Source organism: Litoreibacter sp. GN1-5 (assembly GCF_055693805.1).
Genome location: NZ_JBVFUP010000001.1, coordinates 3432874 through 3487403, shown reverse-complemented (window position 1 = coordinate 3487403; position 54530 = coordinate 3432874). Strand labels below are relative to the sequence as shown.

General features: G+C 53.7%; 62 protein-coding genes and 3 pseudogenes (2 of these 65 only partly in view). 26 read left to right on the top strand and 39 right to left on the bottom strand.

All coding sequences use genetic code 11. The annotated features are described in order from the left end of the window. On the top strand, nt 1-442 hold the 3' portion of the coding sequence (locus ACZ1HF_RS17540; RefSeq protein WP_472658720.1) for a DKNYY domain-containing protein. The gene continues 326 nt to the left of window position 1, outside the view; the window shows 442 of its 768 coding nt (coding positions 327-768); its start codon lies beyond the left edge, outside the window; it ends in the stop codon at nt 440-442. A 313-nt stretch (nt 443-755) separates the two neighbouring features. On the opposite strand, the gene ACZ1HF_RS17535 is transcribed toward ACZ1HF_RS17540, so the two are convergent. Then, nucleotides 756-1061 (bottom strand): hypothetical protein, encoded by a 306-nt coding sequence (locus ACZ1HF_RS17535; protein WP_472658719.1) that lies wholly within the window; start codon nt 1059-1061, stop codon nt 756-758. A 352-nt stretch (nt 1062-1413) separates the two neighbouring features. Between ACZ1HF_RS17535 and ACZ1HF_RS17530 the strand changes: the two genes are divergently transcribed. Next, on the top strand, nt 1414-2787 hold the full coding sequence (locus tag ACZ1HF_RS17530; RefSeq protein WP_472658718.1) for a helix-turn-helix domain-containing protein: 1374 nt from the start codon (nt 1414-1416) through the stop codon (nt 2785-2787). 49 nt (nt 2788-2836) lie between these two features. Here ACZ1HF_RS17530 and ACZ1HF_RS17525 read toward each other — a convergent pair. Next, a protein-coding gene (locus ACZ1HF_RS17525; RefSeq protein ID WP_472656335.1) for an IS630 family transposase occupies nt 2837-3798 on the bottom strand; the annotation gives its coding sequence in 2 pieces (ribosomal slippage) (nt 2837-3451 and nt 3454-3798; 960 coding nt in all). A gap of 176 nt (nt 3799-3974) precedes the next feature. On the opposite strand from ACZ1HF_RS17525, the gene ACZ1HF_RS17520 reads away from it, so the two are divergent. Beyond that, a complete protein-coding gene (locus ACZ1HF_RS17520; protein ID WP_472658717.1) occupies nt 3975-4367 on the top strand; it encodes an alpha/beta hydrolase family protein in 393 nt (130 codons plus the stop codon). A gap of 301 nt (nt 4368-4668) precedes the next feature. Here ACZ1HF_RS17520 and ACZ1HF_RS17515 read toward each other — a convergent pair whose 3' ends face one another. From ACZ1HF_RS17515 to ACZ1HF_RS17480, 8 genes and pseudogenes are all read right to left on the bottom strand, one after another. Beyond that, nucleotides 4669-5319, bottom strand: a complete 651-nt coding sequence (locus ACZ1HF_RS17515; RefSeq protein WP_472658716.1) for a thermonuclease family protein — start codon at nt 5317-5319, stop codon at nt 4669-4671. A gap of 72 nt (nt 5320-5391) precedes the next feature. Then, nucleotides 5392-7049 (bottom strand): annotated as a pseudogene (betA, locus tag ACZ1HF_RS17510) (choline dehydrogenase). Then, on the bottom strand, nt 7049-8503 hold the full coding sequence (gene betB / locus ACZ1HF_RS17505) for a betaine-aldehyde dehydrogenase (RefSeq protein ID WP_472658715.1): 1455 nt from the start codon (nt 8501-8503) through the stop codon (nt 7049-7051). Before betB ends, betA begins: the two are co-directional and overlap by 1 nt. Before the next feature lie 45 nt (nt 8504-8548). Further along, on the bottom strand, nt 8549-10057 hold the full coding sequence (betC, locus tag ACZ1HF_RS17500) for a choline-sulfatase (RefSeq protein ID WP_472658714.1): 1509 nt from the start codon (nt 10055-10057) through the stop codon (nt 8549-8551). Next, nucleotides 10054-10629, bottom strand: coding sequence for a choline-binding transcriptional repressor BetI (gene betI / locus ACZ1HF_RS17495; protein WP_472658713.1), 576 nt, complete (start codon nt 10627-10629; stop codon nt 10054-10056). Before betI ends, betC begins: the two co-directional genes overlap by 4 nt. 62 nt (nt 10630-10691) lie before the next feature. Continuing rightward, a complete protein-coding gene (locus tag ACZ1HF_RS17490; RefSeq protein ID WP_472658712.1) occupies nt 10692-11609 on the bottom strand; it encodes a DMT family transporter in 918 nt (305 codons plus the stop codon). Between the two features lie 38 nt (nt 11610-11647). Further along, nucleotides 11648-12253, bottom strand: coding sequence for a LysE/ArgO family amino acid transporter (locus tag ACZ1HF_RS17485; protein WP_472658711.1), 606 nt, complete (start codon nt 12251-12253; stop codon nt 11648-11650). A gap of 128 nt (nt 12254-12381) precedes the next feature. Further along, entirely contained in the window at nt 12382-13122 is a 741-nt protein-coding gene (locus ACZ1HF_RS17480; RefSeq protein WP_472658710.1) for a YebC/PmpR family DNA-binding transcriptional regulator, read from the bottom strand. Between the two features lie 196 nt (nt 13123-13318). Here ACZ1HF_RS17480 and ACZ1HF_RS17475 point away from each other — a divergent pair, with 196 nt between their 5' ends. From ACZ1HF_RS17475 to ACZ1HF_RS17465, 3 genes are all read left to right on the top strand, one after another. Continuing rightward, complete coding sequence (locus ACZ1HF_RS17475) at nt 13319-13930, top strand: TetR/AcrR family transcriptional regulator (protein ID WP_472658709.1); 612 nt, start codon at nt 13319-13321, stop codon at nt 13928-13930. Continuing rightward, nucleotides 13911-14552 carry a hypothetical protein gene (locus ACZ1HF_RS17470; protein ID WP_472658708.1) on the top strand — a complete coding sequence of 214 codons (642 nt, stop codon included), beginning with the start codon at nt 13911-13913 and terminating at the stop codon, nt 14550-14552. Before ACZ1HF_RS17475 ends, ACZ1HF_RS17470 begins: the two co-directional genes overlap by 20 nt. A 63-nt stretch (nt 14553-14615) precedes the next feature. Continuing rightward, the gene (locus tag ACZ1HF_RS17465; RefSeq protein WP_472658707.1) at nt 14616-16394 is read left to right on the top strand and encodes an SLC13 family permease; all 1779 of its coding nucleotides are present in this window, start codon (nt 14616-14618) and stop codon (nt 16392-16394) included. On the opposite strand, the gene ACZ1HF_RS17460 is transcribed toward ACZ1HF_RS17465, so the two are convergent. Together ACZ1HF_RS17460 and ACZ1HF_RS17455 are read right to left on the bottom strand one after the other, a co-directional pair. Further along, nucleotides 16391-17281 (bottom strand): DMT family transporter, encoded by an 891-nt coding sequence (locus ACZ1HF_RS17460; RefSeq protein WP_472658706.1) that lies wholly within the window; start codon nt 17279-17281, stop codon nt 16391-16393. The two genes, ACZ1HF_RS17465 and ACZ1HF_RS17460, sit on opposite strands and share 4 nt — an antisense overlap. Continuing rightward, nucleotides 17278-17805 carry a GNAT family N-acetyltransferase gene (locus ACZ1HF_RS17455; RefSeq protein WP_472658705.1) on the bottom strand — a complete coding sequence of 176 codons (528 nt, stop codon included), beginning with the start codon at nt 17803-17805 and terminating at the stop codon, nt 17278-17280. The genes ACZ1HF_RS17460 and ACZ1HF_RS17455 overlap by 4 nt, the downstream gene beginning before the upstream one ends. A gap of 195 nt (nt 17806-18000) precedes the next feature. On the opposite strand from ACZ1HF_RS17455, the gene hisB reads away from it, so the two are divergent. Then, on the top strand, nt 18001-18588 hold the full coding sequence (hisB, locus tag ACZ1HF_RS17450) for an imidazoleglycerol-phosphate dehydratase HisB (protein ID WP_472658704.1): 588 nt from the start codon (nt 18001-18003) through the stop codon (nt 18586-18588). Further along, nucleotides 18589-19231 (top strand): annotated as a pseudogene (gene hisH, locus ACZ1HF_RS17445) (imidazole glycerol phosphate synthase subunit HisH). It begins immediately after the preceding gene. Nucleotides 19232-19286: 55 nt separating this feature from the next. Here hisH and ACZ1HF_RS17440 read toward each other — a convergent pair. The 4 genes from ACZ1HF_RS17440 to ACZ1HF_RS17425 all read right to left on the bottom strand — a co-directional run bounded on the left by ACZ1HF_RS17440 (nt 19287) and on the right by ACZ1HF_RS17425 (nt 21393). After that, the gene (locus tag ACZ1HF_RS17440; RefSeq protein WP_472658703.1) at nt 19287-19556 is read right to left on the bottom strand and encodes a hypothetical protein; all 270 of its coding nucleotides are present in this window, start codon (nt 19554-19556) and stop codon (nt 19287-19289) included. 37 nt (nt 19557-19593) lie between these two features. Further along, the gene (locus tag ACZ1HF_RS17435) at nt 19594-20613 is read right to left on the bottom strand and encodes an IS110 family RNA-guided transposase (protein ID WP_472655593.1); all 1020 of its coding nucleotides are present in this window, start codon (nt 20611-20613) and stop codon (nt 19594-19596) included. 38 nt (nt 20614-20651) lie between these two features. Continuing rightward, complete coding sequence (locus ACZ1HF_RS17430) at nt 20652-20846, bottom strand: NmrA family NAD(P)-binding protein (protein WP_472658702.1); 195 nt, start codon at nt 20844-20846, stop codon at nt 20652-20654. A gap of 157 nt (nt 20847-21003) precedes the next feature. Continuing rightward, the gene (locus ACZ1HF_RS17425; protein ID WP_472658701.1) at nt 21004-21393 is read right to left on the bottom strand and encodes a DUF2147 domain-containing protein; all 390 of its coding nucleotides are present in this window, start codon (nt 21391-21393) and stop codon (nt 21004-21006) included. 143 nt (nt 21394-21536) lie between these two features. Between ACZ1HF_RS17425 and hisA the strand changes: the two genes are divergently transcribed. Beyond that, a complete protein-coding gene (hisA, locus tag ACZ1HF_RS17420; protein ID WP_472658700.1) occupies nt 21537-22259 on the top strand; it encodes a 1-(5-phosphoribosyl)-5-[(5-phosphoribosylamino)methylideneamino]imidazole-4-carboxamide isomerase in 723 nt (240 codons plus the stop codon). Nucleotides 22260-22293: 34 nt separating this feature from the next. Next, nucleotides 22294-22755 carry a DUF2867 domain-containing protein gene (locus tag ACZ1HF_RS17415; RefSeq protein WP_472658699.1) on the top strand — a complete coding sequence of 154 codons (462 nt, stop codon included), beginning with the start codon at nt 22294-22296 and terminating at the stop codon, nt 22753-22755. Here ACZ1HF_RS17415 and ACZ1HF_RS17410 read toward each other — a convergent pair. Further along, a complete protein-coding gene (locus ACZ1HF_RS17410) occupies nt 22733-23179 on the bottom strand; it encodes a DUF302 domain-containing protein (RefSeq protein ID WP_472658698.1) in 447 nt (148 codons plus the stop codon). The two genes, ACZ1HF_RS17415 and ACZ1HF_RS17410, sit on opposite strands and share 23 nt — an antisense overlap. A 122-nt stretch (nt 23180-23301) precedes the next feature. On the opposite strand from ACZ1HF_RS17410, the gene hisF reads away from it, so the two are divergent. Together hisF and ACZ1HF_RS17400 are read left to right on the top strand one after the other, a co-directional pair. Further along, nucleotides 23302-24066, top strand: a complete 765-nt coding sequence (gene hisF, locus ACZ1HF_RS17405) for an imidazole glycerol phosphate synthase subunit HisF (RefSeq protein ID WP_472658697.1) — start codon at nt 23302-23304, stop codon at nt 24064-24066. Further along, on the top strand, nt 24063-24374 hold the full coding sequence (locus tag ACZ1HF_RS17400) for a phosphoribosyl-ATP diphosphatase (protein WP_472658696.1): 312 nt from the start codon (nt 24063-24065) through the stop codon (nt 24372-24374). Before hisF ends, ACZ1HF_RS17400 begins: the two co-directional genes overlap by 4 nt. A 5-nt stretch (nt 24375-24379) precedes the next feature. On the opposite strand, the gene ACZ1HF_RS17395 is transcribed toward ACZ1HF_RS17400, so the two are convergent. Beyond that, nucleotides 24380-25369: a hypothetical protein gene (locus tag ACZ1HF_RS17395; protein ID WP_472658695.1), complete on the bottom strand. Its 990-nt coding sequence runs from the start codon at nt 25367-25369 to the stop codon at nt 24380-24382. A gap of 270 nt (nt 25370-25639) precedes the next feature. On the opposite strand from ACZ1HF_RS17395, the gene ACZ1HF_RS17390 reads away from it, so the two are divergent. Further along, nucleotides 25640-26851, top strand: coding sequence for an SMP-30/gluconolactonase/LRE family protein (locus ACZ1HF_RS17390; RefSeq protein ID WP_472658694.1), 1212 nt, complete (start codon nt 25640-25642; stop codon nt 26849-26851). A gap of 42 nt (nt 26852-26893) precedes the next feature. Here ACZ1HF_RS17390 and ACZ1HF_RS17385 read toward each other — a convergent pair whose 3' ends face one another. The 11 genes from ACZ1HF_RS17385 to ACZ1HF_RS17335 form a co-directional block, all read right to left on the bottom strand. After that, the gene (locus ACZ1HF_RS17385; RefSeq protein WP_472658693.1) at nt 26894-27736 is read right to left on the bottom strand and encodes an urea carboxylase-associated family protein; all 843 of its coding nucleotides are present in this window, start codon (nt 27734-27736) and stop codon (nt 26894-26896) included. A 42-nt stretch (nt 27737-27778) separates the two neighbouring features. Beyond that, the gene (locus ACZ1HF_RS17380) at nt 27779-28558 is read right to left on the bottom strand and encodes a succinate dehydrogenase iron-sulfur subunit (RefSeq protein ID WP_472658692.1); all 780 of its coding nucleotides are present in this window, start codon (nt 28556-28558) and stop codon (nt 27779-27781) included. A gap of 9 nt (nt 28559-28567) precedes the next feature. After that, nucleotides 28568-28918, bottom strand: a complete 351-nt coding sequence (locus tag ACZ1HF_RS17375) for a succinate dehydrogenase (RefSeq protein ID WP_472658691.1) — start codon at nt 28916-28918, stop codon at nt 28568-28570. Continuing rightward, on the bottom strand, nt 28919-29386 hold the full coding sequence (locus ACZ1HF_RS17370) for a hypothetical protein (protein ID WP_472658690.1): 468 nt from the start codon (nt 29384-29386) through the stop codon (nt 28919-28921). Beyond that, nucleotides 29386-31191 carry a succinate dehydrogenase flavoprotein subunit gene (gene sdhA / locus ACZ1HF_RS17365; protein WP_472658689.1) on the bottom strand — a complete coding sequence of 602 codons (1806 nt, stop codon included), beginning with the start codon at nt 31189-31191 and terminating at the stop codon, nt 29386-29388. The genes ACZ1HF_RS17370 and sdhA overlap by 1 nt, the downstream gene beginning before the upstream one ends. A gap of 18 nt (nt 31192-31209) precedes the next feature. Next, nucleotides 31210-31581, bottom strand: a complete 372-nt coding sequence (sdhD, locus tag ACZ1HF_RS17360; protein ID WP_472658688.1) for a succinate dehydrogenase, hydrophobic membrane anchor protein — start codon at nt 31579-31581, stop codon at nt 31210-31212. A 9-nt stretch (nt 31582-31590) separates the two neighbouring features. Then, on the bottom strand, nt 31591-31974 hold the full coding sequence (gene sdhC / locus ACZ1HF_RS17355; RefSeq protein ID WP_472658687.1) for a succinate dehydrogenase, cytochrome b556 subunit: 384 nt from the start codon (nt 31972-31974) through the stop codon (nt 31591-31593). A 187-nt stretch (nt 31975-32161) separates the two neighbouring features. After that, nucleotides 32162-33196, bottom strand: coding sequence for a MaoC family dehydratase (locus ACZ1HF_RS17350; protein ID WP_472658686.1), 1035 nt, complete (start codon nt 33194-33196; stop codon nt 32162-32164). Beyond that, nucleotides 33196-33399: a DUF1737 domain-containing protein gene (locus ACZ1HF_RS17345; protein WP_472658685.1), complete on the bottom strand. Its 204-nt coding sequence runs from the start codon at nt 33397-33399 to the stop codon at nt 33196-33198. The genes ACZ1HF_RS17350 and ACZ1HF_RS17345 overlap by 1 nt, the downstream gene beginning before the upstream one ends. 1 nt (nt 33400) lies before the next feature. Then, nucleotides 33401-33970, bottom strand: coding sequence for an NnrU family protein (locus ACZ1HF_RS17340; RefSeq protein WP_472658684.1), 570 nt, complete (start codon nt 33968-33970; stop codon nt 33401-33403). After that, nucleotides 33967-34842, bottom strand: a complete 876-nt coding sequence (locus tag ACZ1HF_RS17335) for an HpcH/HpaI aldolase/citrate lyase family protein (RefSeq protein ID WP_472658683.1) — start codon at nt 34840-34842, stop codon at nt 33967-33969. Before ACZ1HF_RS17335 ends, ACZ1HF_RS17340 begins: the two co-directional genes overlap by 4 nt. Nucleotides 34843-35051: 209 nt before the next feature. On the opposite strand from ACZ1HF_RS17335, the gene ACZ1HF_RS17330 reads away from it, so the two are divergent. Beyond that, nucleotides 35052-35399, top strand: a complete 348-nt coding sequence (locus tag ACZ1HF_RS17330; RefSeq protein ID WP_472658682.1) for a hypothetical protein — start codon at nt 35052-35054, stop codon at nt 35397-35399. Here the strand turns inward: ACZ1HF_RS17330 and ACZ1HF_RS17325 are convergent. After that, a complete protein-coding gene (locus ACZ1HF_RS17325; protein ID WP_472658681.1) occupies nt 35396-36148 on the bottom strand; it encodes a sulfite exporter TauE/SafE family protein in 753 nt (250 codons plus the stop codon). The genes ACZ1HF_RS17330 and ACZ1HF_RS17325 overlap by 4 nt on opposite strands. 165 nt (nt 36149-36313) lie before the next feature. Between ACZ1HF_RS17325 and mdh the strand changes: the two genes are divergently transcribed. Beyond that, entirely contained in the window at nt 36314-37276 is a 963-nt protein-coding gene (gene mdh, locus ACZ1HF_RS17320) for a malate dehydrogenase (protein WP_472658680.1), read from the top strand. Between the two features lie 432 nt (nt 37277-37708). Here the strand turns inward: mdh and ACZ1HF_RS17315 are convergent, their stop codons facing one another. Both ACZ1HF_RS17315 and ychF read right to left on the bottom strand, forming a co-directional pair. Next, nucleotides 37709-38068, bottom strand: a complete 360-nt coding sequence (locus tag ACZ1HF_RS17315; protein WP_472658679.1) for a hypothetical protein — start codon at nt 38066-38068, stop codon at nt 37709-37711. Nucleotides 38069-38167: 99 nt separating this feature from the next. Further along, entirely contained in the window at nt 38168-39265 is a 1098-nt protein-coding gene (gene ychF / locus ACZ1HF_RS17310) for a redox-regulated ATPase YchF (protein WP_472658678.1), read from the bottom strand. 98 nt (nt 39266-39363) lie between these two features. Here ychF and ACZ1HF_RS17305 point away from each other — a divergent pair, with 98 nt between their 5' ends. The 4 genes from ACZ1HF_RS17305 to ACZ1HF_RS17290 all read left to right on the top strand — a co-directional run bounded on the left by ACZ1HF_RS17305 (nt 39364) and on the right by ACZ1HF_RS17290 (nt 42305). Beyond that, nucleotides 39364-39783 carry a VOC family protein gene (locus ACZ1HF_RS17305; RefSeq protein ID WP_472658677.1) on the top strand — a complete coding sequence of 140 codons (420 nt, stop codon included), beginning with the start codon at nt 39364-39366 and terminating at the stop codon, nt 39781-39783. 53 nt (nt 39784-39836) lie between these two features. After that, a complete protein-coding gene (gene trpA, locus ACZ1HF_RS17300) occupies nt 39837-40631 on the top strand; it encodes a tryptophan synthase subunit alpha (protein ID WP_472658676.1) in 795 nt (264 codons plus the stop codon). Between the two features lie 19 nt (nt 40632-40650). Beyond that, nucleotides 40651-41742, top strand: a complete 1092-nt coding sequence (locus tag ACZ1HF_RS17295) for a mandelate racemase/muconate lactonizing enzyme family protein (RefSeq protein ID WP_472658675.1) — start codon at nt 40651-40653, stop codon at nt 41740-41742. Between the two features lie 170 nt (nt 41743-41912). Then, entirely contained in the window at nt 41913-42305 is a 393-nt protein-coding gene (locus tag ACZ1HF_RS17290) for a hypothetical protein (RefSeq protein WP_472658674.1), read from the top strand. 162 nt (nt 42306-42467) lie between these two features. Here the strand turns inward: ACZ1HF_RS17290 and ACZ1HF_RS17285 are convergent, their stop codons facing one another. Continuing rightward, entirely contained in the window at nt 42468-44045 is a 1578-nt protein-coding gene (locus ACZ1HF_RS17285) for a bifunctional metallophosphatase/5'-nucleotidase (RefSeq protein WP_472658673.1), read from the bottom strand. Nucleotides 44046-44186: 141 nt separating this feature from the next. On the opposite strand from ACZ1HF_RS17285, the gene ACZ1HF_RS17280 reads away from it, so the two are divergent. Continuing rightward, nucleotides 44187-44525: a DUF952 domain-containing protein gene (locus ACZ1HF_RS17280; RefSeq protein ID WP_472658672.1), complete on the top strand. Its 339-nt coding sequence runs from the start codon at nt 44187-44189 to the stop codon at nt 44523-44525. After that, entirely contained in the window at nt 44522-45580 is a 1059-nt protein-coding gene (locus tag ACZ1HF_RS17275; RefSeq protein WP_472658671.1) for a quinone-dependent dihydroorotate dehydrogenase, read from the top strand. Before ACZ1HF_RS17280 ends, ACZ1HF_RS17275 begins: the two co-directional genes overlap by 4 nt. Nucleotides 45581-45621: 41 nt before the next feature. On the opposite strand, the gene ACZ1HF_RS17270 is transcribed toward ACZ1HF_RS17275, so the two are convergent. The 3 genes from ACZ1HF_RS17270 to ACZ1HF_RS17260 are packed head-to-tail and all read right to left on the bottom strand — an operon-like array spanning nt 45622 to nt 47862. Further along, the gene (locus ACZ1HF_RS17270) at nt 45622-46935 is read right to left on the bottom strand and encodes an MATE family efflux transporter (protein ID WP_472658670.1); all 1314 of its coding nucleotides are present in this window, start codon (nt 46933-46935) and stop codon (nt 45622-45624) included. Further along, on the bottom strand, nt 46928-47437 hold the full coding sequence (locus ACZ1HF_RS17265; RefSeq protein WP_472658669.1) for a PaaI family thioesterase: 510 nt from the start codon (nt 47435-47437) through the stop codon (nt 46928-46930). The genes ACZ1HF_RS17270 and ACZ1HF_RS17265 overlap by 8 nt, the downstream gene beginning before the upstream one ends. Beyond that, nucleotides 47434-47862 (bottom strand): PaaI family thioesterase, encoded by a 429-nt coding sequence (locus tag ACZ1HF_RS17260; RefSeq protein WP_472658668.1) that lies wholly within the window; start codon nt 47860-47862, stop codon nt 47434-47436. Before ACZ1HF_RS17260 ends, ACZ1HF_RS17265 begins: the two co-directional genes overlap by 4 nt. Before the next feature lie 142 nt (nt 47863-48004). On the opposite strand from ACZ1HF_RS17260, the pseudogene ACZ1HF_RS17255 reads away from it, so the two are divergent. Next, nucleotides 48005-48374: pseudogene (locus ACZ1HF_RS17255) on the top strand (MerR family transcriptional regulator). Here the strand turns inward: ACZ1HF_RS17255 and ACZ1HF_RS17250 are convergent. The 3 genes from ACZ1HF_RS17250 to tnpA form a co-directional block, all read right to left on the bottom strand. After that, the gene (locus tag ACZ1HF_RS17250; RefSeq protein ID WP_472658667.1) at nt 48371-49651 is read right to left on the bottom strand and encodes a surface lipoprotein assembly modifier; all 1281 of its coding nucleotides are present in this window, start codon (nt 49649-49651) and stop codon (nt 48371-48373) included. The pseudogene ACZ1HF_RS17255 and the gene ACZ1HF_RS17250 overlap by 4 nt on opposite strands. Before the next feature lie 10 nt (nt 49652-49661). Further along, nucleotides 49662-50414, bottom strand: a complete 753-nt coding sequence (locus ACZ1HF_RS17245) for a transferrin-binding protein-like solute binding protein (RefSeq protein WP_472658666.1) — start codon at nt 50412-50414, stop codon at nt 49662-49664. A 64-nt stretch (nt 50415-50478) separates the two neighbouring features. Beyond that, complete coding sequence (tnpA, locus tag ACZ1HF_RS17240) at nt 50479-50898, bottom strand: IS200/IS605 family transposase (protein WP_472658665.1); 420 nt, start codon at nt 50896-50898, stop codon at nt 50479-50481. Between the two features lie 564 nt (nt 50899-51462). On the opposite strand from tnpA, the gene ACZ1HF_RS17235 reads away from it, so the two are divergent. The 4 genes from ACZ1HF_RS17235 to ACZ1HF_RS17220 all read left to right on the top strand — a co-directional run. Further along, entirely contained in the window at nt 51463-51861 is a 399-nt protein-coding gene (locus ACZ1HF_RS17235) for a MerR family transcriptional regulator (protein WP_472658664.1), read from the top strand. Between the two features lie 37 nt (nt 51862-51898). Continuing rightward, entirely contained in the window at nt 51899-53677 is a 1779-nt protein-coding gene (locus ACZ1HF_RS17230; protein ID WP_472658663.1) for an acyl-CoA dehydrogenase C-terminal domain-containing protein, read from the top strand. A 79-nt stretch (nt 53678-53756) separates the two neighbouring features. Next, nucleotides 53757-54224 carry a GFA family protein gene (locus ACZ1HF_RS17225; RefSeq protein WP_472658662.1) on the top strand — a complete coding sequence of 156 codons (468 nt, stop codon included), beginning with the start codon at nt 53757-53759 and terminating at the stop codon, nt 54222-54224. Between the two features lie 105 nt (nt 54225-54329). Next, nucleotides 54330-54530, top strand: the 5' end (the start) of a protein-coding gene (locus tag ACZ1HF_RS17220; protein WP_472658661.1) for a glutathione S-transferase family protein. 429 nt of this gene lie beyond the right edge of the window; the window shows 201 of its 630 coding nt (coding positions 1-201); it begins with the start codon at nt 54330-54332; its stop codon lies off the right edge, out of view.

The window sequence follows — 54530 nt, the reverse complement described above, 5'->3', positions numbered from 1 at the left end:
AGGCTTTAAGGTTCTGGGAAACAGCTATGCCCGTGATGTGAAGTTTGCGTATTATGGCGGCCGGGTTATTGCGAAATGCATGTCGCCTATGACGCTGGAACTGGTGGAACAGACAGGCAAACACCCGATCTTTGCTGTAAAGGACGCCGAGTATTGCTACTATGAAGGGGCGCAGTTGAAAGGTGCTGACCCGAAAACCTGGATCATGGGCAAAAACGGATTTTCCAGTGATGCGAATGGCGTATATTTTGGATCTAAGAAACTGGGCAGCGTCCATCCATCGAACTGGAAGCCACTGAAACATCCCTACTCTACTGACGGGAAAAACGTGTATTGGATGGAATTTCGCTTACAGGGCGCAGATGTTGATAGTTTCGAAGTGCTGAAGGATGGCACTGCACGAGATAAAATTTCAGCCTTCGTCGGCACGAAGAGAGCCTGACCAGCAAAAAGCAACGAACCAACACATCTGATGCTTAAAGCAGTAAGGCTTTCCAATAATATTACCCAGCGAGCAGGAGAATACGGATATAGTTTTCCGATTTCAATGACGGCATTGCAAAGCTAAACATTGGCATAAGCCGACCCGGTTTCATCACATGGGTCGGCGCGGCGCTGGGCGGCGTGGTGGGTGTTCATCAACGCGAACACGTACAGGCAGTTGTTGAAAACTGACTGAATTTCCAAGGAGATAAACCAGTGCCAACAATGCATGCATTGTTGGCCACCATACTCGGTAAGTCAAACGCTGTAATTTACTCATCAAATGAAGACAAAGCCACAGGCAATGCCGTCCGATCAGCTATTTCAGAGGGCACGCAATCGACGCCTTCACATCTGATAAGCTTTGCAGGCACATATGCTTTACCATATTTTACATCAACGACATAACTGTCGTTTTGAAAAGCTACGAAGTCTCCGTGTACAGTCACTGTCCCATCGGTCGAGGTCAACGTGATCTCACCAGCTTCTGCAGCTGAAGACATTACTGCCAATCCAACAAGAGCTGCAGCACATAATGCGGCCCCTACACCATAATTCCACACATCAGTCATTTTCATTTGTCCTTACCCCTAATGATAGATCAGCCATTTGGCTGACCAGAAACCGCGCTGAAGACAATCTGTGTTCCGATACATTCACTTTGACACTCACCAACCCGGAACACAGATCGAAAACAACTACGGTTTCAACGGTCTTATCTACGGAAAAGGTATGTGGATAAATTCGTATGGTTACTTAGGTAATCATACCCACCTCTGAAGTCATACTTTCGCCAATATCATTTCAACTGATACGATAGTGCCTTTATAACTTGACTCAGGGTCTGGCATCTAATCGCCACAATCCCCTTGCACATCTATATTTGCAAAGATTAGAACTCACGCAGCAAATTTGCAAAGGCCATTAATAATGCCCACCCAGAAGCTTTATGCAGGCGTTAAGCTGCGTGAACTGCGCACACGACTCGGGCTGACTCAAAAAGCCTTTGCGACAAAGCTGGGCGTTTCGCTGCCTTATCTTAATCAGATGGAGAACAATAACCGCCCCGTGTCTACCAGCGTGGTTCTGGCCATGGCACAAGAGTTCGGTTTTGATGTCACACAACTGTCTACCGGCGATGCAGAACGTATGGTGACAGATATGCGCGAGGCACTGGCCGATCCGGTGTTCACGGATACAGAACCGCCACTGGCTGACTTGCGCCTAACGGCCTCAAACGCGCCTAATCTGGCGCGGGCTTTTCTACAATTGCATCGAGCTTATCGCCAAACCCACGAAAGACTGGCCTCCCTGGACGAAGCGTTGGGACGTGAAGATGCGCGCGTACAGCCTTCTGCTTGGGAAGAAGTGCGCGATTTCTTCCACTATTGCGACAATTACATTGATGCCGTGGATCGTGCGGCCGAGCATTTTGCAAGCCAGTTGGGTCAAGATATTCTGCGCAACCCGCCTACTGATTTTCAGGTGGACTATTCGGAAACCGCGACCCTGCGCCACTATGACAAGGGCGTGTTGACTTTGTCGGCGCGCGCCGATCCATCGACGCAACGCTTTCAAATGTTACATCAAATTGCCCTGTTGGCGCAGAATGATTTGCTGGACGCCACCCTTGATCTGGCACGGTTCCAATCCGACACGGCCCGCCATATCGCCAAAATCGGGCTGGCCAACTATTTCGCTGGTGCTGCGCTAATGCCCTACACCGCATTCCTGCAAGCGGCTCAGGATATGCGCCACGATCTGGAACAGCTGGCTGACCATTTCGGTGCGTCGATTGAGCAAGTGGCGCATCGCCTGTCCACACTGCAACGCCCCGGTGCGAAAGGTATCCCGTTCTTCTTTGTGCGTGTTGATCAAGCCGGAACCATCACGAAGCGCCATTCGGCAACGCATCTGCAATTCGCCCGGTTTGGTGGGGCCTGCCCCTTGTGGAACGTCCACCGCGCATTCGAGACGCCTGGCCGTTTTCTCAGGCAGCTTGCTGAAACGCCCGATGGCGTGCGCTACATATCTTTGGCGCGCGATGTGTCAAAACCGGGTGGCAGCTTCAAAGCACCGACCCGCCGTTACGCTATCGCTCTGGGTTGCGAGATCACCCATGCCAAAGCTCTTGTTTATGCAGACGACTTGATGCCCGCGAAACCGGAAGCCTTTGAGCCAATCGGAATTTCCTGCCGCATCTGTGCGCGAACCGATTGCCACCAACGCTCTGTTCCGCCATTGGAAAGCAGGCTAAGTGTTGACCATAATTTCAGAGATGTTTTGCCGTATAAGGTGGACTGATTGAAACGGATGATACTAACAGGAATTTTCCTTCTAAAGCGTTTTGCATTTAATCTGAGGCGTATCCGGCGGCTTTGAGGAAGTTCCAGCATTCGTTTGGATTGAACATGTTGCAGATATCGCCAAGAGCCTCGAACAAGGCATCGAAAGTTCTTGCTCCGATGCGGCGAAGGTGCGCTTTGAGTTTGGAGAAGGCCATTTCGATCGGATTTAGGTCGGGGCTGTAGGCGGGCAGGAACAGGAACCAGCAGCCTCGCTTGCGCATGGCTTCGGCGGCGCGCGGGCTTTTGTGGGTGGACAGGTTGTCGAGGATGACGACTGTTCCGGGATCAAGCACTGGAGCCAGCTGTGTGTCGACGTAAGTGTCGAAGGTAGGTCCGTTCATCGGACCATTGATCACCCAAGGAGCGATCAGCCCGTCTTGCGTCAGACCGGCAATGAATGTCTGCGTCCCCCATCTGCCAAAGGGAGCGGTGCCGTAGAGCCTCTCCCCGACTGGAGCTCGCCCGCGCAGGCGTGTGAGGTTGGTCTTCACCGCCGTCTCGTCAATGAAGACCAGTCTGTGCGGCTCCTGGCGCATGCGGGGCTGACGGCGCGTGATCCAGTCACGGCGGGCTTGACGCACCACGGGCCGATCACGCTCTGCCGCGATCAGTCCTTTTTTTTATATGAAAGCCCGGCGCGATGGAGGGCGCGGTGCAACGACGATAGCTGAACGTCTACGCCATGTGTTTGCAGGAGGGCAGCAGCCAGTTCCTTGAGCGTGATATCCGGTTCGGCCTTCACGATCTCCAGCAGAAAATCCCGGTGCGGCGCAAGCTTGCCAAATTGACCAGACGGGCGGCCTTGAGGCTTGGGCGCTATCGCGCCGCGTTCACGATGCTCTGCCGCAAAACGGACCGCCGTCGCAGCGCTAACTCCAAAAAGCCGCCCAGCCGAACGCGCTGAGTTTCCCTTGGCAATGTAAGCGCAAATCCGTTCCCGAAGGTCCAAAGAGTAGGGTTTGCCCATGATCCACCTCCCAGAGGAAGTGAAGCACACAAACAGCTCCGTGTGAATCCCCCTTCGATTCAGATCAAACGCAAACCGCTTTAGCGTTGGTTGTTGCGTTCTTCGTGCTGGAACGGAAGATCGTTTATCCTTTCGATCCAGTGCAGGTGAACCCGACAGATATCGGCTTGACGTCAATGTCTGAGACAACATTCCGCACGGAAAATAGCGTTGATATCGTTGTGTGGACCGCGCCGGCACAGGATGGACAGCCGACCATTTTGTATATGCATGGCAATGCCGGCAACCTTGCTAACCGGCAAGCGCGGTTCAAACTGTTCATAGATCGCGGGTACGGTATCGTGGCACCGGCTTATCCCGGCTCCTCTGGAACATCGGGTTGGCCGAGTGAGCGTAAGATAACCCGCGCCATGACCGATCTTTACACTGCTTTGCAAGATGGACGATTGACGGGTGCGGCTGTTGCACCTGTGGTTTATGGCGAAAGCATCGGCGCTGCTGTGACATTACAAATAATTACGTCTGAAAAGGCGCAGCAAGCCGGACCACCTGCGGCTGTGATCTTTTGAGGCCCCTTTCACCGCACTTGGTGATGTAGCCCACGATCTGGGCCATCCCTTAAGCTTTCTAACCGGTCTGATGGTCAACAAATGGCGCAGCGTTGACGCAGCGCCCTCTTTGACATCATCGCTACTGGTTCTACATGGCAAAATAGACGCTCTGATCCCCATTTCCCATGGTCGCGCGGTCTTTGACATGGCCGGAAGCCCTGAGAAAACTTTGCACGAAGTCAAAGGAGCGGGCCACAATGATGTCTGGACCCAAAACACACAAGAAGTGTTATTCGACTACATAGACAGGCTTTAATTTTTAGTTCCGCGCAGGCCGCCATCCTGCAGTACGGGCTTCTGCCTCGGTGCAGAACCAGCGCTCGCCCTTTCGTTGGGAAATACGTGTGCGCGCATAGTCGCGATTGTAGGGCATGTGGTAAATCCGGCCACTGGCCGAGATATTACCCTTAATCTGGCAATTCGGATTTGCAGCGACGCTGCCCCGGACCTGTTTTGCGCGATGTTCTGCCGGGGTTTCAAACTCGGACGCCCATAGCCCCTGATTGGCGATAGCCGCAGTTTTCTCTGCAAGGGTATAATCGGCAGAATATGCACGATAAGCAAAAGCCAGACCTTCGGAAACCAGAACTTCGCCCATATCCTGCCCCTTGACGAAGCAGCGCGCGACGATGCGCCCATAGCGATCCGTATCAACTTCATGGCATTCGGCAATCTGTCCGCCAAAGCGCGCTTTCACCTCTGCCCTGACCCAAGCGCCGCACTTCCAAGGCCTGGTATCGGTCCGGCAGGTTTGATCCAATTCTGGCGCATCGACGCCAAAGAGCCGCACTTTTACGCCGCCCACGTCAAACGTATCGCCATCGATCACGCGCAGACGGCCCGAGACGTCAGAAACCGCAGGAAGCGCCCAAAGTAGCGCCAGAAAGAATGGTAAACAAACCCTTAACATACCGAATCCATGCCCGGTATTCGGCTTGCCCGCAAGCAGCCTTGAGCAAGCTTTGAAACCGCTGTGACCTGCTTACCGCTGCGACGTTTCCCAATTGGGGTTGATCCACGGCTCAGAATTATCCGCAGCAAGGGGCGTTTTACCCAGAATATGATCTGCGGCCTTTTCACCTACCATGATGGATGGACCATTCAGATTGCCATTGGTGATCCGCGGAAAGATCGAACTGTCTGCAAGGCGTAGGTTATCCACGCCAATCACGGCGCAGTCCGGGTCCACCACTGCCATCGGATCGTCGCGCCGCCCCATCTTGGCTGTGCCGCAAGGATGATACGCACTTTCAACATGCTCACGGATGAAATCATCCAACGCCTCATCGGATTGCGCGTCGGCACCCGGTTGAATCTCGTGCTTCGCATAGGGTTTGAACGCGTCTTGCGCAAAGATTTCGCGGGTCAGTCGGATGCATGTTCGGAAATCTTCCCAGTCCGACGGGTCAGACATGTAATTGAACAGGATTTTCGGGGCATCCGTCGGATCGCTTGACCGCAACGTAACCTCCCCGCGAGAGACCGAGCGCATCGGCCCGACATGGGCCTGAAACCCGTGGCCCTCTGCTGCGACCTGACCATCATAACGCACAGCAATAGGCAGGAAGTGATACTGGATATCGGGGTATTTGATACCGGCGCGAGAACGGATGAAGCCCGCCGACTCAAACTGGTTCGACGCGCCAAGTCCGGTGCCGGTAAAGAGCCACTGCGCCCCGATCATAGCCTTCCCCATAAGGTTCCAGTGCTTATAAAGCGAAACCGGTTGGGACGCCGCCATTTGAAGATACAGCTCAAGATGGTCCTGAAGGTTCTGCCCTACCCCGGCACGATCTGCGACCACTTCGATCCCATGCTCACGCAAGTGGGCCGCTGGCCCGATGCCTGACAGCATCAACAGTTTGGGTGAGTTTAGTGAAGACGCCGAAATGATGACTTCCGCATTGGCCGAGATTACCTCGGTCTTGCCAGCGCGAGAGATTTCGACACCTGTGGCGCGCCCATCTTCGATAACGACCTTGCGTGCGAAGGCAGAGACCAATGTGCAATTATCGCGCTTCAAAGCGGGCTTCAGATAAGCATTGGCCGCCGACCAACGCACCCCCTTATGGATCGTCGCATCAAACGGGCCGAAGCCTTCTTGTTGCTGACCGTTATAGTCACCCGTAACAGGATAACCCGCCTGCTTGCCTGCCTCTATAAAAGCCTGCGTCAAAGGGTTCTTACCGGGCCCGCGTGTGACATGTAGCGGGCCGTCATTGCCACGCCATGCATGATCACCACCGCGCCCCCCATCATCCCAAGACTCCATACGTTTGAAATAGGGAAGCACATCGGCATAACGCCAGCCATCAGCCCCCATATCGCCCCACGTGTCATAGTCACAGGCATGGCCGCGTACATAGATCATTCCATTGATCGAACTTGACCCACCAATGACCTTGCCACGTGGCGTTACAAGGCTGCGCCCCCCAGATGCGGCTCCGGCTCGGTGCTGTAGCCCCAATCGTAGCGCTTCATGTTCATCGGGTAGGATAAGGCGGCAGGCATCTGAATGAACGGGCCAATATCGGTGCCACCATATTCAATGATGATCACAGATTTTCCGGCCTCGGCCAGACGATAAGCAATCGCGCACCCGGCAGAGCCTGCACCGACGATGACATAATCGGCCTGCATTAAAACTGCGCCTCGACCGGACCCATCGCGACGTAGACGGATTTGACTTGAGAATAGTGGTTTATCGCCTCTTTGGAGTTCTCACGGCCCACGCCGCTGGCCTTGACCCCGCCAAACGGAGCCTCGACCGGGGCAAGATTATAGGTGTTGATCCAACACGACCCGGCCTCAAGCCGCGCAATAACGCGGTGGGCGCGTGTCAGGTCCTTTGTGAAAACCCCGGCGGACAAACCGAATTGCGTGTCGTTGGCCCGCGCGATGACTTCTTCCTCGGCCTCGAAATCCAAGACGGTCATCACGGGCCCAAAGATTTCTTCGCGTGCAATGGTCATGTCGTCGGTCACATTAGCAAAGATTGTCGGCTCAATGAAAAAGCCTTTCCGATCAGCGGGTTTGCCGCCGGTGATCAGCTTTGCGCCTTCATCAACACCCTTGTTGATATAGCCTAGAACGATGTCCATCTGGGCTTTGCTGACCATTGGACCGAAATTTGTTGCCTCATTCATCGGATCGCCAAGCACCGCCGCCTCGGTGCGGTCTTTCAGGCGCTTGAGGAATTTGTCCTTGATCGCTTTGTGAACAAAAACGCGCGTACCGTTCGAGCAGACCTGGCCGGAGGAATAGAAATTCCCCAGAATAGCACCGCCGACCGCATCCTCGATATCCGCGTCCTCAAAGACGATCATGGGCGATTTGCCGCCAAGCTCCATCGTGACATGTTTCATACCTTCAGCTGCTGCGGCATAGACTTTGCGACCCGTGGGTACAGAGCCTGTGAGCGAGACCTTATCAACGCGCGCATCAGTGACCAGTTTCGCGCCGACCTCGCCGTAGCCTTGGATGACATTATAGGCACCCGCAGGCAGCCCGGCCTCATACAGAATCTCGGCCACTTTGAGGGCACAAAGCGGGGTAGTTTCGGAAGGCTTGAAGATCATCGCATTGCCGCAAGCCAACGCGGGCGCGCCTTTCCAGCAAGCGATCTGCGTGGGGTAGTTCCAAGCGCCAATGCCTACGCAAATGCCAAGCGGTTCGCGGATCGTATAGACCCAATCCTGCCCGAGTTGAATATGCTCACCGGTCAGGGTTGCGGCCAGACCACCGAAATATTCCAATGCGTCCGCGCCCGAGGTCGCGTCGGCAACAAGTGTTTCCTGCAAGGGTTTGCCTGTGTCGAGCGTTTCAAGCTCGCTCAGTTCACGGTTGCGGTCCCGGATCATATCGGCCGCCCGCCTAAGGATACGACCGCGCTCGGTGCCGGTCATCGCAGCCCAGATTTTTTGCCCCTCTCTTGCAGCTTCGAGAGCCTGATCGACAATTGGCGGCGTAGCAGCATGGAGTGTCGCAATAGTTTCCCCTGTGGCGGGATAAACGCAGTGGATTTCAGTGCCTGCGGTGTCTTCAACGTATTTTCCACCAATGAAATGGCTGGCTTTGGGTTGAGCGTTGGTCATGATTTTAATGCCTCCGGCGGGAGTATTTTTGAAACAATGATAGGGTCATTCTCCACGCGGGAAGCGTTGGTTTTCTTCCAGCACGTTGAGGTCCATGTGGTTGCGCATATAGCGCTCGGATGCTTTTTGCAGCGGTTGGTAATCCCATGGGAAGTAGGACCCGTTCCTGAGCGCTTCATAGACAACCCAACGACCGGCCTGAGAATGGCGCACGGCGGCGTCAAAGGCGTCGAGATCCCATCGGGCCTCAGCCTTGGCGCGGATCGTTTTCAGCGTGTCTTGGTGATCGGGGTGATCTGCGAGGTTGGTGAGTTCGAGCGGATCAGCCTCCATATCGAACAGTTGATCGGGGTCGAGGCTGCACATGTTGAACTTCCATTTGCCATCGCGCAGCGAAACCAGCGGCGCATAGCTGGCTTCGGCCGCATATTCCATCGCCACGGGTTCTTCGCGGGTTTGGCCTTGGCCAAGTGGGACGACTGAGATGCCGTCGGTCCAAGGCATGACCTCGTCCATTGAGACGCCTGCCAGATCACAAAGCGTTGGGCAGATGTCGATATTACTGACCGGTGTGGTGATGAGACCAGGCTTCATCTCGGGGCTTGCGACCATCATCGGAACGCGGGACGAGCCGTCATAAAAGCTCATCTTGTACCATAACCCGCGATCACCCAGCATGTCTCCGTGGTCAGACACAAAAAGGATCGTGGCGTCCTGACGCGTGCCTTCCAGCGCCTCCAGCACCTCACCGATTTTGTCATCCAGATAAGAGATATTAGCAAAATAGGCGCGGCGGGCGCGGCGAACATGGTCTTCGGTGATGTTGAAATTGTCGCGGTCATTTGCGTCAAGGATACGCTGGCTATGGGCATCTTGATCCTCGTAGGGGATCGGACCAATTTCCGGCAGCAAATGCTCGCAGTCCTCATAGAGATCCCAGTATTTCTTGCGCGCGACATACGGGTCATGGGGGTGTGTGAAGCTGACCGTCAGACACCAAGGCCGTGCGTCATGGCCGCGCGAAAGATCATAGATTTTACGCGTCGCGTGATAGGCAACCTCGTCATCATATTCCATCTGGTTGGTGATCTCGGCCACGCCGGCACCGGTGACGGACCCCATATTGTGATACCACCAGTCGATCCGCTCACCGGGTTTGCGATAATCAGGTGTCCAACCAAAATCAGGCGGATAGACATCTGTTGTCAGGCGTTCCTCAAACCCGTGCAGTTGATCAGCACCCACAAAATGCATTTTTCCTGACAGACAAGTCTGGTAGCCTGCGCGGCGCAGGTGATGGGCATAAGTGGGGATACTTGATGCGAACTCGGCAGCGTTGTCATAGACGCCAGTACGTGAGGGGAGCTGACCCGACATGAAGGACGCACGCCCTGGCGCACAGAGCGGCGAGGCCGTGTAACATTGCTGAAACCGGGTACTGCGTGCGGCTAATTTCTTCAGGTTTGGCGCGTGCAGCCAGTCGGCAGGACCGTCAGGGAACAGTGTACCATTCAACTGATCAACCATGATTATCAGAATGTTTGGTTTATTCATTTTCGCTCCAATTCCGCGTCAAGATAGCGAAGAACAATCTGTGTGGCTTCGACCGTTTCGCGCGGACCGCCCAGCGCAGCACGGATGTAGACCCCATCGATCAACGCCCCAATGCCGTAGGCAATTTCGGGCGCACGCGCACTACAAAAGCTGCGCAAATCATGGGTTAGATTTGAATGCAGACGCTTTTGATAGATGCGCAACAAACGCAATGCCTCAGAGTTGGTTTGTGACAAAACGTAGAAATTCAACCAAGCGCTGATTACTGAAGGCTGAAAACTTTCATCCCAGAAACTGGCACTGATCACAGCCTCCAACCGCGCCCGAGGGCAGCGGGCTGCATTGAGACGCGACCGCACCTCAGCCTCAAATGCTTTTAAGATGTGTCGCATAGCGGCCAGAAAGATCTGATCTTTACCACCGAAATAGTGATGCGCTAACGCCGAAGACATACCCGCGCGCTTTGAAATCGCGCTGACAGTTACGTCAAGCGACCCCGCGGCGCCGATTTCGGCGATTGTCGCCTCGACCAGTGCAGCGCGGCGGATCGGTTCCATTCCAATTTTTGGCAAGACTCACCTCGGATTTTGTGTAATTTGTTTTTAATTGACTGATCAGTCAATAATAATCCTAGTTATGAAGATTTATTTTTAACCTTGGCGTCAGGCACAGGCACCTTGACGGCAGCGCTTTTCAGGACGTGCTCACGCCACGTGATGAACAGCACAGACGCCAGAATGACCACCCCGCCGAAGATGACCCAACCATCAAAGCCTTCATCAAAGAACATGGCACCAAGCAGAACCGCCCAGACCAACTGCAGGAACGTCACCGGCTGCGTCACTGTCACTGGGGCTGATGCGAAAGCCAAAGTCATGGTGTAATGCCCTGCGGTCGCAAAACAGGCCAGTAAGAACATCCAGCCGAGCTGAGCCAATGTCGGCGTGATCCATACAGCCCATGCCAGCGGTGCAAGACCGACTGTGACGGCGATGGATAGCATCCCGACAACTACCGCAGGGCTGACCTCATCCGCCATGATTTTGGCGATCAGATAGGACGCCGCAAACATCACCGCCGTTCCCAACATGGCGATATGGCCCGGTGACAGCTCCCGAAATCCGGGGCGCAGGATGATTAGCGCCCCCAGTAAAGCAAAGCCAACCGCTGCGATACGGCGCGCAGCCAGCGTTTCACCCAAAAACAGTGCAGCACCAATAGTGACATAGACCGGAGACAGATAATTCATCGCCGTCACCTCAGCGATAGAGATTTTGGTCATTGCGTAAAACCACAATGTCACCCCTAACGTATGCACGACACCCCGCAGCCCAAACAGCTTCAAGGCGCGGCGCGACAGATGCGCATCACGAATAGGCTTCATCATCGGGATCAAAAACACCAACCCAAGCGCATAACGCAGAAAAGCCGCCTCGGCCGCAGGTAATCCTTCGCCCACATGCTTTACGATAGCTGTGACCGCGATGAACATCACACCCGTCATAACCATCCACATGACACCCGCGACAGGCTTATTCTGTTGCTTTACCATCCCGTCAAATGACTACGGGCACGTCACAGGCGCAAGCGTTAACCGCCCGCGATCAAGCTAAAGGCAATCGCCCACATAACGCAGCCCACCAATACGTCCAACACCCGCCACGCACCGGGTTTTGCAAATAACGGTGCCAATAGGCGTGCGCCATAGCCCAGAGTGAAGAAGAACACGAAGGAGGCTGTGACAGCCCCTGCCCCGAAAGCCAGCCGTGCTCCGTCATATTGTGCAGCGATTGAGCCTAGCAGGACAACAGTATCCAAATAGACATGCGGGTTCAGCCAGGTCAGTGCAAGACATGTGGCCAATGCTGCGCGCAAACTGCCTGCGTTCTCCCCATCTGCCTGCAACGCACCCGTTCCATGCCAAGCCGAACGAAATGACAAGGCACCATAGGCCAGTAAAAACGCTACCCCGCCAAAGCGCATGACTGGGCCGAACCAAGGGGCAACCTTGCTGAGTTGCCCAAAGCCACCGACACCCGCAGCAATCAGCAACGCATCCGACGCGGCACAGGCCAGGCAAACAGCAAATACATGGGACCGGCGCAACCCTTGCCGAAGCACAAACGCATTTTGTGCACCAATCGCCAGAATCAATGACAGCCCCAGCAAAAATCCTGGCAAAAATGCCTGCCCCATAGCACCTCCGATAAAAGCTATGCTTTGCTATCGGCTGTATCCTTTGCGGACAAGCGTCATGCCAAAATGAGCGTCAAAAACTTCGATACGACAGGCTTAGCTGGTAAGCCGCTTGTGTGAAGCTGTTCTTACAACTGCGCCATCACCTCGTCCGAGACCTCGAAATTTGCCGTCACAGTCTGAATGTCGTCATCATCCTCCAAAGCATCCATCAGCTTCATCAGCTTCTGCATACCCTCAAGGTCCAGCTCGGTTGTCGTTGTGGGCTTCCAGATCAGTTTTGCGCTCTCGCTTTCGCCAAGTTCAGCCTCCAACGCGTTTGAGACGTCGTTCAAGTCCGTGTCGGCGCAGTAGATGACGTGACCATCTTCGGAAGATTCCACATCCTCGGCCCCGGTCTCTATTGCGGCCATCATGACCGTGTCCGCGTCCCCAACGTCGGCAGGGTAACTCACAGCACCTTTACGATCAAACATGAACCCGACCGAGCCGGTCTCGCCAAGATTTCCGCCATTCTTCGAAAAAGTCGAGCGCACGGTTGACGCCGTCCGGTTGCGATTATCGGTCATCGCCTCAACAATGACCGCCACACCACCAGGGCCATAGCCTTCATAGCGGATCTCGTCGTAATTCTCTGCATCCCCGCCTTGCGATTTTTTTATCGCGCGGTCGATCACATCTTTGGGCACCGATTGCGACTTGGCCTCTTTCACAGCCAGACGCAGGCGCGGATTTTTGTCAGGGTCCGGATCACCCATCTTGGCGGCGACGGTGATCTCCTTGGCAAGTTTGGAAAACAGTTTTGAGCGCAGCTTGTCCTGACGCCCTTTGCGATGTTGAATATTCGCCCATTTTGAATGGCCTGCCATGGGTCTCTCCGTCTCGGTCTGGTGTGTTTCAGCGTCTATAAGGCACCCCGCACCCAAGGGGCAAGACGTTGTGGCGATGAGCGGACATGCCAAAGCGACATATTCAGCAGTAAATGAATGGCGTTGATTTTTCAGTACAGTCGTATAGAAAACTACTATACGACTGTACTGAAACGGTGTGGTGAATGAAGCGCCAATGGCACGCCCTAAATCCTACGACCGAACTGAGGCAATCGAACGCGCCTGCTATGCCTTCTGGGAACATGGCTATAGCGCCTTGGGCGTGCGCGCACTTGAGGTGCAAACGGGCCTCAATAAATTTGCCATCCGTAACGAGTTTGGTGGAAAAGAAGGACTGTATCTCGAAGCTCTGAAACATTATCACACCGCTGCCAGCGAAACGGTCATGGCCCCGATGCGTGCGGGTGGTATTGAAACCATTGCCCGCTTCTTCGAGGGACTTGTGACCGAAGGCAGTCTTCACTCCAGCGCCTGGGGCTGCCTTATGGTGAACACCGGCATCGAGAATGCAGAGATACAAAGCACGGCCCTCAAACAAACATCAGATGCCTATTGGGCCGAGTTGAAGGAACTTTTCATCTGTGCCTTGAACACATCACGTTCCAGAGGAGAGATCACCCAAACCCTGACGATAAACGATGCAGCTCAAGGTCTCGTGACCGCTGTCATAGGCATACATACAATGAACCGTGTCGCAGGTGCCCAAGATGCTGGCCGCCATTTGGTGCGTCTGGTTCTTGATTTGCTTGAAACCTGGAAAACCAAAGATGCCAACAGAACTTTCTGAATTCGAAGAAATCACTGGATTGAGTGGCTTTTTTAGCGCCACCAAGGGTGGATTGCGATGCACTGCAATCAAGCTGAAATCCGGCCAATTGTGCCTGCATAGCCCTGTCGCGGGGCTCGGTCCCAAGGCGATAGACAGCCTTAGACAAATTGGCGAGGTGGAGTTCCTGTTTGCGCCCAATCATTACCACAACAAAGGGTTGGCCGAATACACGGACCATTTCCCAAAGGCTCGGCGCATTGCACCAATGGAAAGCCAAGCGCGGTTGAGCAAGGTTACCAACCTGGAGTTCGAGAACCCGGACGTCTTGCAATCGCTACTACCCGATGACGCTCGTCTGGTTCATCCCAAAGGGTTAAAAACCGGCGAAACATGGATGGTCACCAAAACCGCATGGCTTGTTGTCGACGCCTTCGCCGGGTCCACCAAAAATGACCCCAGCCGCCGCATGCTTGGCACTTTTCCCAAATATGGCGTTGGTGACAGGGGCGCTTATTTGGCTTGGGTCAAGCACTTCATCCAGACGTCCCCTCCAAACATTCTGGTGCCATGTCATGGCGAGATCGTAGGTGGACCCAACTTACGAGCCGAATTGACCAAGGCTGTTGACCAAACGATCTAGTTGCAAAACACAGCTGCGAAATTTTGCTCTTACGAAGCTCAATAGCCCGCGTTACGGTGCCCCATGACGGTTGACCAAATCATTCTTTTCGCCCTTTTCGGCGGCGTTTTCGTCTTTTTGCTCTGGGGGCGCTGGCGCTACGATCTTGTCGCTTTCACTGCATTGATGCTGGGTGTGGTTCTGGGTGTGGTTCCGACGAAAGAGGCCTTTAGTGGTTTCGGCCATCCGGCAACACTGGTTGTGGCATTGGTGCTGGTGGTGTCAGCGGGGCTGGTGCGGTCTGGCGCGGTCTTCTTAATCACCCGCACGCTTGTCGACAGTGCCCGTTCTCTTGGTAGCCATATCACATTAATGGGGGCCATCGGTGGCGTGCTGTCGGCCTTTATGAACAATGTGGCGGCTTTGGCTTTGCTGATGCCGGTCGATATTCAGACCGCGCGCAAAGCAGGTAGGGCGCCGGGACTTTCGCTGATGCCGCTGAGCTTTGCCACGATCTTGGGCGGTATGGTAACGCTGATCGGCACGCCACCAAACATCATTATCGCAACGATCCGCGAGGACAGCCTGGGCGAGTCGTTCCAGATGTTTGATTTCGCGCCGGTGGGTGGCGTCACAGCCATTGCCGGGTTGATTTTCGTCGCCCTTATCGGCTGGCGTCTCATTCCTCATCAAGACGGCGAGAAATCCGGAAACCCGATGGACGACTACGCTGAGTATATCGCCGAGTTGACCGTTCCACAGGGGTCGAAGCTGATCGACAAGCGCCTGCGTGACCTTCTGGATGATGCCGAGAAAAACGACGTCGCTATTCTGGGACTGATCCGCGATGGCAAACGCCGCTTTGGTACGTCACAAAACACCAGATTGCAAGCGGGCGATGCACTGGTCCTTGAAGCGACGCCCGATGCATTGGATGAATTTCGCGCAGCGCTCAGCCTCGATTTTGCCGACGAACGGCGTGAAACGCATCTGCGCGCTGAAAGCGAGGGCCTAAGCGTCATAGAAGTCGTTGTTACGGATCAGTCGCGGATCAACGGCAAAACAGCACAGGGTTTAGGTCTGGCTTGGCGGCAACGCTCTGTCCTGATGGGTATCTCCCGGCAGGGTAAACCGGTCAGGGATCACATTAGAAAAACCGTGGTGCAAACCGGTGATATTCTACTGATCCTTGTCCCACAAGATAGCGAGAGCGATGTGACTGAATGGCTTGGTTGCCTGCCGCTGGCAGATCGGGGGCTCACCGTGACCGAGGATAAGAAAGTCTGGCTGGCCATTGGCCTGTTTGCTGCTGCTGTATTGGCGGCAAGCCTTGGCCTGATTTATCTGCCCGTCGCTTTGGGCATAGTCGTCGTGTCCTTTGTGCTGACAAAGATCATTCCCATATCAGAGCTCTACACCCATATTGAATGGCCTGTGGTCGTGTTGCTGGGCTCGATGATCCCCCTTGGCGCAGCCTTAGAGACCTCGGGCGGCACTGAACTTATCGCGGGTGGATTGGTCAACATCACAGAAGGTCTTCCGCCATGGGCGATCCTGACGGTGCTGATGGTCGTGACCATGACCCTCTCAGACGTGCTCAACAACACCGCAACCACAATCGTCGCGGCACCTATCGGCATTCAGATGGCACAATCGCTTGGTGTAAACCCGGACCCGTTTCTGATGGCCGTTGCCATCGCCGCGTCCTGCGCCTTCCTGACGCCCATTGGTCATAAGAACAATACTCTGATCCTTGGTCCCGGAGGTTATGGTTTTGGAGATTACTGGCGCATGGGTCTGCCACTGGAGATACTTGTGGTCTGCGTTTCCATCCCGGCAATCCTAGTCTTCTGGCCGCTCTAAAGAGCCGCTATCAGCGCGAAAATGCTTAGTATGATCAGCGCGATCCCTATAATCTCGCGCTTTGTACTGCGTTCCTTGAAGATAAAATATGAGCCTACAAAGGTGAACACCAGTTCAACCTGCCCCAACGCCTTCACATAGGCCGCGTTTTGCAAGGCAAAAGCAGTGAACCACCCGAACGAGCCCAACATGGAGGTCACACCCACCAACGCTGAGACCCGCCAAGATGCGATCACCCGCCCGATCTCTCCCGCGTCCCGCAAGGTCAGCCAAGCGGCCATCAGCATTGTCTGGAATGCTGTCACCACCGCCAAGGTCACGCCTGCACGCAACAGCACATTGGTGCTGGTGATTTCCAAAGCTGCGCCGCGGTAGCCAATTGCCGAAACACCAAAAAGCAGGCCAGAGGCCAATCCGAACCCTGCCGCCTTGTTAAAAAACCGCGCACCACCTTCGGGGGGATCAGATAGGATCACCACGCCTGCAAACCCAATCGCAATGGCGATGATGCCCCAAAGTGAAAGCCCTTCACCAAGAATGATAAGCCCAATCAGGGCTGTCAGCACAACTTCGGTCTTCTTGAAGACAATCCCTACTGCAAAATTCCGTTCTGCAAACAGGGCGACCACACAAGCTGTTGCGACAATCTGGGCAACCCCACCAGCCAAAGCAAATCCCCAGAACCAGACTGACAAGGCGGGCCATTCGGATCCGGTCGCGTTCAGGTAGATCAGAATGCCCAGCGCCACCAAAGGGCTTGAAAACAGAAACCGCGAAAATGTCGCCCCACCCGTCGAAAGCTTTGTTGCCTTGAGATGTTTTTGCAGCATGAACCGCAGGTTCTGCATGAAAGCCGCGAATATCGTGACGAGTATCCAGAGGCTCACAATGAGAACCGCTTCACAATTCGATCCACTGGCGTGCCGTCTTTCAGCGGCACGGCTTCAATGATGGAATGATCGCGGAATCCCATCTTCGCATAGTAAGCCAGCCCTGGAACATTATCTGCACGGATCTTTGCGTTGATTTCATGAAATCCGGCCTCTCTGGCCTGTCTTTTCGTAGCTTGAAACAACGCCGTCCCCACCCCGCGGATCACCGGGGTTTGGCGCGCAAATGTCGCTATATCCCCGCAGGCCTCTGGTAGAGCAGAATTGTGGGCAAGCGACTGAAACCCTGCAATCTGCCCGTCTTGCGCAACGGCGACATGACAACAAATCAACCTAGGTGAGGTAATGTAGTATTGAGTCAACTCTTCAACGCTTAAGGGTGTTTCATACGCCGTTGTCCCGCCGATCGCGATAATCTCGTTCAGGATTTCGCACATTTGCGCAGCGTCTTGCACAGCGGCAAGTCGTGTTTCTTCCAGCATCAGCACCTTCGCTCTTTTCGCGTGATAGTTCAAAAGCATGTTTATCTTCACCAACAGCATATTCACCAGAGCTGCGAGGGCAAAATTCCCATTTTTCTGCAAAGCTTCTGTCAAGCAAGATCAGAAAAGGTGGCAAGCATTTGCGCGACACTCAGGCCCTGTTTGACATTGACGGCTTGGCCTGAACCGCGAGCCTGCCTATAAGCCAAGCGAACATATCTTCGGAGAGGCCCCATGCGGACCGCACAAATCGCGCGCAAGACTGCAGAAACTGACATTTCTGTCGAGATCAATTTCGACGGGACCGGCGCTTATGACAACCAAACCGGCGTGGGGTTCTTTGATCACATGCTAGACCAACTTGCCCGCCACGCGTTGGTCGATATGAAAATCCGCGCCAAGGGTGATCTGCATATCGATGACCACCACACGGTCGAAGATACAGGTATCGCTTTGGGGCAGGCACTTACGCAGGCCTTGGGCGACAAACGCGGCATCAGACGGTATGGGGATTGCCACCTTGCGATGGATGATGCGCAGGTACGCGCTGCGTTGGATCTGTCCGGGCGGCCTTACCTGATCTGCAATCTGGACCTGCCAACGGCCAAAATTGGCACGTTTGACACCGAACTGGTGCGAGAATTCTTTCAGGCTTTCAGCACTCATGGCGGCATTACACTGCATATCGACCGGCTACACGGTTTTAACAGCCACCACATTGCAGAGGCCGCATTCAAAGCTGTCGCCCGTGCATTGCGGGTGGCAGTCGAGACTGATCCGCGCAAGGCTGATGACATTCCATCGACCAAAGGCAGTCTATAAATGCTCACCGTTCTGGTGGATTACGACAGTGGCAATCTGCACTCGGCCGAAAAGGCCTTCCAGCGGATGGCGCGCGACGTCGGCGGCGGTGAGGTTATTGTAACCTCAGACCCGCAAGACGTCGCGCGCGCCGACCGCATCGTGTTACCCGGTGACGGAGCGTTTCCTGCTTGCCGCAACGCATTGATGAAGGACCGTGCGGGGCTTTATGAAGCGATTGTTGAGGCAGTCACGGTCAATGCCCGCCCTTTCATGGGTATCTGTGTCGGTATGCAGATGATGGCCACATGGGGCCGGGAATATACCGACACCAAAGGGTTTGACTGGATCGGCGGTGAAATTGTGAAGATCACACCCGACGATACTGCTTTGAAAGTCCCACATATGGGATGGAATGACCTGATCGTGACCGGCAAACACCCGGTTCTGAATGGCATAGAGACCGGCAACCATGCCTATTTCGTGCATTCATACCAATTCCAAGTGGCCAATCCGGCGCATCGTTCTGGCCCATGTGGAATACGGTGCCGATATCACCGCCATCATAGGCCGTGATAATATGATCGGCACGCAGTTCCATCCCGAAAAAAGCCAGAGCACCGGGCTCAGAATGATTGCAAACTTTCTGAATTGGGTCCCTTAACCCTGCTGTCGAACGTCAGCGCTGTTTGCACCTAATCGATAGTTGCCCTTCATATTCAGGTGACAAGCGATCCTATATAGTCCTGCAGGGTCGTGTTGACGCGCAAAGGCGCGCCAGTGGTATTCGTCTCACCGGCAATCACTGCACCCGTCATGCAAGCATAGGACGCAGCAGCTGCCTCGGAAAAGCCGAGCTGGCGAAATGTCTGTTCTAACTCGCAACGCGGTATCTCCCGAACTTCGACAGGGCGATCCAAAGCGGCAGAAAAAGCCTTTGCCACGTCTTTTGATGTGTAGCGGCTTGGCCCTTCGATAGTCCGCATCATCACGTCATGCGCCTTGCATCTCTGGCAGGTGTCCCGATCAGGTGACCGGCTGCCGGTAATTCTCCTGTCTCGTCAACATTGCCCAGATCACGCGCGCGGTTTTGTTTGCCATGGCAACTGTTGCAAGTCGAACCGGCTTTCCAGCGAGCATCCTCGCTGTCCAGATATCGACTTTCTCGGGATGGAGTTTTGCCATCAATGCGCGCGATGTCATGCCAACGATAAGAAGTTTCCTGAGGTAATGATCACCTTTCTTGGTAATCCGCCCAAGCCTCTCTTTGCCGCCACTGGACTTGTTGAGCGGGGTTAAGCCCAGCCAAGCGGCCAGATCTCGTCCGGTTTTGAACTGTTTGGCGTCGCCGACGGTCGCCACGATGGCCGACGCCGTAATTGGACCAATCCCAGGCACCTGCATCAGTCGGCGTGCGTTGGCATCTCGCCGAGCATGGCTCTCGATCAACTTGGAAAAGCCTTCAATTCGGGCGCTGAGCCCAAGGAGTTGATAACACAAGGTGCCGAGAACCCCGTTCGCCAGTTCGGGAATTTTAGGTTGATCACCGTCCAGGTGGCTTTTGGAAAAGCGGGCCACAGCCTCAACCCCGGTTGGGAGAACATAGCCAAACTCACGCAGCATCCCCCGTATCATGTTTGAGACCTGGGTTCTCTGGCGGACGATGAGTTCGCGCGTGCGGTGGGCGGTCAAAAGAGCTGGCTGGTCTTCGGTCTTGATCTCAACAAATCTCATCGTCGGGCGGCCAACCGCTTCGCAGATTGCCTCTGCATCCACTGCGTCGGTCTTTCCGCGTTTGACATATGGCTTGACGTAAGTTGCTGGCATCAAACGGACATCGTGCCCTAACTTGCGAAGTTCACGGCCCCAATGATGGGCCGAACCGCAGGCTTCCATACCGACCACACAAGGCGGTAGGCCCTCAAAGAACTCTAACAGTTTTGCGCGTTTGATCTTCTTGTTGAAGACCTTGTCGCCAGTCACAGAAACTCCGTGAACCTGAAAAACATTCTTGGCCAGATCCAGTCCTATGGTTTTTACTTGCATTGGGTGGCTCCTCTCAAAAGCAGATTTCGACACCTGCATTATGGCGCATTGCGACGCCGGGTGGAGCAGGAGCCATCCACTTCATCCGCAACGGCGACATTCGCACCTTTTTTCTTCAGCTCATCAGCATGGCTTTCATCGCGCGTGACCACAGTTACTTTCTGTCCGACATCAAGTAGTACGCGCACAGTAGCCGAGCCTACCTGCCCAGTTCCTCCAAGAACGATATGCAAGGCAAGCCCCTTTGCTTCCGTGGTTTACTAGACGTGTATCACATCAGGCTGCCAAAAACTGTCAGTAGAGGTTCACTCTCTTGTAACAAACGCTGTTCATTTCATGTTTTGGGTCAATGTCGTGACGGAAAAGTCGAACATGCCTGACGTTTCCTACCTACTTTATTCTCGTCCATGTTTGCTTGGAGCACAGCAGACCACCGGCGATGCAGCCTGACAACTTCAGGCTGTTGCCATTAAGGTTAATCTTGCCGATGTAAATCTTGTTGTTGGACGGGCGCCAGACTTTGCCAGCGTAATTGCCTTTGCCGTCAGGCTGCATATTGATCACGATGGTTTTGCCAAGGTTTGGCGATTTGTATTCGCCCGTATCATTAAAAGTTCGCGCAATTACGCCGCAAACCTTTGTACCACATTCCCTCATGGCGACATGGGCATAAGCCCCGTCATCGACTTGCGTTTTCCAAAGACCGACAGCAGGATCGGCGGCGAGTGCAGGCATAGACATCGCAAATGTTGCGGCAATTGCCAGAACTGTCTTTTTCATGATTTCCTCCCTAAATCTGAGGCAAGTGTGACGCAGGCCGGGCAATTCAGGCAAGCATGACGTTGGGTCTGTTGCCCTTTGCATCCCATCACAAGCTGTGATTTAGACCTGCCCATATCCAGCAATAGACCGGAGCCACCTTTATGATCCTCTACCCCGCCATTGATCTGAAAGACGGCAATTGCGTGCGCCTCTATAAAGGTGAGATGGAACAGGCCACCGTATTCAACGACAACCCGGCAGCACAGGCAAAAGCGTTTCAGGATGCCGGGTGTGACTGGCTGCATCTCGTCGATTTGAATGGCGCTTTCGCGGGTGAACCAGTGAATGGCGCTGCGGTAGATGCCATCTTGACGGAAACCTCTGTTCCCGCTCAGCTTGGCGGTGGCATCCGGGACATGGAGACGATCGAGCGTTGGCTGGACAAAGGTCTGACCCGCGTGATCCTTGGCACTGTGGCAGTTGAGAAACCCGATCTGGTGCGCGACGCGGCGCGCGCCTTCCCCGGCCAGGTGGCCGTAGGACTTGATGCGCGTAACGGCATGGTCGCTACCCGTGGCTGGGCTGAAGAGACGGATATCAACGTCACCGATCTGGCGCGTCAGTTTGAAGACGCAGGGATTGCTGCCATCATCTATACTGACATCAATCGCGATGGCGCGATGCAAGGTCCAAACATCGAAGCCACCGCTGCTTTGGCACGTGCTGTATCAATCCCTGTGATCGCTTCGGGCGGCGTCAGCTCGCTGGCAGACCTCATTGCCCTGCGCGATTGTGGCGCAGGCTTGGATGGTGCGATTTCGGGGCGTGCGCTTTATGATGGGGCAATTGATCTGAAAGAAGCGCTGATCACCTTGAAAAGCTGACTCCATGCTGAATTTCAATGTCACGAAGGTTCCCATGCCTGCTGACAGTGCCCTGCATGAGCGGTTGCAAACAGGTGATTTTCTCGATTGCTACTCTGTCGCCTCAGATATGTCACCCCGGCAGGCTGCTGAAATCATTACCAGATTTCCCAGATGGGCGCAGCTTCTTGTGCGCCTGCGTGGCCTTCTGACCGCCCCGTTCGGATTGGATAATACAGGCCCTGATGTTGCAAACAAAATCGGCTTGTTTCCGGTTGAAAGCGAAACCGGAACCGAGATAATCGCCGGATTCAATGACAAACACCTGAATTTCCGGGTTTCCGTCATTTCAAAGTATGGGCGCATTCATCTGGCAACATGGGTACACCCACATAATATAGGCGGGCGGCTCTATCTGGCCGCCATTCTACCTTTTCATATCGTGATCGCACGGGATGCGGTGGCGCGCGTCGGGCGCCACCGGCCCCAAACGTTTAACCAGCAGCCGCAGCCGTGAGCTTGCCCAAAGCACCCGTCATCATCTTGATGTATTCTGCATCTGCAGGTGCGCCCAACGGCCCAAGCACGCTGGCAGGATCTTCGTAAGAGATCACCGTATTGCCATCCGGGCCCTCATGGACCTGCACTTTCAACGGCAGGAACAACCCGGCCTGTGGCGCATCAATCATAGCTGGTGTCCCAAGTTTGGGATTGCCAAAGATCAGCACCTGATTGGGTGCCAGTTCCATCCCGACTTTCTCGGCCCCAGCAGCGTGATCCACACGTGCAAAAACTGTCGCCCCGGCCCCTTCAACAGCCGCCTGAAGCGCGTCCATTGTCTCAACAACGCTCTTGCTGCTATCCACCTTTACCAGATCACCAGCCATTGCAGACCCTGCAAAGCTGAGTGCAACCGCAGTTGCTGCCAGTAGTTTTTTCATGCCAAATCTCCATCTAAATATATCCCACCGTAGCTGTCTGTTTTAGCTGTCGCTATACAGCATCTCTGGTCTAGGCTGAAATTTGCCGCTATGCACAGCACAAATCTGTGACTGGATAAAACATGCTGAAGACCCGCATCATTCCCTGCCTTGACGTCAAAGACGGTCGCGTTGTCAAAGGTGTGAACTTCGTGGATCTGATCGACGCTGGCGATCCGGTCGAGGCTGCCAAAGCCTATGATGCCGCAGGAGCGGATGAGTTATGTTTTCTTGACATCAACGCCACCCATGAAAACCGCGGAACCATGTATGACGTTGTGACCCGCACCGCCGAAGCCTGCTATATCCCACTGACGGTTGGGGGTGGGGTGCGCACATATGAAGATGTCCGAAAGCTGCTGCTGGCCGGGGCCGACAAGGTGTCGTTCAACTCTGCCGCGGTTGCCAATCCCGATGTGGTTGCCGAGGCAGCCCAGCGCTTTGGAAGCCAGTGCATTGTCGTGGCGATTGACGCGAAAACCGTTCGACCCGGCAAGTGGGAAATATTCACCCATGGTGGAAGGCGAGAAACAGGGATCGATGCTGTAGAGTTTGCCCGAACCGTCACAGCAAAAGGCGCTGGGGAAATCCTGCTGACCTCTATGGATCGTGATGGCACCCGTGCGGGCTTCAATCTGCCCCTGACCCGCGCCATATCAGACGCGGTTTCGGTGCCGGTCATTGCCTCTGGCGGTGTTGGCACGCTGGATCACCTTGTCGAAGGTGTCACAAAAGGCGGCGCAGACGCAGTACTTGCCGCGTCGATCTTCCATTTTGGCGATTTTACCATTGGGCAGGCCAAAGAACATATGGCCGCTGCTGGCTTGAATATGAGGTTAGGTGCATGAACGTTCTGGATCGGCTGTCCGCCACGATAGCTGCGCGCAAAGGTGCAGACCCCGAAAGCTCCTGGACGGCGAGACTTCTGTCACAGGGGGCCGAAAAATGTGCCGAAAAATTCGGCGAGGAAGCCGTGGAGGCTATCATTGCTTCCGTGAAGGGCGACACTGAAAACCTGACCGCCGAGGCTGCCGACGTGTTGTTCCATCTGCTTGTGATGCTGGAAGCGACTGGTGTATCTTTCGATGACGTTCTGTCAGAACTTGAACGTCGTGAAGGCGTGTCCGGCATTACCGAGAAAGCTTCACGGACATAGTCTGACTACCGCATCCAGAACCCGGCCCGCTTGATTTGATTGCGCAAAGCGCGTTCTTTGCGGGGTAGATTGTTGCGATCAAACATGGCGCGCAATTTTTGTCCCCTACCCTGATAAATCATCCGCTTAAACGGGTCATACTGTTTGAGCACTTTCTTGATTTTATTCGGGGCGGCGACCTCCTCTAACAATTCGACCACCGCGTCGGATTCTCGTGCGTAGAGCAGCGATAAAACGCGGTAATGGCACGTCACAGCATGATCCATCATCCCGGACACATCCGGTGCGCGCCCCCCGCCAAGGGCGCTTAACGTCAGAGGTAAAGCGATCTGGTCCAGCCACGGATATAGGTCTTGGCAAACCAGCTCTGCCGGGGGCTCATCACGAATACCTTTGGCATGGCGCAGAAAGGTTTCGCCAAATTCATGGGGACAGCGGGAGTAGAAGAAACCGGCATTCAGATACAGGTAGCGTTGCCAGTATTCATCCGGTTGGCTTAGGTCCAATGACGTTTCAAACTCTAACCCGAACTTGTCGTAAAGAGATTTCCAGATCTGGGTGTAACCCGGCCCGTATAGCTCGATCTGTGGCCAGGTGTTTTCGCGCTTCATCGAAGCGGTCGGATGATCAAAATCAAACGGCACCTGTGACAGATCACCTGTAATCAAAGTGTCAGTGTCCAGAAACAGGAATGGCTCCCCCTTCGGCAAGGCTTTTAAGCCTTCGATCTTATTGCCTTGCGGGTAGTCCTGCCCGAATACCTGCGTCTCGAACGGGATGATCTGGGCATCAAGCATTGCAAGCGCTGCGCGCACATCTGGATTGTTGATACGCGGATCGCCACCCCATAACGGGCAGGGTTGGGGTTCGCCAATGAGCAGCTTGCCTTTGAAGTCAGGATTGGTGTGCCGCAAAGACGCCGCAAGCAAAACTGCCTCATATTGCAGTCGCCCACTTTGAGCGATGGCAAAGATGTTGAAAACAGGTCTCTGCACCGTTTCTACATCCCTTCAAAACTAAGTTCATATCCGTCGGTTGCGTTTATATTGCCCTCTATAAATACAAAAGCCATCAATGCATTTTTTAGCAAGGGCGCAAACTGGATCAAAAACCTCGAAACAGTAGCTTGTCACAACGGGAAAGCACGGCCTGCCATCGGCGGAAACTCGCCGCAAAGCTAAGGTTAGATAATCCTGTTTAGAAAAACAAAAAACCTCTCTTAGCCTGATTGTCTTAGCTTTCGAAAATTCAGGGAGGAGTTTCGAATGAGTTCATCAAACTCAAATCTATCTCGTCGTCAGGCGCTTACCGCAATTGGCGGTGCCAGCCTGTCACTAGGCGCACTCAAGGCTGGTGCGCAAACCGCAGAAACCACAGCGACCGCGCCACCCACCACGATCACGTCGCCGCCACGCAGCTTTGCGCCGGGTGCACCACCCAATGTCTATTTCTGGGATCCCGATGTTATCGCGGCTGACGACAGCTTTTGGGGCGTCATGCAGCCGAACGCCCCCATCCAACGCTTGTGGACCGGTGCTTTATGGGCCGAGGGACCCGCATGGAACGCACAAGGACGCTATCTGGTTTGGTCCGACATTCCGAACAACAGACAGATGCGTTGGCTAGAAGAAGACGGCCATGTCAGCGAATTCCGCGATCCGTCGAACAATTCCAACGGTAACTCCTTCGACTTTCAGGGACGCCAGCTAAGTTGCGAACATCTTACCCGCAGACTTGTCCGGTACGAATTGGATGGTTCTGTCACTATTCTGGCCGATAATTTTGAAGGCAAGCGCTTCAACTCCCCTAACGATGTGGTCGCGCATCCTGACGGGAGCTACTGGTTCACCGATCCACCTTATGGCGGGCAGCTATATGAGGGCGCGCCAGATGCGGCAGGAGGTCCGTCCAACCCGGATGGGTTGTTCAATAACCGCCTTGGTCAGCCACCAGAAATAGGCGAAGCCGTGCGCGAGATGGAGACCGCGACCTACCGGGTTGACAGTGATGGCAATATCACCCGCGTTGCAGGCGAAGCAGACGCACCTGACCCGAACGGGCTGTGCTTCTCACCCGACTACAAAACGCTCTATATCGCATCTACTGGCAAAGGCCCGGGGGATACCGGACCGGGTGGTCAGGGCAATGTATTTGCGTTTGACGTGGGCGATGACAACACCTTGTCCAATGGTCGTGTCTTCACTGATTGTATGGTTGATGACATTAAATGTGGCCCTGACGGGCTGCGCACCGATGTCGCCGGCAACCTGTGGGTGTCTTCCAACGCTGGGCGCAATGTCGGGTATTCCGGCGTCACCGTCTGGAACCCGGAGGGCGCTTTGATGGGTCGCATCCGTATCCCGGAAATCTGCGGCAATATCTGTTTCGGCGGTCCGAAGCGAAATCGGCTGTTCATGGCGGCCAGCCAATCGATTTATTCAGTCTATGTCGGCACCCAAGGGTCCGCACCTTCGTAACAGCTACCAAGTCAGCATCAGGCCTACGGGCCTGATGTACATCTATTCTTCTATATGACGCCGGTTGTAGCCGTTCCTATCCGGGCTGTGCCATGTATCCAGCAGACCGTCCTTTGGCTTGAACACCTCAACCAACAGCGGATAGCAGGCTGCGGCATCACTGGAATGCTCGGACGAGCAGTCGCCACCGGGACAGGCGCTGAGAGCGCCAAGCAAGTCAATCTCGGCAAAGAATTCCAGATAATCACCGGGTCGGACCGGGCTTGCTTTCATGAAGTATTGACCAGTGTTACGAGTAAATCCCGTGCACATAAAAACATTCAGAACATCATGGATATGAGGCTCTGCCTGATCAAGAGGCACGCCGAGTTCTGCCGCTAAAACACGAGTCAGGTTAGAATGGCAGCAATAGTGATACTGCCCGCCGCTCAGCAAATTATTAGTGTAGGGATCGCAACGCGTGCCGATCACGTCATGCACGGAGCCACCGAATTGGTCGATGCCGTACCAGCCCAACGTATCATGCGTAATCGTTGCCATTGGGCGCAGGTGTGGAAAGCAAGACCACATCCTGTCGCCCGTGGTAATATGTGTGCCATGCAAAGCGCGCGTTTTGCCCGAGTAAAAACGCTCTGACAAATCATTTGCGCTCCACAGGTTCAGATCGCCCACCTGTGGGCCATCCACACTTGTGATACGAAAGAAATGTCCGGCAGGTACGCGGAATGTGATGGCATCGCGTGCAGGCGCAAGGGCTTCATCGGTTTTGGTCAACCTTTCACGCGCAGATAGATAGAGCGTCATGTCCGGTTGCGGCAGCGTTTCAACCGGATAACAAATGACCGGCTCTACAGCGCGTCGTATTTTGGCATCCGCTGGGGTCATAGCCGTCTCATGATAGCGAAGCTGCTGGTAGGGCGAAAAAGATTAAACCGCCCGTTCCACCATCATCTTTTTGATTTGCCCGATTGCCTTGGCGGGGTTCAAACCCTTGGGGCAGGTCTTTGCGCAGTTCATGATCGTATGGCAGCGATACAGCTTGAACGGGTCTTCCAACTCATCAAGCCGTTCTCCGGTTGCCTCATCACGGCTGTCAATGATCCAACGATAGGCATGCAACAGCGCCGCTGGTCCAAGGTAGCGATCCCCGTTCCACCAATAGCTCGGACATGATGTCGAGCAACAGGCACACATTACGCATTCATACAAACCATCAAGCTTTTCACGATCCTCAACGGATTGCCGCCATTCCTTGCGAGGCCGATTGGTCTTCGTTTCAAGCCAAGGCATAATCGAAGCGTGCTGCGCGTAAAAATGCGTCAGGTCCGGGATCAAATCCTTGACCACAGGCATGTGCGGCAGAGGATAAATCTTCACGTCGCCAGTGATCTCATCCATTCCGTAGATGCAGGCAAGCGTATTGATCCCGTCGATATTCATTGCGCACGAGCCGCAGATGCCTTCGCGGCAGGACCGGCGGAACGTCAGGGTCGGATCAATCTCGTTCTTGATCTTGATCAGCGCATCCAGAACCATGGGTCCGCATTTGTCCATATCGACGAAATACGTATCCACCTGCGGGTTTTTCCCATCATCCGGATTCCAGCGATAAATCTGGAACTTGCGGACATTTGTAGCACCCTCGGGTTTAGGCCAGGTCTTGCCCGTCATGATCTTGGAATTCTTGGGAAGGGTCAGTTGGACCATTGTATTCTCCTACCTGAGAAACGGCGTCAGGCCGTCTTTCAGCAAACATTGAACCGTTTCAGGGCGTGTGGCGATCTCAAGCACAAGCTCGGTCTCGCGCGGGCCAACGCCTGTAACACTCGCTTGAGCAAGCGTAAGAATTTCACTGGCGGATGCGCTATCGATGACGCAGTTTGTAGCAGGTTCCAGAGGTATGCCGGGAAAGCGTTTGGCAAGAACCGGATTTACCGTCTGTTTGGCCTGATCTCTGGCAATCTGGTCTGCAAGGCCATTGTCCCCGCATGCGGACAGAGCCATTACGGCAACAAGTCCCGCTACAGCGGCTTTCTTACCCTTCATATCAAAACGTATTTGCCTCATCTACGTGCTCTCAAGCTCAAGGGATGACGTAATGGTACTACCATCTTTCAGAAACTTGATGGCGCGTTTCTGCTGTTCAAGCGTGAGCGTCGGCCAAAGCTCTGCATCACTGGGTTGCAAAGGATATTCGACCGGCAGAGGCAATTTACCGGGCTGCGCCGGTTGAGGGGCCAGTTTCGGCGGCGCAGGGCGCGGATCAGGTTTTTCGAAATTCGGCGGAATAACCTGCGACCCGATTGACGCACGGCGGATGACACATTCATTCAGGGCTTTGGCACCTTCCGAGGTACCGCCCTCACCGGGGCTGGCAGATGGCAATTCGGTTCCCGTGGTCCATATGTATGACCCGCTCGCGCCGACATCAGCAGTACAGCTGCGCACGTAGTCAGGTCTGCTGGTCGTCGCACAGGCTGACAGGATCACAGCGCTGGGAAGCAGTAGAAACAGCGGCTTTCCTGTTAATTGCATCAGTAAACCCTCGCTTTTGGTGCAATCTTCTTTAGGTCAATCCCGCCCTCATTATGGCTGGTAAGTGGCTCAAGATGAACCCCGCGCGTGCCGAGTTTGGCTTTCATTCCTTCGAACCACGTCAAAGAGTGCTTGCGCCATTTCTTATCATCACGGTCCGGGTAATCTTCATGTGCATGGGCACCCCGGCTTTCCTTGCGCGCCTCCGCCGAGACGATGGTAGCGACGGCATTAGGCATCAGGTTGGCCAGTTCCAGCGTCTCCATCAAGTCCGAGTTCCAGACGAGACTACGGTCGGACACTTCAAGATCGTCCAGCTTGCCAGCAACGCCCTCCATCTTTTTAACGCCTTCGGCCAGTGTTTTATCTGTACGGAAAACAGCTGCGTCTTGCTGCATTGTTTTTTGCATCTCCAACCGCAGATCGGCAGTTGGCGTATGGCCCTTGGCATGGCGCAGCCCATCAAACCGGTCCAGAGCCCGTTGCAGCGAAATTTGGTTAACGGGCGGGTTTGGCGTGTTTGGATCAACGATCTGCCCTGCACGGATAGCCGCAGCCCGACCGAACACAACAAGGTCGATCAGCGAATTCGACCCAAGTCGGTTCGCGCCATGCACCGAGGCACAGCCCGCCTCCCCCACTGCCATTAGACCGGGGGCCACACGGTTATGATCGGATTTTGTCGGGCTCAGAACTTCACCCCAGTAATTCGTCGGAATGCCACCCATATTATAGTGAACTGTCGGCAGCACTGGGATCGGCTCTTTCGTCAGGTCGACACCTGCAAAAATACGCGCGCTTTCCGAAATACCCGGCAACCGCAATGCCAGCGTTTCCGGTGGTAGGTGGTTGAGGTGCAAATGGATATGATCACCGTCCGGCCCGACACCGCGCCCTTCGCGGATTTCCATAGTCATGCAGCGCGACACCACATCGCGCGACGCCAAATCCTTGTAGGTCGGCGCGTAACGCTCCATGAAACGCTCACCTTCAGAGTTTGTCAGATAGCCGCCCTCGCCCCGTGCGCCTTCGGTGATCAGACAACCCGCACCGTAGATACCGGTGGGGTGGAATTGTACGAACTCCATATCCTGCAAAGGCAATCCGGCCCGCGCGATCATGCCGCCACCATCGCCGGTGCAAGTATGCGCGCTTGTTGCAGAGAAATAGGCACGACCATAGCCACCCGTCGCCAACACCACCATCTTGGCGCTGAATAGGTGCAGCGTGCCGTCGTCCAGTTTCCAGCACAGCACCCCGGTACACACACCATCGTCAGACATGATCAGGTCAATTGCGAAATATTCGATATAGAATTCCGCGTTGTTCTTCAGGCTCTGCCCATAAAGCGTATGCAGGATCGCGTGGCCTGTGCGGTCGGCGGCGGCACAGGTACGTTGTACCGGAGGACCTTCGCCGAATTCCGTTGTGTGGCCACCAAAGGGCCGCTGATAAATCTTGCCCTCTTCGGTGCGCGAGAACGGTACGCCGTAATGTTCCAGCTCATACACCGCCTTGGGCGCCTCGCGCGCAAGGTACTCCATCGCATCCGTGTCGCCCAACCAGTCAGAACCTTTCACGGTGTCGTACATATGCCACTGCCAGTGATCCGGCCCCATATTGGACAGCGAAGCCGCAATTCCACCTTGCGCCGCCACTGTGTGGGAGCGTGTGGGGAACACCTTGGTTACGCATGCCGTGCGCAAACCCTGCTCTGCCATGCCAAGCGTCGCGCGAAGGCCCGCGCCCCCTGCGCCAACAACCACAACGTCATATTCATGGGTTTCGTATTCGTAAGCAGCCATGGTCAAAGCTCCGATAATTTACAGCGCGAGACGCGCGATGGCGAACAGGCCCGTACCAGCCGCCGCATATGAAAGGCAGATCGTCAGAATGATCAGAACCTTGCGCAATGTTCCCTGAACATAGTCCTCGATCAGCACCTGCACACCGTTTTTGAAATGCATGAAGCCGACAGCGATGGTCAGGGCAGCCACAATCGCCGGAAAGGGCCGCGCGAAATAGGCCACGACCTCGGCATGTGGGGCACCAAGGATGCGCCCGAAGGTAAAGATGAACAACGGCACCAAAATAGCCAGCCCGACCGAGCTGACCATCATCTGCCAATGGTGCTCGGTCCCGGTTTTTGCCGATCCCATCCCTTCAGCGCGTTTGCGGTCTGTCAGATAAGCCATGATGCCCCCTTAGAGCGCTAGCGCGGACAAGATGGTCAGCACAAGTGACCCACCAATCACGCCATAGGCCAACTTTCTGGCCTGCTCAATCTCGAACCCGCGACCTGTATCCCAATAGAGATGCCGTAAACCCGCAAGGAAATGATACCAGACCGCCCAAAGTGAGCCGAACATGATCAGATCCCCAAACCAAGAGGTGATAAAACCGTTGGCGACTGCAAAATAGTCTTCACTGTAGGACGCAGCCAGAAACCACCAAACAATCAGCAGCGCTGCGATCAACAAGGCATTCCCGGTGATCCGGGTAAAGATTGAAGTGACAGATGTAAATTCAGGCCGGTAGATCGTGATGTGGGGAGAAAGCGGCCGGTTTCCCCTGTTGACGTCAGCCATTGATCATCCTTTGCTTGGACAGATATTTTCTACCACATTTAACGGTTTTAACAGCAGTGTCACGCCTTCAGATAAAGAAAGAACGCGGTTTATGGGCGCAGGTGAGCAATTTTCCAGAAGATGTGATCACACTTTTGAATAGTGTGATCACAGGTTTTTCGTGAATAATATTAATACGCCTTTAAACTCAAACCGGAATTAAAGCCCAGTAATCCAGATCAAGCAGAACATCAGGCAAGTATTTATTATCCGCGCCTTTCAGGGAAAACGCATCCGCCCCGGCTTTCTGCGCCACAAGCCGCAACCGGATTGCCCCGACACCCGGCGCATTCGTTTCTGTTGTGTCCAGGACTTCGGACCACGCGGTCACAGTATCACCGGCAAAACAAGGGTTGGCATGGGCGCCAGAATTCAGCCCGACAATCATTTGTGCATTCGCCAGCCCATTAAAACTAAGCGCACGAGCCAATGAAATTATGTGCCCCCCATACATCAAACGCTTGCCATCTTCGCGCACAGTCGCATCGAAATGCACCTTCGCAGTGTTTTGCCACATGCGAGTGGCCAGCATATGTTCAGCCTCTTCAATGGTCACACCATCCACGTGGTCAATCTTCTCGCCAACCTCATAATCGGCAAGGCGATGCGGCTCACCCGCATGGATGAAGTTATACGATGTGAAATCCAAACCCTCAGGTATAACCAGATCAGATGCCAACACGCTGTCTGCCAAATCGGGAATAACAGTTTGCGGCGCAGTCGCATCCAGATTGCCTTTGCGCACCATCACCCAGCGGACATAGCTGAGCATGTCTTGCCCAAGCTGGTTCTGCCCGGTGGTACGCACCCAGACCACCCCAGTTTTACCGTTTGAGTTCTGTTTGACGCCAATTACCTCGGACCGGGATGACAGCGTATCGCCTTCATAGACAGATTGCAGAAACCGCCCCTCGGCGTAGCCAAGATTGGCAACGGCGTTCAACGAAATATCAGGCACCGTTTTGCCAAACACCGTATGGAAGGCGATCAGGTCATCAAGCGGGGATTCATGTAATCCGCAAGCGCGGGCAAAATCATCAGACGAGTGAAGGCTATGCCGCGCCGGATAGAGCGCGTGATACATCGCCCGTTCGCCCCCGGACAGTGTTCGAGGAACAGCATGTTCGATGACCTGACCCACATGATAATCTTCAAAGAAACGGCCCGCGTTGGTTTTATTCATTATTGTGCCCCCAGTTTCGTCTCGGCCGTGTATGTCCCCTCTACCTCTTTGGTAACAGCTTGCCCGCAGCGCATGATCCCGGATTTAGGGTCAAATGTCTGGGTCGGGCTGCCATGAAGTTCCCAGCCTTTGTTCAAGGCTTCTGTGACCTTGTGGCAGAAAGCGGATGTGTCATCCTCGCTGAGAAAGCGGTATAATTTCATATCAAGCTCCGAAAGGTGAAACGCCCAGCCATGTGTGGATCAGGGCAACAATTGCGAACAAAACGAACGTGACCACAACCAGAGTGATTTCCTTTTTCGCCGGCGCCTGAGGCGGCGGCGTCCATGGCCCCTCGGCCCGGTTGATCATGATCACTGCGACAACGGCCCAAATCAGCAGCCCGCCAAATAGAATGATCGAAGCTACGTCACCATTTACAAGCAAATGCGCCGTCGCCCAAATTTTGAAGCCTGTCAGTTGAGGATGGCGCAGTTTTGTGCCGAGCCAGACCTTTGCGTCCTTAGCCGCACTGGCACCGAAAACATAAAAAGCAATCAACATGAGAAGATTGTTGATATGTGTGAAGAAAGGCGGCGGCGACCATACATAAATGAATTCCGCCTGCCGATAGCCCAAGACCATCAGCATGATCGACATAACCAGCAGCAAGGCTATTACGCCTTTCGAGGCCTCGCCCATCTTGCTTGTCATCGTATCTCGCAAACCCGGAGCAATCCGTTTTAGAAAATGCACAACGCTCCACTCCAGAACCCCTAGGATCAAAAGTATCATTCTGCCTCCAATGCTGCGATGGCATCCGCTTTTCCAAGTACTTGCTTCGCTGTTACGACATGCAGGTTTTCAACGATTTTGCCATCGACAACGGCCACGCCCTGTCCTTCGCGCTCAGCGGCCTCAAAAGACGCGATCTGACGCTGTGCCAGATCAATTTCAGCAGGAGACGGGGCAAATATTTCATTTGTTATAGCGACCTGCGCGGGGTGGATCAGTGTCTTTCCATCAAAACCCATATCACGGCCTTGTTCGCATTCGCGTCGCAAGCCGTCTTCGTCCTTGAACGCATTATAGACCCCATCCACGCAGACCAGCCCCTCGGCACGCGCGGCCAAAAGACACATCTGAAGGCTCAAGAGCAGTGGTTCCCGTGTCGAATGGGTGCGGCTGCCCAAATCTTTAGCCAGATCATTTGTGCCCAACACAAACCCTTCCATACGCGGCGCGGCAGCAATCTCGGCAGCGTTCAGAATGCCCCGTGGAGTTTCCATCATCGCCCATATTTTTGTATCGGCAGCTACAGGCAATTGGTCCAGCTTGGCAGCGACGTCCTTAACATCCGCCACTTTGTTTACCTTAGGCAGTAGGATGGCATCGGGAGCGACTTCTGCAAATGCCTCAAAATCCGCAGCGCCCCAATTTGTATCGAATCCGTTGATCCGAACAATCCGGCGACGCTGCCCATAATCTGTGCTGCGCAAGGTTTCAGCGAGCAGATCACGGGCTGATGCTTTCTCGTCAGGTGCAACAGCATCTTCCAGATCGAAAATGATGGCATCGACTGGCAGATTTTGTGCTTTTTCCAAAGCCCGCGCTTTAGATCCCGGAATATACAGAACTGAACGATACGGCATCACGTACTTTTCCATCGAATCTTACCTCATGATTGTTATTTTATTATCCAACATATGTGAAAAGCCGCTGCAACCTCTGTTTTCTGCAACGCAGAAAATCTGCAACCTTCATCTCAAAATTCCCGCAGCTCAGAAGCACCGAACGCTTGGTTAACCATATTTTTGCGTCTTGTGAGCAGAGTTTATCCCATCGCAGCCACAGCACTGACAAAGGGATCATCGATATGAAACAGCAGCTTTTTGGACTTTCATTTGGATTTGTCGCTCTTGTTTTTGCCATTGACATGGCAGCGGCCCAGCAGCGCAACCAATGCGCAGCCCGGCAGGAAGTTTTGGACCGCCTAAACGGCGATTTTGGGGAAACACGCCGGTCCATCGCGCTTAGCTCCGATCAAGGGATTATCGAGATGTTTGCTTCTGAAGAAACCGGAAGCTGGACAATGACCGTGACCCGTCCCGACGGAATGACCTGTCTTATGGCTGCCGGGCGTGCCTATGAAGCAATTGATGAAGGGTTGCCCGCAAATGTTGGTGGTGCTGTCCTGCCAAGATCAGGCGGCCTGACCTTTTAGGTCAGCCCATCAATCAGTAACTTACTACCTGCCCCCGTCAACAGCACATATGTAACCCCAAAAAACAGGCGCTCAGGCATAATCCTGTGCAAATAGACACCGATCATCGTGCCGATGAACATCACAGGGGCAAGCATCAAATCGGCGCGAAGCGTATCCCATGTAAAAATACCCAGAAACGCATAAGGAATGGCTTTCGCACCGTTGATCACCCAGAATACCAGCACAGTTGTCGCTTGATAGGTTGTTTTGCCAATCTTTTGCGACAGCAGAAACATGGCCGCAGGCGGACCACCAGCATGGCTAATGAAGCTGGTAAACCCGGCAACACAACCTGCAAACAACCCCATACGTGCATCAAATGGTCTGTCGTCGATCTTCAACCAACCCCGCGCGCGCGACAGTTGATACAGTACGAAGCCAACGGAAATTGCCCCGATAAGAACGCGTAATATATCTGGATTTGCCAACTGATACAAAAGGCTGGCAACAGCAACACCGACCAGCCCGCCACCCATCAAAACCTTCACATTCGGCATGTCCCATTGCCGCCAATAGGGCTTTAGGGTTGTCAGGTCTGCCAACATCAGAAGCGGTAGCATCAGGCCGATGGCTTGCGCTGGCTCTAACTGTAAAGCCAGAATCGGCGTCGCCACAAAGGCAGCACCTCCACCGAAGCCACCTTTGGATATACCCGCAATCATAACAGCGGGCACAGCGAGCAAGAAAAAGGTCAGGTCTGTTTCCATGACGGGGACAGTTCCCAAAAACACACCGGGCATCAACAGGTAAAACGAAACACCGGTGAAAATATAGGCAGCAATCCCCGGTCACAGTCGCTTGGGCAGGCTTGCGCGACTCTTTTCAAAGGTCTACCCATCGCCCCCAGTATCAACCACGAAGGACCATTTCACATGGCCAGACCCAAAATCGCCCTTATCGGGGCCGGACAAATCGGCGGCACGCTCGCCCATCTTGTTGCCCTGAAAGAACTTGGCGACGTTGTTCTTTTCGACATTGCGGACGGCACCCCTCAAGGTAAGTCGCTTGATATCGCCGAAGCTGGACCCGCAGGTCCTTTTGACGCTTCTCTGAAAGGGACAACGGATTACGCTGATATCGCGGGCGCTGATGTGTGCATCGTGACCGCCGGTGTTCCACGCAAACCGGGGATGAGCCGCGACGATCTTCTTGGGATCAACCTCAAGGTCATGAAAGCCGTAGGCGAAGGTATCGCCGCGAATGCGCCAGATGCCTTCGTGATCTGCATCACCAATCCGCTTGACGCAATGGTTTGGGCGCTGCGCGAATTCTCTGGCCTGCCCCATGCGAAAGTCTGCGGTATGGCAGGTGTTTTGGACTCTGCCAGGTTCCGCCATTTCCTTGCTGAGGAATTCGACGTCTCAATGAAAGATGTAACGGCCTTTGTTCTGGGCGGGCATGGCGACACAATGGTCCCGCTGACACGGTATTCCACCGTTGCCGGTATTCCTCTACCTGATCTTGTCGACATGGGTTGGACAAGTCAGGAAAAGCTTGACGCAATCGTGCAGCGCACCCGCGATGGCGGAGCAGAGATCGTAGGCCTTTTGGGCAACGGATCTGCCTACTATGCCCCCGCAACGTCCGCAATCCAGATGGCCGAGAGCTACCTGAAAGACCAGAAACGCGTTCTGCCGTGTGCGGCCTATGTTGATGGCGCTTATGGGCTCAACGGGTTTTATGTTGGCGTACCCACCGTGATTGGCAAAGACGGCATTGAGCGCGTGGTCAACATCAAGCTGTCCAAGGACGAACAAACGATGTTCGACAAATCCGTGGACGCGGTCAAAGGTCTGGTAAAAGCGTGTAAAGAGATCGACGGCTCCCTCGCTTAAATAATCCCGTATAAAGACAGAGAAAAGGCGCCACTGTACCGGCGCCTTTTTTGCTTATCCGTTTGGCACTGCGCCTACAAAACGCGTGGTAAGGATGCATCATTATATGTTGTACTTGCAGAGCCTTGCGAAACAGCCCTGTCTCGTTTGACCACCAGCTACACGATCAGCCCGTTTGAAGAAAAAACGCGCCCGAATTTATCTGGAACGTCTGACCGCTTATAAACAGACAATCATAGAAATGAACGTAAAAGGGTTTGCACGCGACCGAAGTTCCCGTCGACCAAACGCGCAATTCGGCGCGGTAGGGCGCGTCCCTTCGATTGTCAGCCCTAGCGGTGAATATCTTATTGCACGCCATATGTGCGTATTGTCGGTTTACAGCGACTGGGCGGACGTCGCCAATTTTGAGCTAACCGCCGAACGGTGAAGTCAAGCGGCTTGCGCCAGCCAGCCTGTCGGAACACCACGCCCCTGAATCATACCCAAACGCGTTGCACGCGCCAGAATTTGCCAATATGCCGCCGAAGGATCAGATGTGTTGAGGTCCAGAAGATCATCCATATCGGCAATATTTAACGCACCCCCATCCTCAGCATAAAGCATCAGTGAGCCGCGCAAATAGGCGAGGCTCGGGATAGCCTGAAGGCGCGCTGCAACTGCCTCAACAAGCGCCCGCGGACCCGTGGCGACAAGCGTAGGACCAGAGCGAAGACCATCAATCCCGAAAACGGGGTGGGGTGCCATGTAGGCGTTGCCCAGTTGGGCAGGAAAAGAATGGGTATGTCGCATCAGAATATCTCCTCACTGGGAAAGATATGAATTCTGAAACGTGGCTTTTATGGGAAAAAAGCGGGGATTTCCCCGTACATTTATCTTTTGTTAACCAAATTACGTATTGAACAGGAAATGCAGGACGTCACCGTCTTTGACGATATAGCCTTTGCCCTCTGCACGCATCTTGCCTGCTTCTTTGGCAGGTTGTTCACCCTTCAATGCGACATAGTCTTCATAAGCAATCGTCTCGGCGCGGATAAAGCCCTCCTCGAAATCGCCATGAATTACCCCCGCCGCCTGCGGTGCTGAAGTGCCTTGTTTGATTGTCCAGGCCCGCGCTTCTTTGGGGCCAACGGTAAAATATGTCTCCAGATGCAACAACGCGTAACCAGCCCGTATCAACCTGTCGAGACCAGCTTCTTCGAGGCCCATTTCCTCAAGAAACATTGCAGCTTCGTCAACCTCAAGCTGGGCGATTTCTTCCTCGATCTGCGCCGAAATCACGACATGCGCAGCACCTTGCGACGCCGCCATATCGGCCACGCGGTCAGATAAAGAGTTGCCTTCTGCAGCAGAGCTTTCATCAACATTGCAAACATATAAAATAGGCTTTGTCGTCAGAAGCTGCAGAGTTTTCCACGCCTTCACATCGTCAGCGTCTATCTCGACCGTGCGTGCCGGACGTCCGTTTTCAAGCGCGCCCATAGCGGCGCGCAGCAACCTTTCCTGCTGAATGGCCTCCTTATCGCCACCACGCACCTTTCGCACGATATTGACCAGACGCTTTTCAATGCTTTCCATATCAGCCAACATCAGCTCGGTTTCGATCACCTCCGCATCGGCGATCGGGTCCACGCGCCCGTCGACATGGGTAACGTCACCATCTTCAAAACAGCGCAAAACATGGGCTATCGCATCCGTTTCACGGATGTTGGCAAGGAATTGATTTCCCAGCCCCTCACCCTTGGACGCGCCTTTCACAAGACCTGCAATATCCACAAAAGTCATGCGCGCCGGAATAATTTGTTTGCTGCCCGCAATGTCCGCCAGCACATCCAGTCGCGCATCGGGAACTGCGACTTCGCCAACATTTGGCTCTATCGTGCAAAAGGGAAAATTCGCCGCCTGCGCCGCTGCTGTGCGGGTCAACGCATTGAACAGAGTTGATTTGCCGACATTCGGCAGCCCCACGATACCCATTTTAAAACCCATAGGGCGCTCCTGCGAAAAATTAATCGCACCGCTTCTAGCATTCTGCGGGCAGGCTGCAAGTGTGCTATCATAAACCGCACGAATAAGGAGAATATATCATGTCACCGGTTCCTTATGTTTTCTTTGCCGGGAATTGCGAAGAGGCGATGAACTTCTATGCCGATACGTTCGGCGATGGCGCACCGGAACTGATGCGCGTTGCCGACAGTCCGATGGCTGATCAAGTCGCACCCGAAAAGCAAAACTGGGTGCTACATGGCAGCCTCAAGACCAAAGACGGGATGTTGATGGGATCAGACGATGTTTTTGGGAACTCTGCCGAAATAGCTGGTGCATCCCTGATGCTGAATTATCCAACGGCCGCTGAGGCAAAAGTTGTCTACGATAAGCTCTGCGACAAGGGTACGCCCGAGATGCCTTTTGAGCCCACCTTCTGGTCTGCTGGTTTTGGCACTTGTCGCGATCGGTTCGGGATCAAATGGATGGTCGGTTGCGAAGAAGCTCCGAAGGGAGATTGATTTCACCCTGCAATCTGTGCAAACCCGTCCGGCAGATTGACTGAGGACAGCAGATGACACGGATCGATGATACTTTCACGCGGCTTAGGTCTGAGGGCCGTAAGGCTTTTGTCACTTACGTTATGGCTGGTGATCCGGACGAGGCCCGTTCGCTTGAAATCGTAAAAGGCCTTCCTGCGTCAGGTGTCGATATTATTGAGCTTGGCATGCCCTTCACTGATCCGATGGCTGATGGAGCGACAATCCAGCTTGCTGGACAGCGCGCGCTTGAGGCCGGGATGACGCTCGACAAGTTCTTTGCCTTCGTGCGTGCTTTTCGCGCCGAAGACAACACCACGCCCATTGTGATGATGGGCTATTACAATCCAATCTATTCTCACGGGGTAGACAAGTTTCTGGCTGAAGCAAAAGAAGTCGGGATTGACGGGCTCATCATCGTGGATCTTCCCCCTGAAGAAGATGCAGAACTTTGTATTCCTGCCCAGAATGCAGGGCTTAACTTCATCCGTCTTGCAACGCCAACGACTGATGAAAAGCGCCTTCCAAAAGTTCTGCAAAACACCTCTGGCTTTGTTTATTACGTCTCGATCACCGGCATTACCGGTGCGGCCGAAGCACAAGCCGCCGATGTCGCTCCTGAAGTGGCGCGTATCAAAGCCTCAACTGACCTGCCTGTCATCGTTGGCTTCGGCGTCAAAACCCCTGAAAGTGCTGAAGCTATTGCTGGCGTTGCCGATGGTACCGTTGTCGGTTCCGCTATCGTGCAGAAGATTGCTGAAGGATGCAGCACGCAGGACGTGCTTGCCTTCGTCAAATCTCTGGCGGATGGTGCACATCGAGCGGACTGAACTAACCAAAGAGGCAAATGTGCCAAAGATAACTTCTGTCGATGCGCAACTGTTTAATATCCCTCTGGACGAGGTTTTGGTTGACGCCAAACATGGCGACCACACGCATTTTCAACTGATCACAGCAACGGTCACGCTGGAAGACGGGCGCACAGGCACAGGCTATACTTATACTGGCGGAAAAGGCGGCACAGCCATTCTGGCGATGATACGCGATGACCTTGCCCCATTTCTGATCGATAGGGATGGCACAAATGTCGAGATCCTGTACGACGCTATGCAATGGCATATGCACTACGTGGCGCGAGGGGGTGTAGCGTCATTTGCGATCTCGGCGGTGGATATAGCCTTATGGGATTTGCGCGGCAAAGCTCTCGACCAGCCCTTATGGCGTATGGCGGGCGCCGCCTCGGACAGATGCCAGGCCTATTGTGGTGGGATCGACCTTGGCTTTCCCCTGCCCAAGCTTCTGGACAGCGTACAAACTTATCTGGACCGCGGGTTCAATGGCGTGAAGATCAAGGTTGGTCAGCCAAGTCTGGCGGAAGACATAGAACGGGTCAAAGCCGTGCGGGATCTGATCGGCCCCAATATCAGCTTCATGGTAGATGCGAATTATTCGATGAGTGTCGAACAAGCGATTGCTACAGCCAAGGCTTTTAAGCCCTATGACCTGCTATGGTTCGAAGAGCCGATCATTCCTGACGACTATATCGGCTATGGTAAAATTGCGGAGGCAACCGGAATGCCACTGGCGATGGGAGAAAACCTGCATACGCTGCATGAGTTTGAATATGCGGTCGCTCAATCAAAGCTAAGTTATTTGCAACCCGATGCGTCTAACTGTGGTGGCATTACCGGCTGGTTACAAGTCGCTACGCTTTGTAAGGCCCATAACATACCGGTCTGTTCTCATGGAATGCAGGAACTTCACGTAAGCTTGGTGTCCGGCCAGCCCAACGGAGGCTGGTTGGAGGTGCATTCCTTTCCAATAGATCGATACACACTGAGACCGCTTGTAACTGAGAAGCATCTTGTCGTTGCACCAGAAACGCCGGGAATCGGTGTGGAGTTTGATTGGGCCAAGTTGCAAGAATTTTGCATATTGTGACGGTGAAGGCTGTTTTTGTCGCAATTTCTCGTACAATATCGCTTTATCAGAAGGTTTTACCGAATACCTAAGATAAAACCGCCACAAAAATGTCTATTTTCAGATGCAATAGTGTCAAAGATTGTGGTACGAGGGGTACCACATAATGGTATTGTGCGAGGATTTTTCGAATGCGCAAAATGACTTTAATTGCAGCCGCCATGATTGCGGCATCAGTGAGCGGTGCATATGCTCAGACGATTCAGCAAGTAGTGCACTTGAGAGATGGCGGTGACATTTTCCCACCGCTTATTTTTGCTGACCCGGGATCAGCTATCGTGTTCAAGAACGAAACATTTGGATCGCGAACTGTTTATAATGAAGATGGTTCAGAGTTTCAAACCAGCGTTCCACCAGATGGTTTATCTGGTCCGGTAACAGTGTCAGGTGCTGCGGGATCGTCATTTTGCATCAAAACAGAACGTAATGGCGAGGTAAAAGCTGCTGTTTTGTTTGATACTCCACCTGCGGAATCAGCTGATCTAAATGTACCAGACTGTATAAGAAGCTATTATCAGCCTTAAGGCTTTAAACTCATCAAGTTTCACATAACCGACATGTGACTATTCAAAACGGGCCCAGATGTAGAAACACATCTGGGCCCGTTTGGGTTTGTAACTCTCGAAAGTTGTAATGTTCTTCGCTAAAACATTCGGGCGAAGAACATCTAACTTATAAAAAGTTCCTTATTTTTGCGTAATACGACCGTCTGTATAGGGCGCATAAGGACCTTGACCTGCCAGATACTCAGCCAGCACGTCAGCCACATCAGGGCCAAAATCATAAGCATTCATGCCGTCGCTTGCGAACATCGCAAACCCATCGCCACCGTTGCGCACAAAATTGTTGGTTACGACCGAATAGACCTTCTCAGGATCAATCGGGGCGAACGCATCGCCCTCGGCCACCATGACCTCTTGCACGCGGCCTTCGTTCGGACCCACAGACGGGTCCCAAGTAAACTTCAGCCCGGCCACTTGCGGAAACCGGCCTTTGACCTCTTCCACCTGGCTTACGCCATTCTCTAGCGCATCAATCAACGTCTGACCTTTGGCCTGGAAGGTGGACAGAGTGTTCTGGAACGGAAGCACTGTCAGCACTTCGCCCATCGTCACTTCGCCAGCGTCGATCGAAGATCGAATACCACCAGAATTGGCGAAGGCAATCGTTACACCTTGATCCGCAACACGGGCCAGCATGGCGTCAGCCACCAGATTACCCATAGGACATTCCTGAACACGACAGACGGACCGATCACCCTCAATCGCTTCAGCCGCTTCAGCGACCACCTTGTTGCGGATTTCTTCAAGCGGGCCGGCAAGCTCCCCAATACGGGTTTTTGTTGCATCATCTTCGCCCACGGTCCCATCCATGATCAATGGTTCACCCTTGGCTTCAGTGATCTTACCACCGTCATCAAATGTAACGTTCAGCTCCCCCAGAAATTTGCCGTAGGCATAGGCCTGCACAATGGCTGTCTCACCGATCATCACGGGGTAGATATCGACCGCACCTTCCTGAGTGTTGGACAACAGCGTGTTGGAATGGCCGCCGACAATAACATCCACACCGGTGGTGTTGGCAGCAACGTCTTTGTCCACCTCAAAGCCTGAGTGGGACAGCACAATAATTTTGTTCACACCATCGGCGGTTAGCTTTTCAACTTCACCCTGAACAGCATCTGATGGATCGGTGAAAATGATGTTCTTACCGGGGCTGGCAAGGTCGGGCGTATCCTGTGGCGTCAAGCCAATCAGGCCCAGCTTTTCGCCACCGCGTTCGATAATGGTTGATTTCATCAAAACGTCAGCCAATGCAGGTTCGCCAGAGACGTCCGCATTCGACATCAGCACTGGAAACTCAACTGCATCCATGAAGCCGCGTAGCACCTCGGGGCCATCATCAAATTCGTGATTGCCGACAGTCATCGCATCATAACCGAGCTTGTTCATCATCTCAGCTGCGACTTTGCCCTTGTAATAAGTATAGAATAACGTGCCTTGGAACTGGTCGCCACCATCCACAAGAATCGCATTATTGGACCGCTTGCGGGCGTCCTCTACTGCAGTGACCAGACGCGCCGTCCCGCCAAAGCATTCGCCTGCATCATTATCCTCGGGGGCGCAGCCGGAATCATATTTACTGATCGGCTCGAACCGGGCGTGGAAATCATTGGTGTGCAGGATCGTCAGCGAATAGTCAGCGCTGGCAAGGCTTGTCGTCGCAGCAAGCACAGCAACAGACGTTAGAAATCGAGTAAGCATTTGGAATATCCCCCATTGGATTGATACATAATGATTGACGACAAGACATGGCAGAGTCAAAGCCGTAAAATGCCTGCCCTTGCGTCATTTTACACCAGACAGCGCCTTGACCAATAAGAAACCAACGGGCATGTGACGCGCATGTTGATTTACAAAATCATGACTGCCGACCAATGGGCAGACTTTCAGGCAAAAGGCCAGTTCGCCGGTGCGCCCATCGATATCGCAGACGGGTTCATTCATTTCTCGACTGCCAGCCAATTGCGCGAGACTGCGGCCAAGCATTTCGCGGGTCAAGATGATCTTGTACTTGTCTGGATCAATGCTGACAGGTTTAGCGATGCGTTGAAGTGGGAAAAGTCGCGCGGTGGCGCGGACTTTCCACATCTCTACAGGCCTTGGGATTTACCCGAGGTCAATGGATCATGCGCTTTGCCATGGAACGGCTCGGCACATATCTTTCCAAACGAAATACCATGAGCTTGATCGAGCAGTTTGGTCTGCGTGCACTGCGCGCCCTTGATCCCGAAACTGCCCATGGCCTATCGCTCAAAGCGCTGAATGCAGGGCTCGCGTCCCTGCCCGGCCCCGCAACCTCGCCTCGATTGCAAACAACGCTTTCCGGCCTCGCCTTACCCAACCCCGTTGGGCTTGCGGCAGGCTTTGACAAGAACGCCGAAGCGGTGGACGCATTGCAAAAAGCCGGTTTCGGCTTTCTGGAGGTTGGGGCTGCAACCCCGCGCCCGCAGCCAGGCAACCCAAAGCCTCGCTTGTTTCGTCTGACCAAGGATCAGGCCGCCATCAACCGCTTTGGCTTCAACAATGACGGGATGGAGATCATTGCAGATCGCCTGTCAAAGCAGCGCCACAGCATACCTGTCGGCCTAAACCTTGGGGCTAACAAAGATAGCTCGGACCGGGCCGAGGATTTTGCGAAAGTCATACATCATTGTGGCGCGCATGTGGGTTTTGCGACGGTCAACGTCTCATCCCCAAATACGGAAAAACTGCGCGACCTGCAGGGCAAGGCTGCGCTGTCATCGCTTTTGACAGGTGTGATGGCTGCGCGGGATACTTTACAAACGCCTATCCCGGTCTTTCTGAAAATCGCCCCCGACCTGACCGACGCTGAACTGGCTGAAATTGTCGAGGTTGCACTGGAAACAAAGCTTGACGCAATCATCGCAACCAACACAACCCTGTCGCGCGAGGGGCTGCACAGCCCCCATAAGGATCAGGCAGGCGGGCTGTCCGGGCAACCGCTCTTTGAGAGGTCCACCCGAGTTCTTGCCACATTGTCACACCTGACAGATGGACAGTTGCCTCTGATCGGGGTTGGCGGCGTTGCGTCTGCTGAGCAAGCCTATGCCAAAATTTGTGCAGGGGCCTGTGCCGTCCAGCTATATACCGGCATGGTCTATGGTGGCCTGTCGCTTGTTACACGGATCGCCAACGGCCTTGATGATCTGCTTGTCCGCGATGGATTCAAAACAATCTCTGAGGCCACAGGATCGAAACGCCAGGACTGGCTCTGATCTGCATTGCTATGCAATCCTGGGCTTGAAGACCCAAAGTGTTATTTTGCCTGCGCTGAAGCTTCCAACGCTGGATAGCGCCAGCCAAGCGTTATACCTCTGGCGATAAAGGAAATCACCAATGCCAACCATAAGCCATGGTTACCAAGGACTGGCAGCAGCAGTAAAAGCGCTACGATGTAGATCAGGAAAGACAAAATCATCATGTTACGCATGTCGCGACCACGTGTTGCGCCAATGAATATTCCATCCAACATCCATGCAGCGCAGCCAGCGATCGGCGCCAAAACCATCCACCATAAATAGATACGCGCCTCTGCGCGCACCTCAACGGATTTGGCCATAACGTCAATCAGCCATGGACCGATCAGGGCGAAAAACAGGGCCATTCCGACACAAACCATCGCACCCCAGAAAGATGTGACCAGCGCGCTACGGCGCACTCCGGCACGGTCTTTTTGTCCATAAGCCCGCGCAATCAGGGTCTCGGCGGCGAAGGCAAATCCATCCATCGCATAGGCGGTAATATACATGAACTGGACCAGAACTTCGTTCGCAGCAAGCGTGACATCCCCGAAGCCTGCGCCAAGAAAGACAAACGACGTAAATATCGTCATCAGAAGCGCAGAGCGGATCAGAATGTCGAGATTGACCAGCATCATGGCGATCAGCTTCGCCCGGTCAAAGACACGCGCCCAATCGCGCCAGTCAGGCCGCGCAAACGCAGCGCGGCAGAGGTAAAGGCCGATCCCTGCACCGGTGATCTCGGCAATAACCGTTGCAATCGCGACGCCCTCTACGCCCCAGCCAAGCCCGAGTACAAACAGGAAATCAAGCGCGATGTTCAGACCGTTCATGATCAGCTGAATCCAGAAAACACCGGATGTTTTTTCCATCGCGACCAACCAGCCAGTTAGCGCGAAAACAGCAATAGCAAACGGCGCAGACCAGATTCGTATGCTCAGGTAGGTCCGGGCAAGCCCTTCAACCTCAGGTGTCGCAGGCGATAAGGCCAATGCCCCCCAGAAAAGCAAAGGTTGCAGGATGAATAGTAGCAGGCCCCCTGCCCCAGCAATCAAAAGCGCGCGGGTCAAAAGTGCGGAAACCTCAGCCCCGTCACCGGCACCTTCCGCCTGACCAACCATCCCGACCGTTCCCATACGTAGGAAACCAAAGGTCCAGTAAATCGTGGTCAGTATGATCGCGCCCATGGCGACAGCGCCAATCGGGGCAGCCTCACCTAATTGACCAATCACACCTACATCCACCGCACCAAGGATTGGCACTGTGGCATTAGATAGAACAATTGGCAGCGCGATTTTCAGCACACGGCGGTGAGTGATTGCTTCAGCCATCCTTGGCGTCAGAGACCGGCATCAGGAAATGCCCCGTGGCTTGTGCAAACAGGCGGGATCGGTTGTCCTGCCATGCTTCGACATGCACTGAGGCATAGCGCCGCCCCGACCTGTTCACCCGCGCGCGCGCATACGCATCGCGCGGCAGCCCCGAACGCAGGTAATCCACAGTGAAATCTATGGTTTTTGGCATTCGTTGTGGGGTGGCATCGTTGGGCACAGCGCCTTGCTCCATCTCGTGCCAAAGCGTGGACCAGGTCAATTCCACAATCGCCGCGACCTCCAGAAATGCCGCTGTGGCCCCGCCATGCAAAGCAGGCAAAAGCGGGTTGCCGATCAGTTCATCCTTGAACGGCAGGATCGCCGTCAGCTCATCCCCGCGGCGATCAAATTGGATACCGAGGAACTGGATGTAAGGCACACCTTCGACCAGCCGGGTCAGGGCTGCATCACGTCGCCTCTTAACAACCTGCACAGGTTCAGGGGGACGACGGGGGCTCATTTCGCACGCTCGAATGTAAACGCACCTGTTGCCGCCGCAATGGGATTGGTTTTGTCATCATCCAAAGCGCTTGCCCGCACGAACGCCACAGCACGCGTCACATGATAACACGTCGCTTCAGCACGGATACGTTGCCCTGGAACCGCAGAGCGCATGTAATCGATGCGCAGATCAATAGTGGCAGTACCCATAGGTGCGTCCGGATGGCTCATAACCGCAGCTCCGCCGCATGTATCCATCAAAGCCGAAATCGCTCCGCCGTGGATCACCCCTGTTTTCGGATCCCCGATCAACCGCGCATCATAGTCCATTGAAATAATTGCCCGACCCTCGCCAATCTCTTCCAGCTCCATCCCCAAAGCTTTGGAATGTGGAATGGCTTCGATAAACTGACGGGCAATCTTGGTGCGATCTGCGGGAGGCATTTTCTGTCCTTTTACTGCCTTATGTTATTGTGGGCTTTACCACCTCTCGCAACCCCGAAAACCAAATGCTCAGATTGGGGGCTAGGAAAATGGCTACGTATTGGGCAAAGTGGGGACTCTTAGAAAGAACTAAGTTGCTCATATGACTGAGACACGACTGACCTTTAAAGAGATGTGTGCAAGATCTCGATGTCACGCCGCGCACATTGCGTTACTACGAATATATTGAGCTGTTACAGCCTGAACGTGATGGGCGCAGCCGATATTATCACGCTCGTGATATTGCACGGATGAAATTGATCATGCGCGGTCGCAAATTCGGGTTTTCGCTGGAAGACATCCGCCAATGGCTGGAGCTTTACGATAAAGACCCTGAGAATCGCACACAGATGGAGGCATGGATCACGCTTGCCGATGGCCAGTTAGAAGAACTCAACAGCCGCAAGGCCCAGATTGACGAGGCAATAGACGAGCTGAAGGCCCTGCGGGATCAGGTGGCGAAGAACCTTTAGAAATTCTTCGACAATGTGGCACCACATTCCGTGACATCATAGTCAAAGAGCCCGATATTTGATTTGTTCTTCGTGTAGGAACAGTTCAATCGCGGTGTGAAGCCAGAATAGTTTATCCGAGAATTCTGAACGCTGAAGTTGATACCATAAAAGTCATCTTCCCTCGGACTCGTTGTCAACGGGAAGTCGCCAACGAAATCACGCTTTCCGAAATTAAGACCCGCGCTTGTTTGCAAGCCGCCGTCCCAGGCTTTCGAGACGCCTGCGAATAAGGTGTAACCACTATATTGCAAAAAGGGTGCCTGCGGCGTGCTGCGATCAACCGCAACACCCCCGCTCACAGACAGGCTTGGGTTGATTTGATGCCGCAAGTTAATATTGGCAGAGATAAACTCGCCATTGCTGGTGCTTCGGAATGGATAGGTTCGGTCTTCGTAATTTATGGAAAAGCCAAGTTGGTTTTTAGCAGAAACCCTGCGGCTTAACGTAAACTTTAAACCGGTCGCCTCATTATCATTTGTATCAGAACGCCAGGTTCTGCGAAAATATGGGCCAATGGACCAACTGCCTTTTGCAAAAGCTTTCTCGTAAGACAAGGATAATGATCCGGTGGCGCTATCGTAGAGATCGCTTTTGTAATCACTGCCAACAAGGCCCCAATTTAGAACAACGCGGCTTTGTGGTGTCAAAAGGTGGCGAAAATATCCGGAAACGCCAATCTGAACCCCAATACCAGAGTCTGGCTGTTCATTGGGTCTGAAAGTACCAACCCCAGTGACGAAATCCGTATTAGTCGTGGCCCGGTTAATATTTGTCGATGGCAGCAAGGAAAAATATCCGCTGATCCCAACAGGTTTATTCTGATCAATGACGTTGAGGAAACCCCGATACCCGTTTCTGTTGACCTCGTTACGATCGATTTCCAGCAATTCCTTGAAATGGAATTCTGCGACATCGTAGTTGCGTGCCAGCAGAAGTGTATGCGCCAGTTCCCGTTTGGCGTTTATGTATTGAGGGTCCCTGCGCAACACTTCCCGAAATGTTGCGATAGCTTGTGGAAAATTACCCGTCGCCTTTTGGACAAGGCCTTGAAAAAATAACCGGTCCTCTGGGGACGGGTTTGATTGTTCCAGTTTTGCCTGTGCGGCTTCAAGCTGTCCTTGATTGATAAGGCGCGCGATAGAAACAGCATCGGATTGGGCAAACCCAGTACCCGCAATTCCAAAGCTCCCGATCCATAAGAGAACCGGGAACGCTGAGACGAGCTTATTTAGCATCCTGCAATGCTTAGTCAGCAATAAATGTGCCAACAATTGCACCACTATTGCCTTCTGACAAAACAACGCCTCCGACTTCATCAGGGACAGATGCGCCATCTAAACCGAAGAAATTACCAGCTACCGTTGTTTGTGTAGAGCTTCCGGTGATATCTACCGCTGCGCCGCCATTCGTCGTTGCAAAAGTACCGCCAGTGAACGAGTTACCGGAAATTGTCATTCCAGTCGCCGAAACCGTATCAATCGGGGCTGTACCGCCTGAGACAGTAGCAAACCTATCTAGGGTTACATCGACAGTTCCATTGCCAAAGTCAGCATCCACAGTGCTTACACCATTATTCAGATTGGTGGTGGTCGGACTTCCACCAAAGACTTGTTGTACAACTATTACGTCGGCATCACCTGTATATGTGGCAGAACCGGTTGTGGGGACATCAGCTGAATTTGTTACGGTCCCAACAACCCCAATTGTAGCATAGTCCGTACCACCAACATTGTATTCTTGCCCATATACAGCCACATATTCGTAGCTTCCACCTGTCAGAACGGAACCAGTTGTGCCTATTGTAGAGCCCGCGTCTGAGATCTGCCCTGCCGCATTAAACCCATCCTCATCGGCTAATGAATATGTGCCGTCACTTACAACCGCGCGACCAGTGCCGTGGTTTAGTGAACCTGATACGTCTCTGACGGCTAAATCGGTATTTGTTGCTTGAATGGTCTTTCCACCCAACGCGCTTGTCGTTGTAGCAGTGCTATCCAAACGCTCCGCCGTGCCGGCAGGTGTCGTAACTGGATCGGGTCTTCCGACACCGCCGATTAAACCACTACCGGCTTATGCCGGTAGGTTTCCGTTTGGAGTGAAGCTCCAGATACTTAAGTATGACATCGTCGGTCACATTGCCCGAGGTGGTCGAAAAATATCCACGGGCCCAAAACCGCCTGCCCCAGTATCGCTTTCGCAAGTCCGGAAATTCCATCTGGATTTTGCGCGACGAGCGGCCCTTGATCCGCTGCATCACCGTCGACAACGCCAGATGCGGCGGGATCGATACAAACATATGCACGTGATCGCTCGACAGCACACCTTTCTCGATATCGACCCCCATCTCAGCGCAAGTCTGGTAGATGATCTCGCGCAGGCGCAACCGCATGTCGCCCTTCAACACCTTGAACCGATATTTGGTCACCCAAACAATATGATATCGGTGATAGAATTTGGTATGACTGCCAGTATAATAGGCCATGACCCTTCTCCCTGTTTTTGGCTTTCACCCAAGGGCGAGCCAAAAACAGGGAGAAGGGTCATCAGGATTTAGCTGAAGCGAACCGGCTGAAAGCCGGTGGATTTAAACCTAAGAATTGGAAATTAAAGCGAAATCGCCACCGCCGCCGCCACATGCGGACAATACCGCGATAGAAACTAGTGATAGACTTGTTGTTAGTTTTTTGTTTGATAATTTCATTTTCGTACTCTTCCTCGATTTTCTGACGACCCCCAAATCCTTATAGGACTGATTTACGTGAGTCAGCGCAAGATGCCAAGAAAATTAACCGAATACTGCAAGATGTATAACTAAAGTGCAGGAAAAATACTACAGGCGCAAATGTCCCTATCCAAAAGCACCTTCGCCGCCGCCTCAAAGCGCTTTGGAAAGTCATAAAATTGCGCATGCGTGCGGGTGACGTTGCCTGACATTACGTCAACTTGGTTCTGACGCCACGTTACATTTACGTTAACGTCAAGAATGCTTGTAAGCTAATCTCAACTTTCTCATGTCCACCGGGAATTCATCACGGAGGACAGCTCTATGACTGAGGAAATCATGACCATACGCGAGATGTGTGAAGCATACGGTGTCACACCAAGGACTTTGCGGTTCTATGAATCCAAGGAATTACTCTTTCCGATCCGCGAAGGACAAAAGCGGCTGTTCACACGGCGCGACCGGGCACGGTTGAAATTGATTTTGCGGGGCAAACGCTTCGGTTTCTCGCTGGAAGATATTCGTCAGCTTCTGGATATGTATGACTTGGGCGACCAGCAAGCAACGCAATTTGCCCGGACTTACGAACTGGCCCGTGAACGTCTGAGCGACATGATCCGCCAACGCGACGAATTGAACGAAGCCATCGCTGACCTGCAAGAGCAGATGCGGTGGGGCGAGAAAATGCTTGCCTCTCTTGGCCCACAAAGGGCGGCTGGCTAAATATCAACATAAACGACATTCTAGGGGGAGGGCAGAAATGCCAAGCTACACAGCACCGACCAAAGATATGCAATTCATTTTGCATGACGTTCTGAAAGCCACTGAACAGAATATCCCCGGATATGATGAGTTGGACCCGGACTTTACAAGCGCAATATTGGAGGAAGCTGGCAAAATTTCTTCCGAAGTGCTGCAACCTTTGAACACAGTTGGCGACACCGAGGGCTGTGTGCTGGAAAACGGCGTGGTCCGCACGCCAACAGGGTTCAAAGCTGCGTTCGAGCAAATGAAAGAAGGCGGCTGGACAGCCCTTGATTGTGATCCTGAATATGGCGGTCAAGGTATGCCCTACCTGATGGGCACCGCCGTGGGGGAAATGTTCGTTTCAGCCAACATGGCGTTCAATATGTATCAGGGCCTGACCCACGGGGCCTATTCTGCGATCCACGCCCATGGCTCGGACGAACAGAAGCAGAAATACCTGCCAAAGATGGTCACATGTGAATGGACCGGCACCATGAACCTGACAGAGCCTCATGCGGGCACCGATCTGGGCATGATGCGCACCAAGGCAGAACCGCAAGACGACGGTACTTTCAAGATAACGGGCCAGAAGATATTCATCTCAGCCGGCGATCATGACATGGCCGAAAACATCATTCATCTGGTGTTGGCCAAGATACCGGGCGGACCAGAGGGCATTAAGGGCGTGTCCCTGTTCATCGTGCCTAAGTTTCTGGTCAACGACGACGGCTCCCTTGGAGCTCGCAATGGCGTCTCGGTCGGCAAAATCGAGGAAAAGATGGGCATCCACGGCAATTCGACTTGTGTGATGAACTACGACGAGGCGACTGGCTATCTTATTGGGACTGAGCACAAAGGTATGCGCGCCATGTTCACCATGATGAATGAGGCACGCTTGGGCGTTGGTCTGCAAGGTTATGCACAGGCGGTGGTCGCCTATGAGAACGCGCTGGCCTATGCGAATGACCGCTTGCAAGGCCGTGACGTGACCGGCGTGAAAAACCCTGATGGCCCCGCTGACCCATTGATCGTGCATCCGGACATTCGCCGCAATCTGATGGACCAGAAATCCTTCGTCGAAGGCGCCCGCGCCTTCACCTTCTGGGGCGCACATCTGATTGACCGGCACGTTCGTTCGCATGACGATGATGCGGAAGGCCTGATTTCGCTGCTGACACCCGTTATCAAAGGTTTCCTGACCGATAAGGGCTTTGAAAACGCTATCAATGCTCAGCAAGTCTATGGCGGACACGGCTATATCGAGGAATGGGGCATGTCCCAATTCGCACGCGACGCCAGGATCGCAATGATCTACGAGGGTGCCAATGGCGTACAAGCGCTGGATCTTGTCGGGCGCAAGCTGGCGCAGGATGGCGGCAAGCATGTCATGGCATTTTTCGATATGGTGAAAAGTTTTATCAAGGAAAACGCTGGTAATGAAGACTATGACAAGGCCTTCCTTGACCCCTTGAAAGCAGCGTCAAAAGATTTGCAAGCAGCGGGTATGTATTTCATGCAGAACGGTATGAAGAACCCGAACAACGCACTGGCCGGGTCTTATGATTTTATGCATATGTTTGGTCATGTCTGCCTTGGCCTGATGTGGGCAAGAATGGGCAAAGCTGCGATGGACGCGCTTGAAGCGGGTGCCTCTGACACAGAATTCTACGAGGCAAAAATCGCGACCGGTCGTTACTATATGGCCCGTCAACTGCCTGCCACCGCGATGCACCTGTCCCGAATTGAAACAGGTGCGGACACGGTGATGGCACTGGATGCGGCGAATTTCTAAAGATTTGTCGCGGCCCTCTTAACACGGGCCGCGATCCTCAAGGGCCGGCAAAAGATCGGGCCATGATCGGGAGGACAACTTGTCCGACATATCGACCCATCACGAGGCTTTCTCTGGCGGCTGCCAGTGCGGCGCAGTGCGCTACACGGTGAATGAAGGTCCGGCAAAGGCGTCCGTGTGCCATTGCCGCATGTGCCAACGCGCGACCGGCAATGCGTTTGCACCTTTGATCGAGGTCGCGAATGAGGCTGTCCGCTTTACTGGAGCGATTACAAGATACCTGTCTTCTAACATCGCCGAGCGCGGATTTTGCCCGCGCTGCGGAACACCTGTTTTCTATCGTGGTATCACCCGTAAAAGTGTGGAACTAATGGCGGGTACACTTGACCCTGACACCACATTTGAACCTGTCGCGAACCATGGGGTCGAGACACGCGTCACATGGCTCTCGACGCTTTCAGAAATTCCAGATCAGGAGACTTTCTTTACCGAAGCAGAAACTGTTCAATCCAATCAGTCCCTAGAAGAACGTGCACATGCCGATTAAAATGCATCCTTGCACGAGCGTGATTGGCCTGCCCATCACAGCATTGGCAAGATATCGGCCTTTATTCGATAAGACTTTCACATTCACCCAACACAGAGGCCTGACATGTCCATCAAACTTTATTGCTTCGGCGAAAGCGGCAATTCCTACAAGGCGGCCCTGACCCTGCAACTGGCCGAGGTCGACTGGGAACCTGTCTTTGTCGACTTCTTCAAAGGTGAGGCCCGCAGCGACGCTTTCAAAACCATCAACCCAATGGGCGAAGTACCGGTTATGGTCGACGGCGATCTAACGCTAAGCCAATCG

What these genes read in the sequence shown, in the direction of transcription:
- ACZ1HF_RS17535 (WP_472658719.1), bottom strand. Translation starts at nt 1,061, where the DNA reads ATGAAAATGACTGATGTGTGGAATTATGGTGTAGGGGCCGCATTATGT.
- ACZ1HF_RS17530 (WP_472658718.1), top strand. Translation starts at nt 1,414, where the DNA reads ATGCCCACCCAGAAGCTTTATGCAGGCGTTAAGCTGCGTGAACTGCGC.
- ACZ1HF_RS17520 (WP_472658717.1), top strand. Translation starts at nt 3,975, where the DNA reads ATGTCTGAGACAACATTCCGCACGGAAAATAGCGTTGATATCGTTGTG.
- ACZ1HF_RS17515 (WP_472658716.1), bottom strand. Translation starts at nt 5,319, where the DNA reads ATGTTAAGGGTTTGTTTACCATTCTTTCTGGCGCTACTTTGGGCGCTT.
- betB (WP_472658715.1), bottom strand. Translation starts at nt 8,503, where the DNA reads ATGACCAACGCTCAACCCAAAGCCAGCCATTTCATTGGTGGAAAATAC.
- betC (WP_472658714.1), bottom strand. Translation starts at nt 10,057, where the DNA reads ATGAATAAACCAAACATTCTGATAATCATGGTTGATCAGTTGAATGGT.
- ACZ1HF_RS17490 (WP_472658712.1), bottom strand. Translation starts at nt 11,609, where the DNA reads ATGGTAAAGCAACAGAATAAGCCTGTCGCGGGTGTCATGTGGATGGTT.
- ACZ1HF_RS17485 (WP_472658711.1), bottom strand. Translation starts at nt 12,253, where the DNA reads ATGGGGCAGGCATTTTTGCCAGGATTTTTGCTGGGGCTGTCATTGATT.
- ACZ1HF_RS17480 (WP_472658710.1), bottom strand. Translation starts at nt 13,122, where the DNA reads ATGGCAGGCCATTCAAAATGGGCGAATATTCAACATCGCAAAGGGCGT.
- ACZ1HF_RS17475 (WP_472658709.1), top strand. Translation starts at nt 13,319, where the DNA reads ATGGCACGCCCTAAATCCTACGACCGAACTGAGGCAATCGAACGCGCC.
- ACZ1HF_RS17470 (WP_472658708.1), top strand. Translation starts at nt 13,911, where the DNA reads ATGCCAACAGAACTTTCTGAATTCGAAGAAATCACTGGATTGAGTGGC.
- ACZ1HF_RS17465 (WP_472658707.1), top strand. Translation starts at nt 14,616, where the DNA reads ATGACGGTTGACCAAATCATTCTTTTCGCCCTTTTCGGCGGCGTTTTC.
- ACZ1HF_RS17455 (WP_472658705.1), bottom strand. Translation starts at nt 17,805, where the DNA reads ATGCTTTTGAACTATCACGCGAAAAGAGCGAAGGTGCTGATGCTGGAA.
- hisB (WP_472658704.1), top strand. Translation starts at nt 18,001, where the DNA reads ATGCGGACCGCACAAATCGCGCGCAAGACTGCAGAAACTGACATTTCT.
- ACZ1HF_RS17440 (WP_472658703.1), bottom strand. Translation starts at nt 19,556, where the DNA reads ATGATGCGGACTATCGAAGGGCCAAGCCGCTACACATCAAAAGACGTG.
- ACZ1HF_RS17435 (WP_472655593.1), bottom strand. Translation starts at nt 20,613, where the DNA reads ATGCAAGTAAAAACCATAGGACTGGATCTGGCCAAGAATGTTTTTCAG.
- ACZ1HF_RS17425 (WP_472658701.1), bottom strand. Translation starts at nt 21,393, where the DNA reads ATGAAAAAGACAGTTCTGGCAATTGCCGCAACATTTGCGATGTCTATG.
- hisA (WP_472658700.1), top strand. Translation starts at nt 21,537, where the DNA reads ATGATCCTCTACCCCGCCATTGATCTGAAAGACGGCAATTGCGTGCGC.
- ACZ1HF_RS17415 (WP_472658699.1), top strand. Translation starts at nt 22,294, where the DNA reads ATGCCTGCTGACAGTGCCCTGCATGAGCGGTTGCAAACAGGTGATTTT.
- ACZ1HF_RS17410 (WP_472658698.1), bottom strand. Translation starts at nt 23,179, where the DNA reads ATGAAAAAACTACTGGCAGCAACTGCGGTTGCACTCAGCTTTGCAGGG.
- hisF (WP_472658697.1), top strand. Translation starts at nt 23,302, where the DNA reads ATGCTGAAGACCCGCATCATTCCCTGCCTTGACGTCAAAGACGGTCGC.
- ACZ1HF_RS17400 (WP_472658696.1), top strand. Translation starts at nt 24,063, where the DNA reads ATGAACGTTCTGGATCGGCTGTCCGCCACGATAGCTGCGCGCAAAGGT.
- ACZ1HF_RS17390 (WP_472658694.1), top strand. Translation starts at nt 25,640, where the DNA reads ATGAGTTCATCAAACTCAAATCTATCTCGTCGTCAGGCGCTTACCGCA.
- ACZ1HF_RS17385 (WP_472658693.1), bottom strand. Translation starts at nt 27,736, where the DNA reads ATGACCCCAGCGGATGCCAAAATACGACGCGCTGTAGAGCCGGTCATT.
- ACZ1HF_RS17380 (WP_472658692.1), bottom strand. Translation starts at nt 28,558, where the DNA reads ATGGTCCAACTGACCCTTCCCAAGAATTCCAAGATCATGACGGGCAAG.
- ACZ1HF_RS17375 (WP_472658691.1), bottom strand. Translation starts at nt 28,918, where the DNA reads ATGAGGCAAATACGTTTTGATATGAAGGGTAAGAAAGCCGCTGTAGCG.
- ACZ1HF_RS17370 (WP_472658690.1), bottom strand. Translation starts at nt 29,386, where the DNA reads ATGCAATTAACAGGAAAGCCGCTGTTTCTACTGCTTCCCAGCGCTGTG.
- sdhA (WP_472658689.1), bottom strand. Translation starts at nt 31,191, where the DNA reads ATGGCTGCTTACGAATACGAAACCCATGAATATGACGTTGTGGTTGTT.
- sdhD (WP_472658688.1), bottom strand. Translation starts at nt 31,581, where the DNA reads ATGGCTTATCTGACAGACCGCAAACGCGCTGAAGGGATGGGATCGGCA.
- sdhC (WP_472658687.1), bottom strand. Translation starts at nt 31,974, where the DNA reads ATGGCTGACGTCAACAGGGGAAACCGGCCGCTTTCTCCCCACATCACG.
- ACZ1HF_RS17350 (WP_472658686.1), bottom strand. Translation starts at nt 33,196, where the DNA reads ATGAATAAAACCAACGCGGGCCGTTTCTTTGAAGATTATCATGTGGGT.
- ACZ1HF_RS17345 (WP_472658685.1), bottom strand. Translation starts at nt 33,399, where the DNA reads ATGAAATTATACCGCTTTCTCAGCGAGGATGACACATCCGCTTTCTGC.
- ACZ1HF_RS17340 (WP_472658684.1), bottom strand. Translation starts at nt 33,970, where the DNA reads ATGATACTTTTGATCCTAGGGGTTCTGGAGTGGAGCGTTGTGCATTTT.
- ACZ1HF_RS17335 (WP_472658683.1), bottom strand. Translation starts at nt 34,842, where the DNA reads ATGGAAAAGTACGTGATGCCGTATCGTTCAGTTCTGTATATTCCGGGA.
- ACZ1HF_RS17330 (WP_472658682.1), top strand. Translation starts at nt 35,052, where the DNA reads ATGAAACAGCAGCTTTTTGGACTTTCATTTGGATTTGTCGCTCTTGTT.
- ACZ1HF_RS17325 (WP_472658681.1), bottom strand. Translation starts at nt 36,148, where the DNA reads ATGGAAACAGACCTGACCTTTTTCTTGCTCGCTGTGCCCGCTGTTATG.
- mdh (WP_472658680.1), top strand. Translation starts at nt 36,314, where the DNA reads ATGGCCAGACCCAAAATCGCCCTTATCGGGGCCGGACAAATCGGCGGC.
- ACZ1HF_RS17315 (WP_472658679.1), bottom strand. Translation starts at nt 38,068, where the DNA reads ATGCGACATACCCATTCTTTTCCTGCCCAACTGGGCAACGCCTACATG.
- ychF (WP_472658678.1), bottom strand. Translation starts at nt 39,265, where the DNA reads ATGGGTTTTAAAATGGGTATCGTGGGGCTGCCGAATGTCGGCAAATCA.
- ACZ1HF_RS17305 (WP_472658677.1), top strand. Translation starts at nt 39,364, where the DNA reads ATGTCACCGGTTCCTTATGTTTTCTTTGCCGGGAATTGCGAAGAGGCG.
- trpA (WP_472658676.1), top strand. Translation starts at nt 39,837, where the DNA reads ATGACACGGATCGATGATACTTTCACGCGGCTTAGGTCTGAGGGCCGT.
- ACZ1HF_RS17290 (WP_472658674.1), top strand. Translation starts at nt 41,913, where the DNA reads ATGCGCAAAATGACTTTAATTGCAGCCGCCATGATTGCGGCATCAGTG.
- ACZ1HF_RS17285 (WP_472658673.1), bottom strand. Translation starts at nt 44,045, where the DNA reads ATGCTTACTCGATTTCTAACGTCTGTTGCTGTGCTTGCTGCGACGACA.
- ACZ1HF_RS17280 (WP_472658672.1), top strand. Translation starts at nt 44,187, where the DNA reads ATGTTGATTTACAAAATCATGACTGCCGACCAATGGGCAGACTTTCAG.
- ACZ1HF_RS17275 (WP_472658671.1), top strand. Translation starts at nt 44,522, where the DNA reads ATGAGCTTGATCGAGCAGTTTGGTCTGCGTGCACTGCGCGCCCTTGAT.
- ACZ1HF_RS17270 (WP_472658670.1), bottom strand. Translation starts at nt 46,935, where the DNA reads ATGGCTGAAGCAATCACTCACCGCCGTGTGCTGAAAATCGCGCTGCCA.
- ACZ1HF_RS17265 (WP_472658669.1), bottom strand. Translation starts at nt 47,437, where the DNA reads ATGAGCCCCCGTCGTCCCCCTGAACCTGTGCAGGTTGTTAAGAGGCGA.
- ACZ1HF_RS17260 (WP_472658668.1), bottom strand. Translation starts at nt 47,862, where the DNA reads ATGCCTCCCGCAGATCGCACCAAGATTGCCCGTCAGTTTATCGAAGCC.
- ACZ1HF_RS17250 (WP_472658667.1), bottom strand. Translation starts at nt 49,651, where the DNA reads ATGCTAAATAAGCTCGTCTCAGCGTTCCCGGTTCTCTTATGGATCGGG.
- tnpA (WP_472658665.1), bottom strand. Translation starts at nt 50,898, where the DNA reads ATGGCCTATTATACTGGCAGTCATACCAAATTCTATCACCGATATCAT.
- ACZ1HF_RS17235 (WP_472658664.1), top strand. Translation starts at nt 51,463, where the DNA reads ATGACTGAGGAAATCATGACCATACGCGAGATGTGTGAAGCATACGGT.
- ACZ1HF_RS17230 (WP_472658663.1), top strand. Translation starts at nt 51,899, where the DNA reads ATGCCAAGCTACACAGCACCGACCAAAGATATGCAATTCATTTTGCAT.